Below are 52,554 nucleotides of genomic sequence, written 5' to 3'. Positions count from 1 at the left end.
CTTTGCGGCGCCGCCCGGGGCCGGCGCGGCTTCCGGCATGTTGAGGCGGCGGGCGATCGAATCCAGCGGCTTGGTGTCGCGCACAAAGATGCGCAGGCCCTTCTGCGTCTTGGCCGCAGCGTGATCCAGCGGCTCGGCGTGCAGCACCCGCGCCCGCACGTCCTCGCCCTGCAGCTCGGCGCCGAGTTGCAGCAGCAGCACGGCAGCCCCCGGCTCGAGCACATCGCGATACTGCGCGAGGCCTTCGGAGAACAGCACCGCCTCGAAATGGCCGGTCGGGTCCGACAGGCCCATGATGCCCATCTTGTTGCCGGTCTTGGTGCGCCGCTCCATGCGCGACACCACGGTGGCCGCGACCTTGCCCGCGGTGGCGCCGGTCTTCACCGCGCGCGAGAATTCCGCCCAGGACTGCACGCGCAGCCGCTTCAGCGCGGTCGCGTAGTCGTCGAGCGGATGGCCCGACAGGAAGAAGCCGATCGCGTCATATTCACGCCGCAGCCGGTCCGCGGGCAGCCACGGCTCGACCTGCGGCAACATGATGCTGGGCGCATCGGCCGCGCCGCCGAACATGTCGTTCTGGCCCGAAGTTGCCGCCTCGTGGCTGCGCTGGCACGCGGCGAGGATCGAATCGGCGCCGGCGAAGACGCGGGCACGGTTCGGGTCCAGCGTGTCGAAGGCGCCGGCCGCCGCAAGGCTCTCGATGATCCGCTTGTTGACCGCACGCGGGCTCACCCGCGCGGCGAAATCGGCGAGCGAGGTGAAGGCGCCCTTCTTGTTGCGCTCCTCGATGATCTGCTCGACGGCCTGGATGCCGACGCCCTTCAGCGCGGCGAGCGCGTAATAGATCGTGTTGCCGCTGACCTCGAAGGTCGGGCCCGAACGATTGATGTTGGGCGCTTCGACCTTGATGCCGAGCCGCTGCGCCTCGGAACGGAATTCGGACAGCTTGTCGGTATTGTTGAGTTCGAGCGTCATCGACGCTGCGAGGAACTCGACCGGGTAATGCGCCTTCATGTAGGCGGTGTGGTACGACACCAGCGCATAGGCCGCCGCGTGGCTCTTGTTGAAGCCGTAGTCGGCGAACTTGGCGAGCAGCTCGAAGATCGTCTCCGCCTGGCCCTTGCCCACGCCGTTCTTCATCGCGCCGGCGACGAAGACGTCGCGCTGCTTGTCCATCTCGGCGCGGATCTTCTTGCCCATCGCGCGGCGCAGCAGGTCGGCCTGGCCGAGCGAGTAGCCGGCCATCTGCTGCGCGATCTGCATCACCTGTTCCTGATAGATGATGACGCCGAAGGTTTCCTTCAGGATCGGCTCCAGGATCGGATGCAGATATTCCGATTCCTCGTCGCCGTGCTTGCGCGCGCAATAGGTCGGGATGTTCGCCATCGGGCCCGGGCGATACAGCGCCACCAGCGCGATGATGTCCTCGAAGCGGTCTGGCCGCATGTCGATCAGCGCGCGCCGCATGCCCTGGCTTTCCACCTGGAACACGCCGACGACATCGCCCCGCGCCAGCATCTGGTAGCTCGGCGCGTCGTCGATCGGCAGCGTCGCGAGATCGACATGGACATCGCGCTGCTTGAGCAGCTTCACCGCGACGTCGAGCACCGTCAGCGTCTTCAAGCCGAGGAAGTCGAACTTCACGAGGCCCGCCGGCTCGACCCATTTCATGTTGAACTGGGTTACCGGCATGTCCGATTTCGGATCGCGGTACATCGGCACCAGCTCGCTCAGCGGCCGGTCGCCGATCACGATACCGGCGGCGTGGGTCGAGGCGTGGCGCGTCAGGCCCTCGAGGCGCTGCGCGATATCGAACGCGCGCGCCACCACCGGATCCTCGTCGCGGAACGCCTGCAGCTTCGGCTCGCCTTCGATCGCCTGCGCCAGCGTCACGGGAGCCGCGGGATTCTGCGGCACCAGCTTGGTCAGCTTGTCGACCTGCCCGTACGGCATCTGCAGCACGCGCCCGACGTCGCGCAGCACGCCGCGCGCCTGCAGCGTACCGAAGGTGATGATCTGCGCCACCTGCTCGCGGCCGTAGCGTTCCTGCACATACTGGATCACCTCGCCGCGGCGGTCCTGGCAGAAGTCGATGTCGAAGTCCGGCATCGAGACGCGTTCGGGATTGAGGAAGCGTTCGAACAGCAGTGCAAACCGCATCGGATCGAGGTCGGTGATGGTGAGCACCCACGCGACCAGCGAGCCGGCGCCCGAGCCGCGGCCCGGTCCAACCGGAATGCCCTGCGCCTTCGCCCATTTGATGAAGTCGGAGACGATTAGGAAGTAGCCCGCATATTTCATGCGCATGATGACGTCGAGCTCGAACGCCAGCCGCTTGCTGTAGTCCTCCTCGGTCATTCCCGGCGAGAGACCGTGCACCCGCAGGCGATTGGCGAGCCCCTCCTCCGCCTGGCGCTTCAGCTCGGCGGCTTCGTCGGCTGCGGCGTCAGCGCTCGCCGCACCACCGACCGTGAAGAACGGCAGGATCGGCTTGCGGGTCTTCGGCCGGAACGAGCAGCGCTCGGCGATCTCCACCGTCGAGGCCAGCGCTTCCGGAATATCGGCGAACAGCACCGCCATTTCGGCGCGGGTCTTGAAGCGATGATCCGGGGTCAGCTGCTCGCGGTTGGTCTCGGCGATCAGGTGGCCGCCGGCGATGCACAGCAGAGCATCGTGCGATTCATAGTCGTCACTGCTGGCGAAATACGGCTCGTTGGTCGCGACCAGCGGCAGGCCCTTCGCATAAGCGAGATCGATCAGGCCGCCCTCGGTGCGGCGCTCCTTGTCGATGCCATGGCGCTGCAATTCGATGTAGAGGCGATCACCGAACAGGCCGGCCAGACGTTCGCAGCGGGTGGTCGCCAGCGCCGCCTGCTCGGCACGCAGCGCCAGCGCGATCGGCCCGTCCGGCCCGCCGGTCAGCGCGATCAGGTCTTCGGCGTGGTCGGTCAGCCAGTCGAACTTGATGTGCGGGGTCTGGTTGACCGGGGTCTCCAGGAACGCCCGCGAGTTCAGCCGCATCAGGTTCTGGTAGCCACGTTCGCGCGCCGCCAGCAGCACGATGCGCGCCGGTCCGGTCGTCGCCAGGATGCTCCGCGTATTCGGATCGACGTCGCCAAAGTCCACCGCCAGTTCGCAGCCGACGATCGGCTGGATGCCGTAGCCGGCCATCTTGTCGGAGAATTCCAGCGCCCCGAACATGTTGTCGGTGTCGGTGAGCGCCAGCGCCGGCTGGCGGTCGGCCTTCGCGAGTTCGCCGAGCTTGGCGATCTTGATCGAGCCCTTCAGCAGCGAATAAGCGGAATGAACGTGAAGATGAACGAATCCGGCGTTCGGCATGGCTGCTCGGGGGATCTCTTTGAGTCAGGGATGGCGCGAGTACCAAAGCCGGAACCCGAAAGCATCAGGCTCGACTCGCATCGCCATCGTGGAGCCTCGCCCCCGCCAAGTCCACGCCCAACGCGGCGTGGCGGCCGGTCCTCCCGCTTATCCCCAAGGCCAGCCGGACTCGCCGGCTATGTCTCTAGCCCCACGGACGCATTTTCAGAATTGGGTGATCAGCTGGGCCCAAACCGCGATCATCCCGACGAACAGCGTGATCGATGCCAGCGCTGCAGCTTCCTGCACGAAAATCTTCAACATGGCCGCTCTCCCTGAACTGGAACGTATGCAGAACAATGTTCTTTTTTTGTTCCTGGAGTCAAGCGAGGGTCGTGGGTCAGTTTGAAAACTGACCCCGAAAGAATTCCCGTGGTTAACCGTGGCGGGAGATGGCAGCGTAAGGTCCGCGTCAGGCGTGCGCCCTACCATTCGCGCCCATGAAGCGCGATCTGCTCTATTTCCGGTTATCGCTAGTTTGGGTGGCGATAGTGACCGCCAGCTTAGTCTACCTGCTGGTCGCGTGAGGCTGCCTTCCTAGTCAATGCCGCGGCGGCCGCGTGCTGTCCCAACCAGGACGTCCATCGGCGGCGACCCGAGGATGCCCGACATTGAGCCCTACCCGCACGATGCAGGCACTCGGTTTGAGCTGAGGAAAACGGCCCGGCGAGGTCTAGGATCGTGCGACGGAGTGTCCCGGCCTCACCGCCGAACCAGGAAACGCCGCGCCGCCATCACGGCCAATGGTTCGATCCGTCAAGCCAACAAAAAAACCCGGGCCGAGGCCCGGGGTTTTCGACGCTGCTTGAATGAAGCGAGCGATCAGTAACGCGCGATGACCGGGCCACCGAACTTGTAGTTCAGACGGCCGAGGACCATGTCGGTGTCGCCACCGGTGTGGAAGCCAGACACAGCAACACCAGCCGGGGTGACGAAGGTCGCGCCGTGGGTGTCTTCGAAGATGTGGTTGTACTCGATGCCGAGCGACCAGTTCTGGGCGAAGGCGAATTCGAGGCCAACACCAACCGTCGGGCTCCAACGAGTGTCGTAGCCGGTCGAGGACGCCAGCGCGCCGCCGGGCGCCAGGAACTGGTAGTTGCGATCGGTGACCGCAGCACCGCCCTTGGCGTACAGCAGGACGTTGTTCCAGGCATAGCCGATCTGGCCGGTGAACAGGCCGAACGCATCCGTCTTCGAACGGACGACGCCGCCCGGGACGACCAGGTTGCTGGTGCTGCCCTTCAGGTCAGCCCAGTTGCCCTGAGCTTCGAGACCGAACACCCAACCACCGGTCTGCCAGCGGTAGCCGACCTGGCCACCGATGGTGCCGCCGTTGGCGTCGTAGCTGCCGACGCTACCGAGGCCGTCGACCGAACGGTTGTCGTGGCTCTGGGCCCAACCACCGTTGATACCGATGTAGAACCCGGTCCAGTCATAGACAGTGGCGACGATCGGCGGCGGAGCCTTCGTGTAAGGGCGAGCCGCGAGGTCAGCCGCGGAGGCAGCCGTCGCGCTGAGCGCGATCATGCTGGCGGTGACAAGCAAAATCTTTTTCATTTTCCCGTTCCAACTTTTTCTACAGGCCCCCAAGGCCGCGAGACACCGTCATAGCAGCCCTCGACGGAATTGCTGTAACTTCGCTGCAACAGGCAGGGCCAAACGACTTCTCTCAAATTTTAAGTTAATACTGTATTACAAGCACTTCTTGGAACTTTTGCCACATAGCTGCCGCACAATTTTCACAATTCAAATCTGCGTGCGCAGCTGCGCGCAGGATCGTGTTGACCGGAACCGGCTTGTCCGATTTGGATCGTCGTCGAAATCGAATCTGCGCAGCAAAAGGAATGCACATGCGGACGATGATTCTTGCTGCTGTCGCGTCGGTGGTCGCATTCGCAACGCTGGGTACCGCGCCCGCCCATGCCGTCGGCGTGCGCTACCCGTTCTGCATTCAGGGCGACCGCTATCCCGGTCTGAGCGCCTGCTCGTATCCGTCCTATGAAGCGTGCCTGGCCACCGCTTCGGGCATCGGGCAGACCTGCGTCGCCAATCCCTATTATGCCGGCGACAACGACCCGCGCTCGTATCTTCATACGCGCGCGCGGGAGCGCGGTGACAGCTTCTTCGATCTGTTCATCCACTGACAGCCCAGGCTTCGGGTGACGGCTACGGGAATGTGACTTGATGCACATTCACGTAAGGGTGCCTATTCACGCGCGCCCGGCACGAACGCGCCGGCACCTGATCGACAGGAGACCCTGATGCGCAGCCTGTTTCTAGCAGTCGCAGTCCTCGGCATCGTCGCCAGCGCACCAGCCAACGCCCAGAAGTACGATTCGACCTCGCCGGTCTGCAAAACCAACTACCGATGGGGCGGTGAGGATACCGACTGCGGCTACACGTCGCTGGAGCAGTGCCGCGCCTCGGCGTCGGGCTTGGCGGCCATGTGCATCAACAACCCCTATTATGCCGGGCCGCCGCCGATCGACCGTCGTCCGAGCCAATCCGGCAGACGGCACCACCCGGCCTATTGAGGGCCCAACTCTTTTTGAGGCCACAGTCTTTTTGAGGGCCCCAAGTCTTTCTTGAGGGCCAAGCCTTTCCGCTCCGATTGAAACGGAACGAAAAACGCTTCAGATTCATGCCTTTAGCGCGCTTTCTTCACACGAACCGTGACCCGCTTCACTCGAAACTATTCGAGCTCGACGACCTGCCCGTTCGAAAGTGACACCCGGCGATCCATCCGTGCGGCGAGATCCAGATTATGGGTCGCGATCAGCATCGCGACGCGGGTCGCCTTCACGAGCTGCATCAGCGCATTGAAGACGTGATCGGCCGTGCCCGGATCGAGGTTCCCGGTCGGCTCGTCCGCAAACAGCACCCGCGGTGCGTTGGCAACCGCGCGTGCGATCGCCACACGTTGCTGCTCGCCGCCCGAGAGTTCGGCCGGACGATGGGTGATGCGGTCGCCGAGCCCGAGATAGGACAGGATCTCGGTCGCCCGTTTCACGGTCTCGGAGCGTTTGAGCCCACGAATCATCTGCGGCAGCATGACGTTCTCGAGCGCCGAGAACTCCGGCAGCAGCCGGTGCGATTGATAGACGAAGCCGATATCGGAACGGCGAATCTGCGTGCGGTCGACATCGGACATCTGCGAGGTCGGCGTACCCGCGACATAGACCTCGCCTTCATCGGGGGTCTCCAGCAGGCCCGCGATGTGCAGCAGCGTCGACTTGCCCGATCCTGACGGCGCCACCAGCGCCACCGATTGACCGGGCCACAGCGCGAGCTTGGCGCCGTTCAGGATCGTCAGCGTCGTTTCGCCCTGGCGGTATTCCCGCTTGATGTCATGAAGATAGATGACCGGTGTGTCTTCCGCCCCCTCCGCCATGTGCGCTCCTTATTCGTACCGGAGCGCATCGACCGGATCGAGGCGCGCGGCGCGCCACGACGGGTAGAGTGTCGCAAGGAAGGACAGCGTCAGCGCCATGATCAAGACGGCGAGCGTCTCGCCGAAATCGACCTCGGCCGGCAGCTTCGACAGGAAGTACAGCTCGGGCGAGAACAGCTCGGTGTTGGTCAGATATGACAGGAACTGCCTGATCGATTCGATGTTCAGGCAGATCAGCATGCCGACCGCGAACCCGGTCAGCGTTCCGACCACGCCGATCGAGGCGCCGGTGATCAGGAAAATCCGCATGATCGAGCCCTGCGAAGCGCCCATGGTCCGCAGGATCGCGATGTCCTGCCCCTTGTCCTTCACCAGCATGATGAGCCCCGAGACGATGTTGAGCGCCGCGACCAGCACGATCATGGTCAGGATCAGGAACATCACGTTGCGTTCGACCTGTAACGCATTGAAGAAGGTCGAATTGCGTTGCCGCCAGTCGACCAGGAAGACCGGTCTCCCGGCCGCCTCCGTCACCAGCTTTCGGTAGGTGTCGATCTTGTCCGGATTGGTGGTGAACACCTCGATCGAGGACACGTCGTTGTTTCGGTTGAAATAGGCCTGCGCCTCGGCCAACGGCATGAACACGAAGGTCGAATCGTATTCCGACATGCCGATCTCGAACACCGCGGTGATCTTGTAGGGCTTGATGCGCGGCGTGGTGCCCATCGGGGTCACCGCGCCCTTCGGCGAGACCAGCGTGATCATGTCGCCCGCATGCAGCGAGAGCTGATCGGCAAGCCGGCGGCCGATCGCAACCCCCTGCCCCTCGTCAAAGCCCTCGAGCGAGCCCTGCTTCACGTTCTTGGCAATCGAGGTGAGATTGTTGAGATCGTCGGCGCGAATGCCGCGGATGAAGACGCCGGCCGCGTTGAACGGCGACGATCCGAGCCCCTGCCCGTCCACGACCGGCGCGGCGAGGCGGATGCCCTGCACCTGGCTGATGCGGTCGGCGACGTCCTTCCAGTCAGTCAGCGGCGATTCCAGCGGCTGCACCAGCAGATGCCCGTTGAGGCCGAGGATCTTGTCGAGCAGCTCCTTGCGGAAGCCGTTCATGACGGCCATCACCACGATCAGCGTGGCAACGCCGAGCATGATGCCGAGGAACGAAAAGCCGGCGATGACTGAAATGAACCCTTCCTTGCGGCGCGCGCGCAAATAGCGTCCGGACAGCAGCCATTCGAATGGCGCAAAAGGCGGGGTACGGACTGGCTCGCTCATGGTTTCATCCATCTCTCGATAATCCCATGATTCGGGCCAAATGTGGCCGGATTACCCCGCCGACAGCGCGGCGTGAATAAACTTTAACCCACGAGCTTCGCGACCACGTCGGCGGGGCTCATATTGTCGCGCGAACCGTCGCTGCGGCGCTTCACCTCGACCTTGCCGTCGGCAAGCCCCTTCGGTCCGACGAGAATCTGCCAGGGAATACCGATCAGATCGGCCGCGGCGAACTTGGCCCCGGCACGCTGGTCGGTGTCGTCGTAGAGCACGTCGACGCCCTTCGCCGAGAGGTCGCGATAGAGCTGCTCGCAGGCGCCATCGACCGCGGCGTCACCCTGCTTGAGGTTGAGGATCGCGACGCGGAACGGCGCGACCGCCTCGGGCCATTTGATGCCGGCGTCATCGTGACATGCCTCGATGATCGCGCCGACCAGACGCGACACGCCGACACCGTAGGAGCCGCCATGGATCGGCACGTCGACGCCATCGGGCCCCGCCACCATCGCCTTCATGGTGTCGGAATATTTGGTGCCGAAATAGAAGATCTGGCCGACCTCGATACCGCGGGTGTTGAGCCGCTTTGCCTCCGGCACTTCCTGTTCGAAGCGCGCGGCCTCGTGGACGTCCTCGGTCGCAGCATAGACCGAGGTCCACTGCTTGATGATCGGCGTGAGGTCGCCGTCATAGTCGACGTCCTCGCCCGGCACCGGCAGGTCCAGCACGTCGCGGTTGATGAAGACGCCGGACTCGCCGGTCTCCGCGAGCACGATGAACTCGTGGCTGAGGTCGCCGCCGATCGGACCGGTCTCGGCACGCATCGGGATCGCCTTCAGGCCCATCCGCGCAAAGGTGCGCAAATACGCAACGAACATCTTGTTGTAGGAGCGCCGCGCGCCGGCCTCGTCGAGATCGAACGAATAGGCGTCCTTCATCAGGAATTCGCGGCCGCGCATCACGCCGAAGCGCGGACGCTGCTCGTCGCGGAACTTCCACTGGATGTGGTAGAGGTTGAGCGGCAGGCTCTTGTAGGACTTGACGTAGGAGCGGAAGATCTCCGTGATCATTTCCTCGTTGGTCGGCCCGTACAACAGCTCACGCTTGTGACGATCGAGGATGCGCAGCATCTCCGGGCCATAGGCGTCGTAGCGGCCGCTTTCGCGCCAGAGGTCGGCGAGCTGCAGCGTCGGCATCAACAGCTCGAGCGCACCGGCGCGGTTCTGCTCCTCGCGAACGATCTGCTCGATCTTCTTCAGCACCCGGAAGCCGAGCGGCAGCCAGGCATAGATGCCGGCGGCCTCCTGCCGCATCATGCCCGCGCGCAGCATCAGCCGATGCGAGACGATCTCCGCCTCTTTCGGGTTTTCTTTCAGGATAGGCAGGAAAAACCGCGACAATCGCATGGCGTTACTCGGGAATCAGGAAAGCGTGGGAAGAGCTGCAGTGAAACCGGATCGGGTGCGAAAACACAAGGCCGCCAAATGACAAAAACCCTTCAAATCAGGCGATTTTCGGCCATTCGAGCGATTTGCGTCCCGCCGAAGTACTGAGCTCGCTGACCGTGGCTTTACCTGACCTCAAAATCGTCTTCCAGTGTCACTTTCTTGAAATCGCTCACCAGAGCGTCGATCTGCATGTGCCAGCGGCCCGGGACCGTCAACGGCACCTTGCGCACGTGCCAATAGCCGTCGGGACCAAGCGCGGCGGCGCGTTCCATCGGTTCGACGCCACGCTCGGGCAGGCTCAGCGTCAGCGTCGCCTCCTTGGCCGCGAACGGGCTGGCATCGCCGTTCATCAATTGCAGGACGAAGTCGTTCTGCCCGACCTTGCCCGGTGCAATCAGCACCTGGAACATCGCGGCATCGGTGTGAATGTGAACCGCGAGCGGAACATCGTCCGACATCGCCAGCACGCGCGGCGGCGGCGTGAAGCGCCATAGCGCAACCAGGCCAAGGATGCCGATCATCAGCACAAACTCGAGCGCGATCGAGCGTTGCAGCGGCCGCGTCCGCTGGAATTCGCGCGCGATGGCCGGTGTGAACACCAACCGGTTCAGCGCAGCGAGCCCGAGCAGCAACACCACCAGCCCGAGTTTCGCGACGAGGACGTTGCCGTATCCGGTGTCGATCAGCGCGCGAAGACTTTCGAGCTGGATGACCGCGAGCACGAGGCCCGACAAGGCTATCAACGCGACGACCGGCACCGCGAGCATCGAAAAGCGCCGGAGCACGCGGAGCAGTGAATCCTTGCGCTGCCAGGCGAGCACGGCCAGCGGCCCAAGTGCCCCCATCCAGAACGCCAGACCGACGCCATGGATGAACAGCGCGGTCCGCGTCAGCCATTGCGGCGAGGCAGTGGCGGCATGGCCGCTGACCGCAAACGACAGTCCGACACAGATCATTGCGACGGCAGTGCGGATAAAGGCCGCGCCGAACGACGGGCTGCGCCAGGCAATTGCCGCGATCAACATCGCGGCAATCGCGAGCAGCAGGGCGGGAAACAGGCTGGTGCCGGCGGCGCTGGCCCATGCCGCCCATGTCAGAATGCCCGAGAGCGGCAGGTTCAGCAGATCGACGCCCTGCAAGCCAAGTGAGGCGACGGCGCCGACAAGGCCGATTCTGAGCGACCACATGATCAGTCGTTCGCCTGCCGGACCCTGCCCGATCCAGGCGGCAAAGAACACCCCCCCGACGCCGGCAAACAGCCCGAGATAGAGCCCGAGCCGCGCCAGCCAGATCAACGCATGGAGCACGCCGTCGCCTGACGGCGCCGCCGAGCCGGTGACGACGCCGATCGAGAACAGCAGCGAGCCCGCGACCGGATGGCCATCCTGCGACACCACGCGATAGCTCACCACCTGCGTACCCTGCGGCAGGTCCGCCGGCAGCGTCACCATCACCGATTGGTCGACGGTGCGGATTGCGACGTCGCGCGGTTTGCCTGTAGCGTCGCGCAGGCTGACTGCCGTCGGCGCCACCGCTTCGTTGAAGCGAAGCACCACCGTCTTCGGCGCTTCCGCCACCACGCTGCCGTCGGCCGGCTCGGCCCCGATCAGGACGGCATGCGCTTGGGCGGCGGTCGCAACGCACAGCGCCACGAGCAGTGCGGCTAGGCCTGCTCTCACAAGCGTTGCGACCAGCCGCACGGCTTACGGTTTCGGCAGCAACTTGACGCCGGGCGCCGGTGTCTTGCTGCCATGGTCGTGCCCGCCGCCCTGCCCTTCGGCCGGAATATCGATCCAGCGGCTGACGCCTTGTTCGCACTCCTGCACGACCGGGAAATACAGCGTGGTGTTAGGCTTCAACGTGTCGGTGAGAAACGTCTGCATCACGAACTCGTCGTAGTTATGGTCCGCGAGCTTGCCACCACTCCAGGCGACTTCCTTGACGCCCTCGGAGAGCTTGGCACCGTGATAATCATATTGGGCAGCGTATTTTCCGGTGACGGTATCGAGACTCCAGCCAGGCTTCGGCATCGGCTTCACCCCGATCACGCCTTCCGGAACCTGCACGCGGATCTTGATCGTCGCCGACCCCGCGCAGCCATGCGGAACGGCGAACACCGCCTTGTAGTACGAGCCGACCGGCGCCTGCTTTCCTTCAAGCGTGATATGCGCAAGCGCAGGCTGCGCTGCGAGCAGCGCCGCCGCGGCAATGAGGAGCGTCTGTGATCTCATGGCGCCCTCACATCTTCTTCATGTCCATGTGACCGGAATGGTCGCCATGGCCGGAATGATCACCACCACCCGGCGCCTGCGCGCCGACCGCCTGCACGTCCAGCGAGACCGCGACCTTGCCGGCTTTCTCGAATTCGAGCGTGACCGGCACCTTGTCGCCCTGCTTCAGCGGGTTCTTCAGGTCGAACATCATCAGGTGGAAGCCGCCGGGCGCGAGCTTCACGGTCTTGCCCGGCTCGATGGTCAATCCCTTGTCGAGCGCGCGCATCTTCATGACGCCGTTGTCCATCGACATCTCGTGGACTTCCACCTTGCCGGCGACGTCGGCGGAGCCCGACACCAGCCGGTCCGCCGTCGTTCCCTTGTTCTCGATGGTCAGATAGCCGCCGCCGATCTTGGCACCGTTCGGCGTCGCGCGCGTCCACGCCTGCGTGATCACGAGGTCGCCGGCCTTGACGTCCTCCGCGCGTACGGAGGTCGACGCCAGTGCGGCAGTCAGCGTGGTGAGAGCGAGGATGCGGGACAAAGTGTTCATGGCGACGGGGTCCTTTCAGATTGAAGTTGTCGTGTTATCGGATTGTTGCAGCCTGGGCGTCAGACCATTTGTTCAAATCGGCGATTTCGGCCGAGCCTTCGATCGTCGTGATCGTTCCGTCACGGGCAATCAGCATGGTTCGCGGGATATCGCCTTGCCATGCCGGGTCGATCTCGAATCTCAATCGCTCGGCAAAGCCGTCGTCGAAAATCCAGTTCTCGGCCGATCCGAGTCCGGCGCGATCCAGCATCGATCGCGTCGCATCCGGCAGGTTCGGAACCAGATCCGCACTGATCGTCACGACGTCGATACCCGGATGGACCTTCATGAACTGGCCGAGCTCCGGCAGCTCCACCTTGCATGGGCCACAGGTGACGCCCCAGAAATGCACCAGGGTCGGATGACCGGCGTGCGCATGCAGCAGCTTCTGCCAGCTGCCGCGTTCGAACGGCCTTGGCGCACCCTCTCCCGCCGCCAGTGCGGACGGCAGCGTTGCCAGCAGCATGAGGGCGGCCAGCAAGTGACGTTTCATGGTTCGCCCTCGATCGTTTGAAGATGGTAACCGTCGGCCTTTGTCATCCAGGACAGGTAGGTCTGCCGGCGATCCGAGACCAGCAGCGGATGGTCGGAGCTGTCGGCGGTGTCGGCGATAACAGTGGGCTTCGACCAAGTCGCTCCATCGTCATGCGAAGTCATCAGATTGATCGACGTCTTCTGCCCGTCGAACTCTTTCCAGACCATCACGAGCCCCTGCGGCCCCGCGATGATCTGCGGCCGTGACGGGCTTCGATTTAGCTGACCGACCGCGAGCGGATCGGAGAACGTCTTACCGCCGTTGCGCGACCGCGCATAGAACAGGCCCTTGCGCGCCTTGCCGTTGGTGTACCACGTCACGTGGTAGGTTCCTTGCGCCGAAATGGTCAGGCTAGGACCGTGATGCGGACATGCCGCGATCTGCCAGTCGTCGCGGCTCACCCGATGCAAATCGCCAGGCGTGGCCGGATCGGTGAACGTCACGATCGCATGGTCGCGTACACCGCCCTCGAAGATGTTGCGAAACACCACCACCGGATGGCCTGCGCCATCGAACGCCAGCGCGAGACGGCAGCACTCGCAAGTGTTGTCGGCCGCAAGCTTCGCATCGGAATAGGTCGCGCCGCTGTCTTTCGATGAAGCAAAGAACAATCCGGCACCGTCGTATTTCTCGCCGCGCTGCTGCGCCGGGACACGGTTGCGCTTGTCGAGCCACGCCGTAAACACGGCGCCGGCGGGATCGAAGCCGATCGCCTCGAAGCGCTGGCTCTCATTGTTTGCGGTGATCGGTTTCGGCGGATCAAAGCTGCGGCCGCCGTCGGTCGACCGCGTGGTCAGAACCTGGCCGTTGAAGGCCTGATCGCGAAAGGTCGAAAAGGCAATGGCGATATCGCCCTTGGCATCGATCGCAAGTTTCGGCCGCGCGTCCGGACCCCAATCCAGGTTGAGCCGCTCCCGGGTGACCTGGACCGGCGCGGAAAAGCTCTTGCCCTGATCCTTCGAACTCGCGACGGAGATCTGGCCTCCGGCCATCCACGTCAGCCACAACGTCCCATCCGGCCCAAAGGCGGGAGTGACCTTGGTCGCGCAGCGCAGCACGGTCTCCTCGCAGGCCGCTTCGGAGGCGTGCTGATGGCTCATCTGCGCGACCGCGAGGTTCGGCACGGCCGCAAGCATGACCGTTGCCAGCACCGTCAGAGCCGCAGGTTTTCGGTATGTCATCGATGCGTTGCTCATTTGAACGCAATCTTCATGCCCGCCACGAAGGCGCGCGGCGATCCGGCATAGATCGAGTTGGTCGAGTTCGCCAGTATGCTCGCGGGATTTTGAATGCCGGCCGCGGTCACCGAATTTGCGATGTTGTTTGCCGAAGCCACGTAGGTCCGGTCGAACACGTTCCGGACCTCGACATACAGATTCAGCGACTTGAAGGAATCGGAGACGAGATCGGTCTTGTAATGCAAATTGAGGTTGACGAGCTCGTAGCCGGGCGCCTTCAGGAGATTGGCATTGTCCATGTAGAAGCTGTCTTTCCACTGGACTTCGACAAATCCGCCGAGCCCCTGCAACGGCCCCGACAACTGGTCGTAACCCAACCGCGTCGTCAGCTCGTTCGGCGAAATGCCGGGGATCTTGTTGCCGGCGCGATTGAAGCCGAACACCGCGCCGTTGCTGATGTTCTCGACGTATTCCGTATAGACCTCGTCGAGATAGGTATAGGCGGCCGAGAACCGCCAGCCCGGCAGGAACTTCCAGTCGGCGGCGAGTTCGACGCCGCGATGCTCCGATCGTGGCGCGTTGAACGTGTAGGAGATGCCCGATTTCTGGGTCGCCTGCGAGACAAGCTCGTCCTTGAAGAATTCGTAGAACCCGGTGACGCTCACCTTGAGCGCATTGTTCGGCGTCCAGTCGGCCCCGACGTCGTAGCCGAGATTCTTCTGCGTCCGCAGCCCGGTGTTATTGCCCGAGCTGCCATCTGGCAGGACGAACAGGTTGCTGACCTGCGGCGTGCCATAGCCCGTTGCCACCCGTCCGCGGAATTGCCAATCGCTGTTCACTCGGTAGAGCAACGCGAGCTCAGGCGCCGTATTCTGGAATTGCCGGTCCGCCGTCGTGATTGCGGTGGACGTAGCTCCGGCGGCACCGGCGTAGCCGTAGAGGGTGTTTCGCCCCGTGAGATTGGTGGTCTCCCAGCCGATGCCGGCGATGGCCGTCAACGCCGACGTGAGCTTCAACTCCTCGCGTGCACGCAGGCCGTAATTCGTCGTCGTGCTGAACAGGTTGCTGGACAGGCTTCCAAGCGTCGCATTGCCGCCCGGCACCACATTGCGGGTATCGCTCGAAGCCGTGAGCGTGTTGTAGAAGCCGCCGAAATAGGCCGTCGAATCCATCCCGAAGATATCGCCGCGCCTGACGACGTCGCTCATGTAGTTGTAGGACGGGAAGTCGCCGATCGCGCTCGTCGATCCCGTCGGCTGGCTGATGTTGCGGTCGTCGAACACGAACTGGTTGCGCCAGGTGGTCTGGTTGTCGAAATCGTGCTCCCAGCGACCGCCGACGATGGTGCGCCGGTCGTTGCGCCCGAGGCCGGCCTGGACCGCGGTTTCCTTGTCGGTCCCCGCCGCGGAATTGAAACCGTTGTTGAACAAGGTCACGGTTCCGCACCCCGGCGCGGCGGTCGCACCCGTCGCGCAGCCCTGCTGGAACGGGTTCTGATAGAACTGATTGAGCGACGAGCGGATCGGCAGGCGTGCCGTCAGGTCGTTGTTGATCAGCTTCACCGTGAAACGATCGTCCGGCGTGACTTGCAGGGTGCCGAGGAAATTGACGGTCTGGGTATTGAACCAGCTGTTGCCGATAAATCCGTCGCCGCGGGCATCACTCGCGAACAGCGAGCCCTCGAAATTGCCGACCTTCTTGCCTGCGGCAAGATAGTTGTTGAGATAGCCGAAGCTGCCGCCGTCGACGCCGTATTCCACACCGTCGATGGTCCCGCCGGGCCGGGTCCGGAAATTCAACGCACCGCCGGTGGCGTAATTGCCGTACAGCGCCGATGACGGGCCGCGGACCACGTCGATCGCGCCGTAAGCATGTGGATCGATCAGGTCGCTGCGTGACAGGCCGTCCGGCTGGGTGACCGGGAAGCCGTCGTCGAAGATGACGAGGTTGCGGATGCCGAAGCCGTTGCGCGCATTAGACCCGCGGATCGAGATGCCGAAGTCGCGCGGCCCGTTGCCCTGCTTGATCGAGATGCCCGGACTGTCGCGCAGCACGTCGGCGACCGAGAATGACGGTCGGTTGTCGAACTGGCTGCGGTCGATGGTGGTCTGGGTCTGCCCCGTGGGCGCCCGGTTCAAACCATCGCGGGTCGCGGCAAGCGTCTCCCCGGGCCTCGCGCCGCCTGCCGAGGCTGCGGCCACGGTCGGTGCCGCCGGCAGCTTCGGTGGCCGCTGGGTCGACGCGGTACGAACGCGCGGCTTCGATCCGGCCGGTTTGGCGCGCGCCGCCGCATGTGGCGCATCGACTGTGACGGAGGGCAATACTGTGGTCGACGTCTGGGCTTCCGCTCCGGAAGGCAACGCGCAAAGCGCCGCGCTCAGCGCGAGCACGCTTGCCGCCCCCAGCGGGTGATAACGAAACATGGATGAATCCTGACACCGGCTCTTCGGCCGGCTTGCTCAATGGCAATTGCCGGCGCGGACAAGCACCGGCAGCGACAGTCTCGTCAGGAAAAAAGCGGCGGCGCGCGGGCTTGCGCGGAGAGGCCCGCCGGCGACCGATCGAGCTCGCCGGCGAAATCGAGCCAAACGATCCGGCTCGGTACGCGTTCGACGGCCTGGGCCGCAACTTGCGGATGATCAACGGGCGCACCAGTCTGCAGCACGCTGCATGCGGAGCAACAACCGTCATGAGCGTCGTGACCGGTCTGGTCGCCCTGCCCGGCTCCGGAGCCGGCACTGCCGTGGCAGATGGTGGCGGCCGCGAGCGGATCGGATACGGCAAGGCTCGCCGCCCAGCAGGCCCCGATCGGTGCGAAAATCTGCACCAGCAGGGCAACCAGGACTATGGGCAGAAAATTCTTCAGCCGCCGGCGCATCGCAAAACCCATCCGGAACCGAACTAACCACCACCAGCCTCGGAAGTCGAGATCGCGGACACGTCCGGTTTCTTCCAGCCGACGGAAATAGCCGAGCGTGGCAGTTGCATCACGGCCGCCGCACAAGCCGCCGTATCTCCTTACTCCGCCACGTGTTTTCACATCACTTTCACAACCGGCAGTGGCGCCATCCCAATCATTTCGCAAATTGCCCGAAATTTGAACAATCGTTGCCGAAAATGGTGACAAGGCTGGAAAGATGGTCTACCAATTCGGGCGCAGGCTAGCCGCGAGGCGTGTCCTGGTGGTCCAAGTCTCGGGAGGAGCCCGACGCGCACAAGCAGCGTCACCCCATCAATCAAGATCAAACCGAATTTTTGGGGCAAATAGGGTCGACACAATTTTTGGAGCAGGGCTTGGAGCCCTGCTCTTTTTTGTCTGATGATCGCAATCAACGATGGCTCCATCATCGAATCCAATCGAACGCAGCTTTGAACTCGCAGCAGCGGCTTGCGATGATCTCACGCCGTTGGTGTATCGGCGGTTGTTTCGCGAACATCCCGAGGCGCAGGCGATGTTTCGCACCGAAGGCAGCGAGCCGGTGAAGGGTTCGATGCTGTCTCTCACGATCGAATCCATTCTCGATTTCGCCGGCGAACGCCGCGGACGTTTTCGCCTGATCGAATCGGAAGTGTTCTCGCACGACGCCTACGGGACGCCGCGCGAATTGTTCGTGGCCTTCTTCGCCGTGATCGCGGACTGCTTGCGCGACATTCTCGGCGAGCAATGGTCCGCGGAGATCGATGCTGCGTGGCACAAGCTGCTCCGCGACATCGAAGCCATCGTGCTGCAACAGAAACATCTCGTGGACGCGAAGACGTAGCGTCACCGTTCCGATTGTGACACACTCCCTTTATCCGCGGCGCGTGCAACTGACGCCGACGGTCAGAAAAACGAAGAGGGAGCAAGCAATGCCAGGAATCGACAATGGCACCGACAAGGGGATGGACAAGGCGTCGACGACGCGGCGCGACCTTCTGCAGATGGCGGCGGCAGGTGGAGCTGCGGCCGGCCTGTTCGGCGGAATGGGCGTGACGTCCGCGCTCGCAGCCGAAATGGGACGTTCGGAAAAACCGCTGAAGGCCGCATTCTCCAACGCCGGACTGCAGGCGACGTGGTGCGCGCAGGGCAAGCAGGCCGCCGAGTTCTGGGGCAAGCTGTTCAACGTCGAGGTCACCTGGTTCGACGGCCAGCTCGACGCCGTCAAGCAGCGCGCCGCCATCGACAACATGGCATCGCAAAAATGGGACTTCGTCGCCATCCAGGCATTCGGCATCGGCACGCTGACCCAGCCGGTGCAGAAGATGATCGACGCCGGCACCCCTGTCATCGACATGGACACGCTGATTGCGCCGCTCGACCAGATCAACGTGCATTCGTTCCTGGCGCCCGACAACGAGTTCATGGGCGCTTCGGTGACGCAGGCGCTGTGCAACGCGATCGGCGGCAAGGGCAAGGTCATCATGACCCAGGGCGCGCTCGGCCATACCGGCGCGCAGGGCCGGGCCAAGGGCTTCAACTCGGTCGTGAAGCAGTTCCCGAACATCGAGGTGCTGGATACCCAGCCCGCCGACTGGGACGTCTCCAAGACCGCCCGGCTCTGGGAAACCTATCTGACGAAGTATCCGCAGATCGACGCGGCGTTCTTCCACAATGACGACATGGCGCTCGCGGCCGCCAACATCATGAAGGCGCATAACCGCACCAACATCCTGATCGGCGGCGTCGACGCGATGCCGCCGGCGATCCAGGCGGTCAGCGAAGGCCGCATGTTCGCGACCGTCCGCAATCCGTCCTGCCGCATCCACGGCGGCGCGATCGTCGCGGGTGTCGCGGCCGTGGTCGGCGGCGAGAAGAGCGGCCAGGGCATTCCGAAGAACGTCGTGACCGACGGTCCCGTCGTGACCAAGGCCAACGCCGCCGGCATGCAATGGATGGAGGATCACTTCCTGATCTGAGCGGACCTCATGTCGCAGGGCCGTTCCCCGATCCTCGAGTTGAACCAGATCACGAAGGCCTTCGGCGGTGTCGAAGCCCTTCGTGGGGTCGACTTCGCGCTCCACGCCGGCGAGATCCATGGTCTCGTCGGCGAGAATGGCGCCGGAAAAAGCACGCTGATGAAGATCATCGCCGGCGTGCATCCGGAGTTCTCCGGCCGCTTCATGCTCGACGGCAAGGAGACCCGGTTTCGCTCCACCCGCGACGCGCACGCCGCCGGCATCGGCATGGTGCATCAGGAGCTCAGCGTCGCGCCTGATTTGACCGTCGCCGAGAACGTCTTCCTCGGCAACCAGCCGACCAACCGCCTCGGCTTCGTGCAATGGCGGCGGATGGCGCGCGAGGCCGGCGAGCAGCTGTCTCGGTTCGGCATCGACGTCGATCCGATGACGCGGCTCGGCGACCTGCCGATCGGGCTGCAGCAGCTGATCGAGATCGCCCGCGTGCTGTTTTCGGGCGCTCGCATCATCATCCTCGACGAGCCGACCTCCGCCCTCTCCCCGCCGGAGGTCGAGCGTCTCTTCACGACCTTGCAGAAGCTCCGGGACGAAGGCACCAGCATCGTCTTTATCTCGCATTTCATCGAGGACATCCTGCGGGTCTCCGACGTGGTGACCGTGTTCCGCAACGGGCGGAAGATCGCCGAAACCGCCTCCGCCGACACCACCAAGGGCGCGCTGATCGAGGCCATGATCGGCCGCGGCGGCGAAAAGCTGGAGCACAGCTACACCGACGACCTGATGCTGCCGCAATCCGGCGCCGGCCCGGTGGTGCTGAAGGTCGATCAGCTCTCGCTCCGCCGCAGCCTGCAGGATGTCTCGTTCGAGGCCCGCGCCGGCGAAGTGCTCGGCATCTACGGCTTCATGGGCTGCGGACAATTGGAGCTGTCCCGCATCCTGTTCGGCAAGCTCAGGCCCGACGGCGGGACGCTTGTGGTCGACGGCTCCGCCAAGACATTCCGCAGCACCGCGGCCGCCCGGCGGGCGGGCGTTGCGCTGGTGCCGGAGAGCCGGCGCGCGATGCTGTTTCACCAGGAGCCGGTCTACAAGAACATCTCGATCAGCATCCTCGAGCGGATCTCGGCGCTGCTGCTCAAGCCGGTGCGCGAGCGCGCCATCGCCCAGCGCCAGGTCGAGCAGTTGCAGATCAGGCCGCCGGTGGTCGGTCTCGATCTCGGCATGCTCTCCGGCGGCAACCAGCAGAAGGTGGCACTGGCCAAATGGCTGACCTACCCGCCCCGCCTGCTGGTGCTGTGCGAGCCGACCCGCGGCATGGACGTCGGCGCCAAGAACGACGTGATCAACATCGTGCGCGATCTCCGCGCCAAGGGACTGGCGATCATCGTGCTGTCGACCGAGCCGGAAACGGTGCTGTCGCTGGCCGACAGGATCCTGGTGCTGAAACGCGGCTCGGTGGTGCGCGAATTCGCGGGCGAAGCGGTCAGCAAGGATCGGCTGCTCGAGGCTGCCTAGAGCATGATCCGGAAAAGTGCGAAGCGGTTTTCCGACAAGATCGTGCGCAAACAAATCGAGAAAGCGCGATGACCGCGTCATCGCGCTTAACGGAGAGACATAATGGCAAGCAGTGACAGCGCGACGGCACCTGCGGATCACAAGCGGCCGCGCGGGCTGGCGTCCTTCCTGCGCTCGCAGATGCGCAACATCGCGCCGTTCCTGACGCTGATCTTCCTCAGCGCCTTCTTTGCGATCGCGAGCCCGTCGTTTGCGACCATCGACAATGTCGGCAACATCCTCACCCAGGTGTCGGTCACCGGCATCATCGCCGTCGGCCTCACCTTCGTGATCCTGTGCGCCGAGATCGACCTGTCGGTCGCCAGCATCGCCAACGTCACCGGCATTGCGGTGGCCTATTTCACGCTGCAGGACTCCTACGTCAACATCGCCAACATCCCGATGCCGGGCTTTGCCGCGATCCTGCTGGCGCTGGCGCTGTGCGCGCTGCTCGGCCTCGTCAATGCGCTGGGGCTGACCGCGATCGGCATCCCCTCCTTCATCATGACGCTCGCCATGATGCAGATCGCGGCCGGCGTCTCGGCGCTGCTGGTGCGCGGCCAGATCGCCTACAAGGTGCCGCCGCTGATCACGACGCTCGGCTCGGGCTCGATCGGCGGCATCCCCTGGATCGTGATCGTTGCCGCGGTGATGCTGCTCGGCGGCCATCTGGTGCTGACCTACACGCGCTTCGGCCGCTACGTCTACATGGTCGGCGGCAACCGCGAAGCCGCGGAATTTGCCGGCCTCAACGTCAAGCTCATCCTCGGCAGCGTGATGGTGATCTCGGCGGTCTGCTCGGGGATCGGCGGCATGCTCGGCGTCGCCCATTTCGGCAGCGCGCAGCAGAACGAGTTCGACACCTATCTGCTGGATTCGATCGCGGCCGTGGTGGTCGGCGGCACCAGCCTGTTCGGCGGCCGCGGTGGCATCGGCAACACCATCGTCGGCCTGTTCGTGCTTGGCGTGCTCAACAACGGCCTCGACCACGTCAATATCGACAGCTTCCTGAAGATCCTGATCCGCGGCCTGATCCTGCTCGCGGCGCTGATCATCAACGTCTACGCGCAGCGGCTGCGGGAGCAAGCGGCGGATTAGTGTGGCGCTCTCTCCATTCGTCGTCCCTGCGAAGGCAGGGACCCATACTCCGCGGCGGGTGTGATGAACGGGACTAGTCATTCTGCCATCGCGCAAGAATGACTCTCGGTGGTTATGGGTCCCTGCTCCCGTGCGCAATTGCGCGCTAGGCAGGGACGACATCGAATGTGTTGCGCTGTCCTGGGGCGAAGCGAAACCCCGGTAGAGGCTCGCCATGAAGCTGTTCTGCGCGCCAGGTACGTTGTCTCTCCTGCCGCATATCGTGTTCCTCGAGGCCGCATTGCCGTTCACGGCCATCAGGATCAACGAGCACACCAAGGCCATCGAAGGTGGCGGCGACTATCGAACGGTGAATCCGCTGGGCTATGTGCCGGCTCTGCTGCTCGACGACGGCACCTTGCTCACCGAGGGAGCTGCGATCGTTCAGTACATCGCCGATCAGGCCCCTTCCAGACGGCTGGCGCCGGCCAACGGCTCGATCGAGCGCGCCAAGCTGCAGGCGTGGCTCAACTTCTTTTCAAGCGAGATGCACAAAGGCGCGTATGGACCGATCTTCCACAAGGGGATATCGGAGCAATCCAAGGAGGTGTTTCGCGACCGGCTGAGAACGCGCTACGCGCACCTCGATCGTCACCTTGCTGACAACACATACCTTCTGGGCGAGGACTTCACGGTCGCGGACGCCAACTCGTTCGCGGTCACGATCTGGGCCCCGCGCGTCGACTTTGATCTTTCGCCCTACCCCAACGTGCTCGCGCACCATGCGCGCATCGGCCGCCGTCCGACAGTTCAAGCCGCACTGGAAGCCGAGGGCCCGATTCCGGACCCCGGCCCATAAACGATTACCTGGCAACATCCGGCTGCCAGTGGCGCAGCTCACGTGCGGCGTAGTGACGGCACCGATCGTCGACTAGGACGCTTCCACTATCAAGCCGCGTGCGAGCTTGAGCGCCCGTCCCGCGCTGAGCGCGCCGCTGCGGGGGGCTTGGCCGTCGGGCAACTCATTGGCATGGCGCCTTCGACGAACCGGGAGTCGGAAGCCATGAAAACGCGCGGTGCTGACGGCCTGCCAATTCTGGTAGCGTCGGCAGCGCATCCGGAGCAAAGTTGCCGTTGTGAATTTACTTAAGTCGCCGCCAGCATTTCGGGGAACATCACAGAACCAGGGGAGAAGACCGTGACCGCTTTCAACGCTGTGCGTTTTCGGGTGAAGCCTGCGCGCGATCAGGAGTTTTTGGACGCGCACAAGACCATCGGGGCAACCTGGCAAGGTCTGTTGCGCGCCAATATTATCAAGACCGGTGACCGTTCCTATTGCATTATCGCCGAGTGGCAAGACATGGACGCGTGCATCAAGGCCCGGCCACACATGATTTCCACTCTCAATACTTTTCGCGATACGCTCGAAGACTTGGGCGGCGGTCTCGGCGTCACCGATCCCGTCGCAGGTCCGGTCGTCTTGTCCATGAAATAAGAAGATTTGTGAAGGATAGATCATAAGGCGACGCCCGCGGCCGCGCCTGCCCTGCGTCATGAGCGGTCGTTGTCCCGTCCCCGCCGGCCGAACGTATGGCCGCTTTCCGGACAGCAACGCGCTAAAATTTTCGAACAAGCCCAGCCGAGCCGGCGCTAATCTCCGGCCGGCAGCGGAGGGTTACGCTCTTGTCAGCGTCGATGGCACATCGGGAGATAGACGGGAGGATTGGCAAGACGATCGTCGTCGCCGTCGGGCTTGCTCTGAGCCAGGCCGCGGTAGCCGCACCGCCCGATAGCCCGAATCCCGCGCTCGCCCCATGGTTTGAGAGCCTGAAGCAACCAGGCACCGGTGCGTCGTGCTGCTCGATTGCGGATTGCCGGACGGTCGAGTTTCGACAGGACCGAGACGGCTACGAGGTCTTGATCGATGGTCGCTGGAAGATGTCGAAACCGTTCTGGCTGCGGGTCCCGTCGAACAGGATCATCGACAGAACCGACAACCCGACGAACCGCGCCGTCGTCTGTTTCACGCCTGAGGCAGGCATTCTCTGTTTTGTGCGTCCGGCCGAAAGCTGATCTGTGCCGCTGCGTTTCCCGTACATGACCATCGATATCGTCATCTGGCAAAATCGGGCTGCCAGTGGCGCAGTTCGCGCGCGGCGTAGGTGACGGCACCGATCGTCGCGTAAGACGCTGCCTCCAGCATCATGTTGCGTGCGAGCTTCAGGGCCCGTGCCTCGCAGATCGCGCGCTGCTTCTCGTCGGCGATCCATTCGAAATCGATGTTGTGCGCGAGGCCGAGGATGCGCCGGATGGTCTTGGCGGCGGCAAAGCCGACCGTGTCCTGGAACAGCCTCGCTACGTAGGCCTGCCGCTCCGCCTCCAGTCGCGCGGCGCCTGCCTCGCCCGCAAACAAAGACACCGGATAGCCGTCGCCCCTGGCATCGTTGCGCCAGAGCGCGAGAAATTTTCGCGAGAATTCGGTCCAGACGCCCTCGATGGTTTCCAGCAGCCAGGCCTCGAACGAAGCGCGCTCACCCGGCGTGCGCTCGTGGCCGGCGGAGGCCAGATAGGCCATCAGGAGATTGCCGATCACGGCGCCGATGTCGAAGCCCATCGGGCCGTAGAAAGCGAATTCGGGATCGATCACCTTGGTCTCACCGTCGGTGACCATGATCGAGCCGGTGTGCAAGTCACCGTGCAGCAGTGCCTGCGGGCTCGCCATGAACTTCAGCTTGAGCCTGGAGATCGCGACATGCAGATCGAGATCCTCGCGGAACGCCGCCGCCGTGGCGTCGAGATACGGCGTGGTCCAGCGGTTCTGCTCGGCGATGCGGTAAGGATCGGTGAAGATCAGATCTTCGGTGATCTTGCAGAGCGCGTGGTTGCCGGCGAATGCCGCAATCCCTTCCTTCTTCTCCGCGGCCGACAGCGCGAGATCGGACGTGAAGAGCAGCGTCTGCGCCAGGAAGGTCGAGATATCCTCGACGAAACGCGGATAGCGCGTGGCGCCGATCAAGCCCTTGCGCATGATGATGTGCGGCTCGAGCAGCTCCATTGCGGTGAGCGCGAGGGGCGCGTCGTGATGCAGCACTGCCGGCACCAGGCTCGGCGCCAGCCGCACCTGATGCACCAGCGCCAGATGCTCGTAATGCGCCCGCGACAACGGCAGCGGCCAGCTCTCGCCGACCAGCCGCACGTAAGGCAGCGCCTGCTTGACGGCGATGCCGCCGCTCGGTCCCTTGACGATAAAGACGAGGTTGAGGTTGCCGTCGCCGACCTCGCTGATCGACCAGTCCGCCGGCGTGCCGCCGAGCTGCGTGACGATGGCAGGTAAGCTCGCGAGATAGTCCCGCAGATCGGCTTCCCGCAGGATTCGATACTGGCTCTGCCCGGAGCCTGGTTGCGCCTGCAGGTTCATCGTGGTCGCCTCCCCAAGACTTAGACCCGAGCCATTGGCCGCTCGTTGTGCTATTCCGGACACGTTGCCGCAAGAGCTGACAGCCCGGTTCGACGCCCACAATCGCAGGCGGCGGGACGCGCCGCAATGCCCCAGACGAAGTCCCCGAAGCCACAGATCAGGCCCTACCCCGCCGGCGTTGTTTCAGAATTCACGATGACATTTTCGAGTGGAGGATGTTGCCATGCTCGTCGCCGTGTTCTCGATATTTGCCGCCAGCCGCAAGGACGCGCTTGTCGATATGGTCGAGCGAGTGCACGCCGGCTTCCTCGCCGCCGGATTGGGCGAGCCGACGGTACGCCTCAGGCTGTCCGATCCCCCTCTCACCGCCGAGATCGCCGCCGTGCAAGCTGCGGCAGGAACGAAGCGCATTTCCAGCATTGCAAGGGTGATCAAGCGCTGGCCGGAATTGGGGCGCTTCGTGCGAACGACCGGCTCGGTTGGACCTGGCAGGGCGGAAGCACGCGTGATGTCGAACGTGACCGAGAGCGGCGCCGTCGAGGCGATCGACTTCACGATCATCAGGGAGATCGCACAGGGCGTCCCAAAGTCATTTCCATGCCACGCCATCGACCTGCATTTCTCGGTGCCCGGCTTTTCAGACGGTCCGCAGCTGCCCGCGCAGCCCGACCTTCAGACGCTTCGCGGCCTGATGCGTGCCGGCGTCGACATCGGCGCCGGCCACCCGACCTCGCCCGGCATCGGCGTGCACGACAAGTGGTGGGTGAATGGGCGGCAGCGGTCGCTGGCCGCGCTGCGCATCGTCGAAGCCGATCCGCAGGCCAAGAAATTGCCGGCACCTCCGGCCGAGATCGCGGCCCTGCTCGCGGCGTGCGGCAAGGTCCGCAAGACGGTGCAGGTCCCGATGGTCACGGCGCCCGCCGCTGCGGCGGCGGCCGCCGGGCCAGCCGGCGGCCTGTCTCCTGAGATGGACCAGGCCATCCGCACGGTCGTGCGCGCCTATCGGGCCGGGATGAGCGAACTACTCAATACCCTCCCGCACGATCTGCCGCATCAGGTCGAGAGCGCCGCCGCGACTGCTCCCGATGGAAGCCCGGGCACCGGCCCCAAGAAGCCGGATCTGGTTCGGGCCTTCGCGCCGCTCGGCTACGATTGTCGCGGCGAGAGCGGATCCTTCAGGCTGCAACGGCGCACCCCGGGCAACCTCACCGTCAGCCTCCAGGCCGATGTCGGCAGCTGGAACAGTTCGGTTGTGGCCTTCATGCAGGTGATCGGCATGGTCAATGGGCACGGCTTCAAGGCGACGCTGCCGCTCCATGCCTCGCGCCACGCAGTCCGCGGCGAAGTGAGAGGGGTCGAGTTGCCGAGCCAGTTTCCGATCGGCAGCGCCGAGCGATGGACGCAAATCGTCGACAATCTGGCAACGCTCGTCGCGGCGCTCGATCGCAGCTTCGTCCCCGAGATCGAGGCGATCACCGGCCCGTCGCCGGAGTGGTTCCGGCCGGAGCAAAGCTGAGCCCGTTGCTCCGGTTCGTGGACCGGGTGAGCCAACGGGTCGCGCGAACGCGCGCCCGATGACAGGCTCTGCAATACCCGGGGCAATGCTCCCGCATGTCGCTTCGCTCATGCGGGCGACTTCGCTGCGCTCCCTCGCCCCATTCTACGCGTTCCCACGGAGAGAGGCACGTCTGCACAATTTCTGTATAATAGAATAATGCCGCTGATTTGCCCGACATGTCAAGTTGCCGTGTCGAATGCCGGCACGCCGCCGGCTACTTTGCATGGGGTTGTTTTCGATATTTTGACAGTCCGCCCCTGCAGAGGCCGGCTACATGCGATAGCCCTGCCGCACACGGGGCGAGGTGAACCGGTGAGTTCTAGAACGGCATTCCCATCAGCTTCGACAGCCGCTCGACCGACAGATAGCCGGCGTAATAGGCCCACATCCCGATCGCGAAGATCACGGCCGAAAGTAGCGTGGTCCACAGCAGCTTGCGGCCCATCCGCGCCATGATCGGCGCGCCGGGGTCGGTGCCGGGCGCGCCGACGCCGTCTTCATGCTGGCTGCGCACGCCGAACGGCAGCGTCAGGAACAGCACGAGCCACCACAGCACGAAGTAGATCGCAAGGCTGGTGGAGATTTGATACGCCATGCGCGCTCAGGCCTGTTCGATCTCGACCAAGGCGCCGGAAAAGTCCTTGGGGTGGAAGAACAGCACCGGCTTGCCGTGCGCACCGATCTTCGGCTGGCCGTCGCCCAGCACCCGCGCGCCCTCGGCGATCATGCGGTCGCGCGCCGCGATGATGTCGGGCACGTCGTAGCAGACATGGTGGATGCCGCCGTCGGCATTGCGCTCGACGAATTTCGCGATCGGCGAGGCCTCGCCGAGCGGCTCGATGAACTCGATCTTGGTGTTCGGCAGCGTCACGAACACGGTGATGACGCCGTGCTCCGGCAGCGGCACGGCGTCGGAAATCTCGGCGTTGAAGGCGGTGCCGTAGATCTTCGCGGCCTGCCTGGCGTCCTTGACTGCAATGGCGACGTGATTGAGCCGGCCCAGCATCTCTCTCTCCCTTGTATCGTTGTGCGCGCTTCGAAGGCGCTTGTCAGACCGTCAGTACGTGCACGACGCAGATCGGCTTCTTGCCCCATTGCTCGTTCAGCGCCGCACGTACCGCCCGCCGCACCGATTCACCCAGCGCATCCGGATCGCGCCGCCGCGCCCGCGGCAGGCCCTCGATCGTCGATACCACCACATCGAACACGATATCGTCGAGCAATTCGCCTGTGGCATTGTTCTCCGGCATGCCGACCAGATCAACCTCGGGCTCGTCGACCAGTTCGCCCTGCTGGGTCATGGCGATGGCGACGAAGGCGCAGCCGGCAAAGCCCATCCGGCGTCGCTCGACCACGGCGCGCGACTTGGAATCCTCCAGGATGGTTCCATCCTTGTAGAGCCGGCCCGACGGCACTTCGCCGATGATGCCGGGATCGCCGGGCCCAAGCTTGACGAGGTCGCCGTTGCGGCAGGTCAGGACTTTCGGGACACCCGCGGCGCGCGCCAGCTTGGCGTGCTCGGCGAGATGCAGCGCCTCGCCATGCACGGGGATCAGGAGCTGCGGCCGCACCCAGGAGATCATGTCGCGCAGCTCGTCGCGGCGCGGGTGGCCGGAGACGTGCACCAGATGCTCACGGTCGGTGATGACTTCGACGCCCTGCGTCACCAGCCCGTTGATAATGCCGCCGACCGCCTTCTCGTTGCCGGGAATGGTGCGGGAGGAGAAGATCACGGTGTCGCCCTTGTTCAGGGTCACCTGCGGATGGTCGTCATTGGCGATCCGGGCCAGCGCGGCGCGCGGTTCGCCCTGGCTGCCGGTGCACAGCGCCAGCACCTTGTCGGCCGGGAAATGGCCGTAATAGTCGGCGCTGCGGAACTTGTGCGAGCCGTCGAGATAGCCGCATTCGCGCGCGACCTGCACCACGCGCTCCATGGCGCGGCCGACCACGACGACCTCGCGATCGGCGGCGTTCGCGGCATCAGCCACCGCCCGCACGCGGGCGACATTGGAGGCGAAGGTGGTGACCGCGACCCGGCCCTTGGCCGCTTTGACCAGCTTCTTGATCGTGGCGGCAACCTCGGTCTCCGAGGGCGAACGACCGTCGCGCACCGCATTGGTGGAATCGCCGACCAGCGCCAGCACGCCCTCGTCGCCCAGCTCGCGCAGCCGCCGCTCGTCGGTCGGCTGGCCGATGATCGGGGTCGGGTCGATCTTCCAGTCGCCGGTGTGCAGCACGGTACCGACGTCGGTCTTGATCGCCAGCGCGTGCGATTCCGGAATCGAATGCGAGACCGGGATGAACTCGACATTGAACGGGCCGATATCGACCCGCCCGCCCGACGGGATCACCGTGATCGGGATTTTCGGCGGATTGCGCTCGGCGGCGCATTTGGCCTCGAACAGCGCCGCAGAGAACTGCGTCGCGTAGATCTTGCAGCCGAGCTTCGGCCAGAGGTCGATGATGGCGCCGAAATGGTCCTCATGGGCGTGCGTCAGCACGAGGCCCACCAGATTGTTGCGTTCCTTCTCGAGGAAGCGGACGTCGGGCATGATCAGGTCGATGCCCGGCAGATGCTCCTCGTCGCCGAAGGAGACGCCGAGGTCGACCGCGAGGAAGGACCGCTGCTCGCGGTTGCCGAGGCCATAGATCGACAGGTTCATGCCGATCTCGCCGACGCCGCCGAGCGGGGCAAAGGTGAGCTCGTCGGGACGCGCCATCAGTTAGCCCTCACGGAGGCCGCGCTGCCGAAATAGACCTCGCCGGCGGTCACGGGTTTGCGCTGTCCGTCAGCGGAGCGAACGATCAGGCAGCCGGTGTCGTCAATGGTATCGAATGTGCCTTCGAGCGTCGCGGTGCCGGTCTGGACCGCGACCTTCTGGCCAAGCCCAGCGGCACGCTCCAGCCACAGCCTGCGGATCTCGGGAAAGCCGCGGCCATCGTCCCAGATGCCGCGAAACTCGACCCAGGCGTCCGACAGCGCGGCGAACAGCTCTTCCGCGCCGATCTGGATGCCGAGCGTCGCCAGCGACACCGCCGGTGTCGGCGTTCCCTCGGGCGCTGCGACGACATTGGTCCCGATGCCGACGACGACCGCCAGCCGGTTGCCGACCGCCTCGGCCTCGAGCAGGATGCCCGACAGCTTCTTGCCATTGGCCAGTACGTCGTTCGGCCATTTCAGGGTGAACTTCGGGCTGTCCGGTCCGAGCCGCAGCGCGGCCTCGATGCTGACCTTCTGCAGCGCGGCATCGAGCGACAGCCCGGCGGCAAAGCCGAGCGTCGCGGCGACCGCCGGCTGCACGTCCGTCACCTCGAGGATGCTGCTGGCAAGGTTGCCGCGCGGCGCGATCCAGGCCCGCTGGCGCCGCCCGCGGCCCGCGGTCTGCTCCGGCGTCACGAACCACATCGGCCCCTGCTCGCCGTCGCGGGCGCGCAGCATCGCCTCGGCGTTGGTCGAGCCGATCTGATCGAAGGCGGCGAGCTTGTAGCCCGCCGCAACGGCCCGGGCTCCGAGCGTGAATGTCATGTCGGAGTTATGCGCATGATCTGTTCCGAAAGCCAGCATCCCGTTTTCGGAACCGTCCGCATCAGAATAGCGACTTCGCCGCCGCCGTTGCCACGCTCACCAGCGGGCCCGGATAGGCGAAGAAGAAGATGTTGAAGATGCCGGCGACCGCAAGAACGGTGCGCAACTCGAAACGCACCGGATCGAGCTTGGTCAGCGGCTGGTCGAAATACATCACCTTGACGATCGACAGATAGTAGAACGCGCCCACCACGCTGGTCAGCACGCCGATCACTGCGAGCGTGAACAGGTTTGCCTTGATCGCGGCGACGAACACGTACCATTTGCCGAAGAAGCCCGCGAGCGGCGGCACGCCGGCCAGCGAGAACAGCAGCATCGCGAAGGTGAAGGCGAGCAGCGGGTTGGTGCGGGACAGGCCGGCGAAATCGCTGATCTGCTCGACCGCCTGGCCGTTCCGCTTCATGGCCAGGATGATGGAGAAAGTGCCGAGCGTCATCGCGACATAGATCGCAATGTAGACCAGCACGCCCTGCGCGCCCTCGACCGTTCCGGCGGCAAGGCCGACCAGCGCGAAGCCCATATGGCCGATCGACGAATAGGCCATCAGCCGCTTGATGTTGGACTGGCCGATCGCCGCGAACGAGCCCAGCGCCATCGAGGCGATCGCCACGAACACCAGGATCTGCTGCCACTGGGTGACAATGCCCGGGAACGCGGTCAGCGTCGCACGGGTGAACACTGCGAGCGCGGCGACCTTCGGGGCGGAGGCGAAGAAGGCGGTCACCGGCGTCGGCGCGCCCTCATAGACATCCGGCGTCCACATGTGGAACGGCACTGCCGAGACCTTGAAGCAGAGGCCGGCGAGCAGGAACACCAGGCCGAACACGATGCCGATGCTGCCGGTGGTGGCGGCTGCCGCGATACCGGCGAAGCTGACGGTGCCGGTGAAGCCGTAGATCAGCGAGGCGCCGTAGAGCAGCATGCCCGACGACAGCGCGCCGAGCACGAAATACTTCAGCCCGGCCTCGCTCGACTTGGCATTGTCCCGCTGGCTGGCAGCGACGACGTAAAGCGCAAGGCCCATCAGCTCGAGACCGAGATAGAGCGAAATCAGGTCACCGGCTGAGATCAGCACCATCATGCCGAGCGTCGACAGCAGCACCAGGATCGAGAACTCGAAGTTGCGGGTCGACGGCTGCGACAGGTACTCGGTCGACAGAATCAGCGTCGCCGCCGAGGCGATCAGCGCGAGGACCTTCAGGAATCGCGCGAAATCGTCGACGATGAAGCTGCCGCCGAAGGTCACGAGCTTGCCGGCCGGCAGCCAGAGCTCCAGCACGCCGGTCAGCACCAGGAGACACACCGCGAGCGTGGTGATCAGCCGGGTCGTCCCCTGCCCGCGATAGGCTCCGATCATCAACAGCACCATGGCGCCGACCGCGAGCACCAGCTCCGGCAGCACCGGCTGCAACTGATAACCTGCACTGGAAAAGCTCATGACGAGGGCCTTACTGGACGGTCAGCGCGGCTGCCTTCACGGCAGTCACGGCGGTTTGGTAATTGTTGACGAGCTGCTGGACCGAGGCCGCCGACATGTCGAGCACCGGCTTCGGATAGACGCCGAACAGGATGGTCAGGGCGATCAGCGGGAACAGCGTCACGCATTCGCGGAACGTCAAATCCTTGATCGACATCAGCGACGGCTTGACCAGCGCGCCGAACACCACCTTGCGGTAGAGCCAGAGCGCGTAGCAGGCCGACAGGATCACGCCCGTGGTGGCGAAGAACGCCGTCGGCAGCGAGATCTTGAAGGTGCCGAGCAGCGTCATGAATTCGCCGACGAAGCCGGAGGTGCCGGGCAGACCGACATTGGCCATGGTGAAGACCATGAAGGTCAGCGCATAGAGCGGCATTCGGTTCACGAGGCCGCCATAGGCCGCGATCTCGCGGGTGTGCATGCGGTCGTAGACCACGCCGACGCAGAGGAACAGCGCGCCGGAGACGATGCCGTGCGAGATCATCTGGAACATGCCGCCGGCGACGCCCTGTGTCGTCACCGCGAAGATGCCCATGGTGACGAAGCCCATATGTGCGACGGACGAATACGCGATCAGCTTCTTCATGTCTTCCTGCATCATCGCCACCAGCGAGGTGTAGATGATGGCGATGACGGACAGCGTAAACACGAACGGCGCGAAGTCGTGCGAGGCCAGCGGGAACATCGGCAGCGAGAAGCGCAGGAAGCCGTAGCCGCCCATCTTCAGCAGGATCGCGGCCAGGATCACCGAGCCCGCCGTCGGCGCCTCGACGTGCGCATCAGGCAGCCAGGTGTGCACCGGCCACATCGGCATCTTCACCGCGAACGAGGCGAAAAACGCCAGCCAGGCCCAGGTCTGCATCGACCGCGGCACCGCGGTGTGCATCAGGGTCGGGATGTCGGTCGTGCCGGCGTTCCAGTACAGCGCCATGATGGCGAGCAACATCAGCACCGAGCCGAGGAACGTGTAGAGGAAGAACTTGAACGACGCGTAGACCCGGCGCGGGCCGCCCCAGACGCCGATGATCAGGAACATCGGGATCAGGCCGCCCTCGAAGAACAGATAGAACAGCACGAGGTCGAGCGCCGAGAAGGTGCCGACCATCAGCGTTTCCAGGATCAGGAACGCCATCATGTATTCGCCGACGCGGCTCGTCACCGACTTCCAGCTCGCGATGATGCAGAGCGGCATGATCGCGGTGGTCAGGATGATCAGCGGCAGCGAGATGCCGTCGATGCCCATGTGATAGGTGATGCCGGTGGCGAGCCAGGACGCCTTTTCGACGAACTGGAAGTCGGTCTGCGCGGGATCGAAGCGCGCGACCAGGATCAGCGACACCGCGAAGGTGATCAGCGTGGTCCACAGCGCGATCCAGCGCGCCGTGCGGTTGGCGCTCTCGTCGCCGCCCCGCGCCAGCAGGTAGACCAGGATCGCGCCGACCGCCGGCAGAAAGGTCGTGACGGAAAGGATGGGCCAGGTTGTCATTTACTGGCCTCCCAAGCCGAACATGAACCAGGTGATCAATCCGGCCGCCCCGATCAGCATCGCGAACGCGTAGTGATAGAGGTAGCCGGTCTGCAATTTCACGACATTGCGGGTGATGTCGAGCACGCGGGCCGAGACACCGTCGGGACCGAAGCCGTCGATGATGAAGCCGTCGCCCTTCTTCCAGAGCGTGTAGCCGAGCCACTTCGCCGGACGCACGAAGATCCAGTCGTACAGCTCGTCGAAGTACCATTTGTTGAGCAGGAACTGGTACAGCATCGGCTGCTGGTTCGCGAGCTCGACCGGCAGATACGGCCTGCGGATGTAGAACAGGTACGAGACGAACAGGCCGAGCGCCATCATCACGGTGGGCAGCGGCGCGAGCCAGCTCGGCATGTGCTCCATGTTCTCGAGGATGTGCGGGTTCATCTTGACGGATTCGCGGAAGAACTCTTCGACACCATGCGGACTGGCGAACACTTCCTTGAACGGCAGACCGGCCAGGATCGAGCCGGCGGCGAGTACGCCGATCGGCACCAGCATCCAGACCGGGCTCTCATGCGCCGCCTCGTAGTGCTTCTGGTCATGCGGCTCGCCGAAGAACGTCTTGAAGATCAGACGCCAGGAGTAGAACGAAGTCAGGCCGGCGGCCACGATCGTCAACAGATAGGCGTAGGTCGCGAACGGGTTGTGCGCGGCGTAGGCGGCCTCGATGATCGCGTCCTTGGAGAAGTAGCCGGCGAACAGCGGGAAACCGGTCAGCGCCAGGGTGCCGATGCACATCACCGCGAAGGTGTACGGGATCTTGCGCCACAGGCCGCCCATGTTGCGGATGTCCTGCTCGTGATGCATCGCATAGATCACCGAGCCGGAGCCCAAGAACAGCAGCGCCTTGAAGAAGGCGTGCGTGAACAGGTGGAACATTCCGACCGAATAGGCCCCTGCTCCCATCGCCACGAACATGTAGCCGAGCTGCGAACAGGTCGAATACGCGACGATGCGCTTGATGTCGTTCTGCACCAGGCCGATCGTGGCGGCGAAGAACGCCGTGGTCGCGCCGAAGAACATCACCACCGCCTGCGCGGTCGGCGACAGCTCGAACAGCGGCGACAAGCGCGCCACCATGAAGACGCCGGCGGTGACCATGGTCGCGGCATGAATCAGCGCCGACACCGGGGTCGGGCCTTCCATCGCGTCCGGCAACCAGGTGTGCAGCAGGAACTGGGCCGACTTGCCCATCGCGCCCATGAACAGGAACAGGCAGGTCAACGTCAACGCGTCGACCTGATGGCCGAAGAAGTTGATCGTCTTGCCGGTCAGCCCGGGCGCCGCGTGGAAGATGGTCTCGAAATCGGTCGAGCCGACCAGCGCGAAGATCGCGAAGATGCCGAGCGCGAAGCCGAAGTCGCCGACGCGGTTGACCACGAAAGCCTTGATCGCGGCCGCGTTCGCCGACGGCTTCTGGTACCAGAACCCGATCAGGAGGTAGCTCGCAAGGCCGACGCCCTCCCAGCCGAAGAACAGCTGCACAAGGTTGTCCGAGGTCACCAGCATCAGCATCGCAAAGGTGAACAGCGAGAGATAGCCGAAGAAACGCGGCCGGTTCGGATCCTCGTCCATGTAGCCGATGGAGTAGAGGTGGACCAGCGCAGACACGGTGTTGACGACGACCAGCATCACGGCCGTCAGGGTGTCGATCCGCAGCGACCATGCGACCTGCAGATCGCCCGAGGTGATCCAGGGCAGCAGCACGACGCGGGCGTCATGATGCATGAAGCCGACATCGACCAGCGCGAACCAGGACAGCGCCGCGGACACGAACAGCAGGCCCGTGGTGATCAGCTCTGCCAGTCGCGATCCCGCCGCTGGCGGCTCGGACACGTGATGATCGTCATGGCCATGATCGTCATGACCGTGATCGTCATGGCCCGCCGAGGCGTGAGCGTCGCCATGCGCGTCGTCGTGATGATCGACGGTGTCGCCGCTCGGGCAGCGCGCGTGCGCGCCGGTCAGCGAGATAATCCCCGCCAGAATGGCGCCCAGCAGAGGCAGAAATACGATTGCCTGGTACATCGGCGCGTTAGCCCTTCATCAGATTGACGTCTTCAACCGCGATCGAACCGCGGTTGCGGAAATACACCACCAGCACGGCGAGGCCGATCGCGGCCTCGGCCGCCGCCACCGTCAGCACCAGCAGCGCGAACACCTGGCCGACGATGTCGCCGAGGAAGGTCGAGAACGCCACCAGGTTGATGTTGACCGAGAGCAGGATCAGCTCGATCGACATCAGGATGACGATGATGTTCTTGCGGTTGAGGAAGATGCCGAGGATCCCGAGCGTGAACAGGATCGCGGCGACCGCCAGATAGTGCCCTAGCCCGATCGTCATTTCACCCACTCCGCCGCATCGGCATCCTGCAGGCCCTGCCCCGACGCCACTTTGCGCATCGCCATCGCCATTTCGGGCGTGCGCGCGTTCTGCACGTTGATGTTCTGCCGCTTGACGTTGGCCTTGTGGCGCAGCGTCAGCACGATGGCACCGATCATCGCGACCAAGAGCACCATGCCGGCGAGCTGGAAGTAATGGATGTACTTCGTATAGAGCACGAGGCCGAGCGCCTCGGTGTTGCTGACATTGGTCGGGATCGCGGCCGTGATCGTCTTGGTCACCTGCGGGTTGATCACCCAGGCACCGACGACAAGCAGCAGCTCGAACATGAAGATGCCGCCGATCACGATGCCGATTGGGAGGTACTGGATGAAGCCCTCGCGCAGTTCGACGAAATCGACGTCGAGCATCATGATCACGAACAGGAACAGCACCGCGACGGCGCCGACATAGACCACGATCAGCATCATCCCGAGGAACTCGGCGCCCATCAGGATGAACAGCCCGGCCGCGTTGACGAAGGCCAGGATCAGGAACAGCACGGAGTGTACGGGATTGCGCGAGACAATCACCATGACCGCCGAGGCCACGCAGGCCGCGGCAAACAGATAGAAGAACAGCGCCGGAAGGATCATGCCCTCACCTCAACGGTACGGCGCGTCGAGCGCGATCGACTTCGCAATCTCGCGCTCCCAGCGGTCGCCATTGGCGAGCAGCTTCGCCTTGTCATAGTAGAGCTCCTCGCGGGTCTCGGTCGCGAATTCGAAATTCGGTCCCTCGACGATGGCGTCCACCGGGCATGCCTCCTGGCACAGGCCGCAATAGATGCACTTCACCATGTCGATGTCGTAACGCACCGTGCGGCGGGTGCCGTCGTTGCGGCGCGGGCCGGCCTCGATCGTGATCGCTTGCGCCGGGCAGATCGCCTCGCACAGCTTGCAGGCGATGCAGCGTTCCTCGCCGTTCGGATAGCGGCGCAGCGCGTGCTCACCACGGAAGCGCGGCGAGATCGGGCCCTTCTCGAAGGGATAGTTCAGCGTCGGCTTCGGCTTGAAGAAATAGCGCATGGCGAGGACGAACGCCGAGACGAATTCCGAGAGCAGAAGCGAGCGGGCTGTTGCGTTGACATTGACACTCATGACGGCCTCACTTCGGCGCGATGCCGGCGAACTGCAGCACGCCGGCCACGATCACCACCATCGCCAGCGACAGCGGCAGGAACACCTTCCAGCCGAGCCGCATCAGTTGATCGTAGCGGTAGCGCGGCACGATCGCCTTCGCCATCGCGAACATGAAGAACATGAAGAACACCTTCAGGGCGAACCAGATGATGCCCGGAATCCAGGTGAACGGCGGCAGATTGACCGGCGGCAGCCAGCCGCCCAGGAACAGGATCGACGCCAGCGCGCACATCGTGGTGATCGCGACATACTCGCCGAGCATGAACAGGAGATACGGCGTCGAGCCGTATTCGGTCATGAAGCCGGCGACCAGCTCGGATTCAGCTTCGACCAGGTCGAACGGCGGACGGTTGGTTTCCGCCAGCGCCGAGACGTAGAACACGACGAACATCGGGAACAGCGGCCACACATACCAGTTCAGGATGGTGAGCTGCGGCAGGCCGATCAGATGCGCGAGGCCGCGGGTGTTCTGGGCCTCGACCACCGCCGACAGGTTCAGCGAGCCGACGCAGAGCAGCACGGTGATGATGACGAAGCCGATCGAGACTTCGTAGGACACCATCTGCGCAGCGGAGCGGAGCGCGGCCAGGAACGGGTACTTCGAGTTCGACGACCAGCCGGCCATGATGATGCCGTAGATCGACAGCGACGAGATCGCGAAGATGTAGAGCACGCCGACATTGATGTCGGAAATCACCCAGCCGAGATTGAACGGGATCACGGCCCAGGCCGCCAGCGCCAGCACGCAGGAGACCAGCGGCGCCAGCAGGAACACGCCCTTGTTGGAGCCGGACGGGATGACCGGCTCCTTCAACACGAATTTAAGGAGGTCGGCGAAGGATTGCAGCAATCCGAACGGCCCGACCACGTTGGGGCCGCGGCGGATCTGCACCGCCGCCCAGATCTTGCGGTCGGCGAGCAGGATGTAGGCGATCGCGATCAGGAGCACGACGAGCAGCAACAGGCTTTCCGCGACCATGATGATCAGCGGCCAGAGGAAGCCGGTCCAGAACGAGCTTGCGAAGAATTCAGCCATCAGGTCACGCTCACTCCGCTGCCTTCAGCATTCGGCCCGACGCCAGCCGCGAGCATTCCGCCATCACGGCAGAGGCACGCGCGATCGGGTTGGTCAGATAGAAATCCTCAACCGTCGGCTTGAACGCCGCCTTGTCGACGCTGCCGCCCTTGCCCGCCAGCGCCTTGACGTCGTCGGGCTTGCCGGCCTCGATCTGGTCGAGCCGCATCAGATGCGGGTAGGTCTTGAACATCGCCTGGCGCAGCGCCTGCAGCGAGTCGAACGGCAGCTTCTTGCCGAGCACGTCGGACAGCGCGCGGATGATCGCCCAGTCCTCGCGGGCTTCGCCCGGCGGGAACGCGGCGCGGTTGGCGATCTGCGCCCGGCCCTCGGTGTTGACGTAGATGCCAGACTTCTCGGTGTAGGCCGCGCCCGGCAGGATGACGTCGGCGCGGTGCGCGCCCTGGTCGCCATGGGTGCCGATATAGACCACGAAGGTGCCGTCCGGCGCCTTGATCTCGTCGGCGCCGAGCAGGAACAGCACGTCGAGTGTTCCGAAGGTCGTCATCTGCGCCGTGGTCAGGCCGCCGGCCGCGGGCGAGAAGCCGATGTCGAGCGCACCGGCGCGCGAGGCGGTATCCTGCAACACGGCAAAGCCGTTCCAGCCGTCCTTCAGCGCGCCGACATCGGCGGCGAGCTTGGCGGCCTGCGCCAGCACCGCCGCGCCGTCGTGCCTAGTGTAGGCACCGGGGCCGACCAGGATGATCGGGTGCTGTGCGTTCTTCAACACGTCGGCAAAGGAGTGCTTGCCCGCCGCGAGATCGGCGAGCGTGTCGGTGCCTGCGCCGAGATACTCATGGTCATAGGTGAAATCGGACTTGGAGCCGATCATGCCGACCTTGAGGCCGCCGGTGCGCCAGCGCTTGCGGATCCGCGCGTTCAGCACCGCGGCTTCCTTGCGCGGATGCGAGCCGATGATCAGGATCGCATCGGCCTGGTCGATGCCGGCAATGGTCGGGTTGAAGATGTAGGAGCCGCGGCCCGCCTTGGCGTCGAAGGCGTCGCCGCCCTGCACCGCCAGATTGACCGAGCCGAACTTCGCCAGCAGCTCCTTCAGCGCATACATTTCATCGACCGCGGCGAGATCGCCCGCGATCGCGCCGATCCGCTTTCCGTCGCTGCGGCCGGCCTTGGCGGCAATGGCGGCGAAGGCTTCCTGCCAGGTCGCAGGCTTGAGCTGGCCGTTCTCGCTCACATAGGGACGGTCGAGGCGCTGCGTACGCAGGCCGTCGACGACGTGACGAGTCTTGTCGGAGATCCACTCCTCGTTAACCGCCTCGTTGATGCGCGGCAGGATGCGCATCACCTCGCGACCGCGGGTGTCGACGCGGATCGCCGAGCCGACGCCGTCCATGACGTCGACCGACTGCGTCTTGCCGAGCTCCCACGGGCGCGCCGCGAAAGCATAGGGCTTCGAGGTCAGCGCGCCGACCGGGCAGATGTCGACGAGATTGCCCTGCAGCTCCGAACTCAGCGCATGCTCGAGATAGGTGGTGATCTCCATGTCCTCGCCGCGGCCGGTCGCGCCCATCTCCGGCGCGCCGCAGACTTCGGCGGAGAAGCGAACGCACCGCGTGCACTGGATGCAGCGGTTCATCGAGGTCTTGACCAGCGCGCCGAGATACTTGTCCTCGACCGCGCGCTTGTTCTCGGCGAAACGGCTGGTGTCGACGCCGTAGCCCATCGCCTGGTCCTGCAGGTCGCACTCGCCGCCCTGGTCGCAGATCGGGCAGTCCAGCGGATGGTTGATCAGCAGGAACTCCATCACGCCTTCGCGCGCCTTCTTGACCATCGGCGAACGGGTCGAGATCTCCGGCGGCTCGCCCTTCGGGCCCGGACGGCAGTCGCGCACGGCCCAGGCGCAGCTGGCGACCGGCTTCGGGCCGCCCTTCACCTCGACCAGGCACATCCGGCAATTGCCGGCGATCGACAGCCGCTCGTGATAGCAGAAGCGCGGAATCTCGGCGCCGGCCGCCTCACACGCCTGCAACAGCGTGTACTCAGCCGGCACATCGATCTCTTTGCCATCGACGATGATCTTGCTCATGTCTCTTCTCTACTCCGCCGCGACCATATGGACGGGATCACGAACGCCCTGATCGTCGAGATCGGCTTTGTGCGAATACTGGTCGATGCGCTCTTCGATCTCGTGACGGAAATGCGCGATCAAACCCTGGATCGGCCACGCCGCAGCGTCGCCGAGCGCGCAGATCGTGTGACCCTCGACCTGCTTGGTGACTTCCAGCAGCATGTCGATCTCGCGCTTGTGGGCGCGGCCGTCGGCCATGCGGGTCAGCACGCGCCACATCCACCCGGTGCCCTCGCGGCACGGCGTGCACTGGCCGCAGCTCTCATGCTTGTAGAAATAGGAGATGCGCGCGATCGCCCGGATCAGGTCGGTCGACTTGTCCATCACGATGACAGCCGCGGTGCCGAGACCCGAGCGCAGCTTGCTCAAGCTGTCGAAATCCATCGGCGTGTCGATGATCTGGTCGGCCGGCACCATACGCACCGACGAGCCGCCGGGGATCACGGCCTTCAGATTGTCCCAGCCGCCGCGAATGCCGCCGCAATGCTTCTCGATCAGCTCGCGGAACGGAATCCCCATCGCCTCTTCCACGTTGCAGGGACGCTCGACGTGGCCGGAGATGCAGAACAGCTTGGTGCCGACATTGTTCGGACGGCCGATGCCGGCGAACCAGGCGGCGCCGCGGCGCAGGATGTCGGGCGCGACCGCGATCGACTCGACGTTGTTGACCGTGGTCGGGCAGCCATAGAGGCCGACATTGGCCGGGAACGGCGGCTTCAGCCGCGGCTGGCCCTTCTTGCCTTCGAGGCTCTCGAGCAGCGCGGTTTCCTCGCCGCAGATATAGGCGCCGGCACCGTGCGCGACATAGATGTCAAACGGCCAGCCGTTGATATTGTCCTTGCCGACCAGCTTCGCCTCATAGGCCTGGTCGATCGCCGCCTGCAGGCGCTCGCGCTCGCGGATGAATTCGCCGCGGATATAGACGTAGCAGGCATGCGCGCCCATCGCGAAGCTCGCGAGCAGGCAGCCCTCGACCAAGAGATGCGGATCGTGCCGCATGATCTCGCGGTCCTTGCAGGTGCCGGGCTCCGACTCGTCCGCATTGACGACGAGATAGCTCGGACGGCCGTCCTTGGATTCCTTGGGCATGAAGGACCACTTCATGCCGGTCGGGAAGCCGGCGCCGCCGCGACCGCGCAGGCCCGACGCCTTCATCTCGTTGATGATCCAGTCGCGGCCCTTGTCGATGATCCCCTTGGTGCCATCCCAGGCGCCTCTGCGGCGCGCGCCCTCGAGGCCCCAGTCATGGAGGCCGTAGAGGTTCTTGAAGATGCGGTCCTTGTCGTCGAGCATAACAAAAACTTTCCGAACATCACCGATTGGCTTGGGAGTAAGCGAGCCCGGCAGCGCAGCCGCCGAACACGATGGCCCACAACAGGCTGGATTCCAGCGTGGCGCTGAGGCCGTAACGTTGCAGCAGGAACATGAAGCCAGCCGCGACGGTGGTATGCAGCGCGATCGTGCGCCAGGCCTTCATCGAAGCCGCCCTCCCCGTCTCATTCGCCTGCACCTGAGAGCCCCGCATCAGGTGGTTTCCTTCAGCGTGGTCGGCCCGCCTGCGGGCGCCGAGAACTGACGGTCGGTCTGCGGGCCCGGCTTCGGCGGATTGCCGGCGGCAAAACCGTCGAGCACCTTGCCGAAGCTTTCCTTGGTCAGGTCCTCGTAGGTGTCCTTCCAGATCAGCACCATCGGCGCGTTCACACAGGCACCGAGGCACTCGACCTCTTCCCAGGAGAAGTTGCCGTCCTTCGACAGCTGGAACGGGTCGTGATGGATGCGATGCTGGCAGACCTCGATCAGGTCGGCGGCGCCGCGCAACCGGCACGGCGTGGTGCCGCACACCTGAACATGCGCCTTCTTGCCGACCGGCGAGAGCTGGAACATGGTGTAGAAGGTCGCGATCTCTAGCATGCGGATATGCGGCATCTCGAGCAGGTCGGCGACGGCGCGGATCGCCGCTTCCGAGACCCAGCCGTCATGCTGCTCCTGCACGCGCCACAGGATCGCGATCGCAGCCGAGGCCTGACGGCCCGGCGGATACTTCTCGATCTGCTTCTTGGCCCAGGCGAGATTCTCGTCCGTGAACGTGAAGCTCGCGGGCTGCAATTCCTTCGGGGCAAGGCGGCGGACGGACATCGATCAAACTCTCAATTAGCGCGCGGTGCGGATGCGGACATCATCACCGGTCGACCTCGCCGAACACGATATCCAGCGAGCCAAGGATGGCGGAAACGTCGGCCAGGAGATGGCCCTTGCAGATGTGATCCATCGCCTGCAGATGGGCGAATCCCGGCGCGCGGATCTTGCACTTGTAGGGCTTGTTGCTGCCGTCAGCGACGAGATAGACGCCGAACTCGCCCTTGGGCGCCTCGACCGCGGCGTAGACTTCGCCGGCCGGCACGTGCACGCCCTCGGTGTAGAGCTTGAAGTGATGGATCAGCGCTTCCATCGAGCGCTTCATGTCGCCACGGCGCGGCGGCGCGATCTTGTTGTCCTCGACCACGACCGGGCCCTGCCCGTCCGCCGCCTTCAGCTTCTGGATGCACTGCTTCATGATGCGCACCGACTGGCGCATCTCTTCCATGCGGATCAGGTAGCGGTCGTAGCAGTCGCCGTTCTTGCCGATCGGAATATCGAAATCCATCTCGGCGTAGCACTCGTAGGGCTGCGACTTGCGCAGGTCCCAGGCCGCGCCCGAGCCGCGCACCATCACGCCGGAGAAACCCCACTCCCAGGCTTCCTTCAGCGGCACCACGCCGATATCGACGTTGCGCTGCTTGAAGATACGGTTGCCGGTCAACAGCGTATCGAGGTCGTCGACGACCTTGAGGAACGGATCGCACCACGCCTCGATATCGTCGACCAGCTTCGGCGGCAGGTCCTGGTGCACGCCGCCGACGCGGAAGAACGCCGCGTGCATGCGCGAGCCCGAGGCGCGCTCGTAGAACACCATCAGCTTCTCGCGCTCTTCGAAGCCCCACAGCGGCGGGGTCAGCGCGCCGACGTCCATTGCCTGCGTGGTGACGTTGAGCAGATGCGACAGGATGCGGCCGATCTCGCAATAGAGCACGCGGATCAACTGGCCGCGGCGGGGCACCGTGATGCCGAGCAGCTTTTCCGCCGCGAGGCAGAACGCGTGCTCTTGGTTCATCGGCGCGACGTAGTCGAGCCGGTCGAAATACGGAATCGCCTGCAGATAGGTCTTGTGCTCGATCAGCTTCTCGGTGCCGCGGTGAAGCAGGCCGATATGCGGATCGACGCGCTCGACGACTTCGCCGTCGAGCTCCAGCACCAGGCGCAACACGCCGTGGGCCGCCGGATGCTGCGGACCGAAATTGATTGTGAAGTTACGAAGATTATGCGGCTGCTCGTTCATGGCTTCGGCTCCGCCTTGGCCTTCTCGTCACCGGGAAGCGGATAGTCCGCGCCTTCCCAGGGCGAGAGGAAATCGAACTTGCGGAATTCCTGGTTGAGCCGGACCGGCTCGTACAGCACCCGCTTCTCCTGGTCGTCGTAGCGAACCTCGACGAAGCCGGTGAGCGGGAAGTCCTTGCGCAGCGGATGGCCGTCGAAGCCGTAATCCGTCAGCAGGCGGCGCATATCCGGATGCCCGATGAAGATCACGCCGTAGAGGTCGTAGGTCTCGCGCTCGAACCAGTCGGCGCCCGGGAAGACGCCGATGATCGACGGCACCTGCGTGGTCTCGTCGGCCTGGCCGCGCACGCGGATGCGGGTGTTCAGCGTCGGCGACAGCAGATGATAGACGACGTCGAAGCGCTTCTCGCGGCTCGGATAGTCGACCGCGGTCGCGTCGGTGAAGTTGACGAAGCGGCAGTTCGGATCGTCACGCAGAAAAGTGACGACGTCCACGATTCTGCCAATCTCGACATCGATAGTGAGTTGATTGAACGCGACCGAGTGCGCCGTGGCGGCGCCCGGAAGCGCGCTCACGATCGTCTGCCCAAGGGCGTCGAGCTTGCCGTCGTCCATGCCTGAAACCTTAGCGTTCGATAGTGCCGATACGGCGGATCTTCTTCTGCAGCAGCAGCACGCCGTAGAGCAGCGCCTCCGCCGTGGGCGGACAGCCCGGCACATAGATGTCGATCGGCACGATGCGGTCGCAACCGCGAACCACCGAATACGAGTAGTGGTAGTAGCCGCCGCCATTGGCGCAGGAGCCCATCGAGATGACGTAGCGCGGCTCCGGCATCTGGTCGTAGACCTTGCGCAGCGCGGGCGCCATCTTGTTGGTCAGGGTGCCCGCGACGATCATCACGTCGGACTGCCGCGGCGAGGCACGCGGCGCAAAGCCGAAGCGCTCGACGTCGTAGCGCGGCATCGAGACCTGCATCATCTCGACCGCGCAGCAGGCGAGACCGAAGGTCATCCACATCAACGAGCCGGTGCGCGCCCAGGTGATGAGGTCATCGGCGGCGGCGACGAAGAAGCCCTTGTCGGACAGCTCGTGATTGACCTCGAGGAAAAACGGATCATTGGCGCCGACCGGCTTGCCGGTCGACGGATCGAGAATGCCTCTCGGAGCTTGCGCAATCGCCGGCTGCGAGGATGCGGCGGTGGGGCTCAATCCCATTCGAGCGCGCCTTTCTTCCATTCATACGCGAACCCGACCGTCAGCACGGCCAGGAACACCATCATCGACCAGAAGCCGGTCGCGCCCAGCTTTCCGAACGCCACGGCCCAGGGGAACAGGAACGCCACCTCGAGATCGAAGATGATGAAGAGGATCGCCACCAGATAGAAGCGGACGTCGAACTTCATGCGGGCGTCGTCAAAAGCGTTGAATCCGCATTCATAGGCGGACAGCTTTTCCGGGTCGGGCGACTGGAACGCGACCAGGAACGGCGCGATCAGGAGCGCCAGACCGATCAGGCTCGCGACTCCGATAAAGACCACAAGTGGGAGGTAATTCTGCAGGATGCCGGTCATCGGCGAGGCCTTCTTGCTGCGGTTTCGGACGTGCCGCAGATTCGTTGATTGGAATTGTTCTTGAGGCTTTAGCGCAGCGCAACAGGGGGCGCAAGACAAGCTATTTTGACGCTTTTACCGTCCCTTCCCGCGGCTCTTGGCCTCATCGGGCGGATGCGCGTGCCTCAATGACCAACGCTGTGGCGGCCATCCGGTGCCCTGCACGGGCGCCATATCAGCCCAGCTCCCGTTCGGCAGCGAGCATCTCGGCGGCCGTTGCGGTCAGCCGGTCGATGTGTCCAAGCAGCAATTCAAGTTCCTGTGGATCAAGCTGTTCCAGCAGGCGCCGGTTTCGCTCCTGCGCGCCGGCCACGATGGCGTCGTGGGCGGCAAGGCCGGCCTTGGTCAGGGAGATCAGTGTCTCCCGGTTGTCGCGCGGGTTGGCCGCCTTCGACACCAGCTTGCGCGCCACGAGCTCGGCGAGCGCCCGGCTGATCTGCCCCTTGTCCATGCCGACGGCTTCGGCCAGCCGCACCACGCTCATCGGGGGCCGCCGCCCGAGTGAGACGACCAGGCCGAACTCGACCGAAGACAGTCCGGTCAGGCGCTTGTAACGCAGCATCGCGCCGCGCCTGAGCAGGTTCGCCAGCACCATCAGCCGCGACGACATCATCGCGGTGACCGGCGCCAATTCAGCGTCGGCGACCGCCTCCGGCGGCAAGGCCCTCTCTCTCCTGAGCTTCTCGGTCATCGCCAACCTCTGCCAACAAAGCCGGTCGCTGCCAAGCTAAACGAGATCGTTGACAATGTCATCGATATATCATTGACTTCATCAACGACACAGCGACCGCAGGCAAGAGTCCGGCGGCGGGAGGAGACCGACATGACGATCACCCAGCGGGACCGCGACCTCGGCACGGCCTATGCGATGAAGCCGTCGACCACACGGACCGAGCTCACCTCGGTGGTCCGCGGCACGCCGATGGGCGAGCTGTTGCGCCGCTACTGGCACCCGATCGGCCTCGCAGGCGACGCCACCGATATCCCCAGAAAAGTCCGTGCGCTCGGTGAGGACCTGATCCTGTTCCGCGACAGGCATGGCCGGGTCGGCCTGCTCCACGCGCGCTGCTGCCATCGCGGAACCACACTCTATTACGGCAAGGTCGAGGAAGACGGCATCCGCTGCTGCTATCACGGCTGGAAGTTCGACACCGAGGGCCACTGCCTCGAGCAACCCTGCGAGCCCGAGGGCGGTCAGTTCAAAGACAAGGTGCGCCAGCCCTGGTATCCGGTGCAGGAACGCTACGGCCTGATCTTCGCCTATATGGGCCCGGCCGAGAAAAAGCCGGTGCTGCCGCGCTACGAGTGCCTCGAGACCATGGACGACGGCGAGTTCGTCGAGGCCGACGATTCCTCGATCGGCGGCGGCGGCCCCGCGGTGATCCCGTGCAATTGGCTACAGCATTTCGAGAACGTCGCTGACCCCTACCACGTGCCGGTGCTGCACGGCTCGTTCTCCGGGCCGCAATTCACCAACATGATGGCCTCGATGCCCGAGGTGAAGTTCGAGATGTCGCCGCGCGGCGTCGCGGTGCGCTCGATCCGCAAGCAGGACGACGGCAAGGTGTTCTATCGCGTCACCGAGGCCGCGCTCCCCACGCTTCGCGTCGTGCCCAATCCACGCGTTGCGCAATTCGCCCGCGTCGAATCGATCGGCTGGACCTTGCCGATCGACGACACCTCGTTCCGCATCTATGTCGCCGGCCGGGTCAAGAATGCAGGCGATATCGGCCGCATGCGCTCGAAGTTCAACGGCAAGTTCTGGTGGGACATGACGGAGCAAGAGCACCAGCAATTCCCCGGCGACTACGAGGCGCAGGTCGGCCAGGGGCCGGTGACGATCCACTCCGAAGAGCATTTCGGCCAGAGCGACCGCGGCATCCTGATGATCCGCCGGATGCTCGGCGACCAGCTCGAGGCCATGGCCGCCGGCCGCGACCCGATCGGCGTGTCGTTCGACACTGACGCCCGGCCGGTCGAATTCGAAGCAGGGAATTACATCCGCGAGGCCTGAGGCCCGCGCCAAAGCAAACAAGAAACGACAATCGGGGGAGGAAGTCATGGTCGATGTTGCACCGCAGGCGGCTGTGCCGACGCAAGCCGCAGCCGCGCCTTCAGCTCACCGCTACTACGTCCTCGCCTTGCTCACCATTATCTACGCCCTCAACTTCCTCGACCGCACGATCTTCAACGTGCTGATCGAGCCGATCAAGAAGGAGTTCGCGCTCAGCGACACCACGATGGGCCTGCTCGCCGGGTTCGGCTTCGTACTGTTCTATTCGCTGCTCGGGATTCCCATTGCGCGGATGGCCGATCGCCTCAACCGCCGCAACATCGTCGCGTCAGCCTTCGCGTTCTGGAGCGCGATGACCTATCTCTGCGGTCTCGCCTCCAGCGTCACCGCGCTGGCACTGGCGCGGGTCGGCGTCGGCATCGGGGAATCCGCGGGCACGCCGGCCTCGCAATCGATGATCGCCGATCTCTTTGACAAGAACGAACGCCCGCGCGCGCTCGGCATCTACGCGATCGGCACCTATCTCGGCGTCTTCCTCGGCTATTTCATCGGCGGCTATGTCAATCAGCACTATGGCTGGCGGATGGCGTTCTTCACCGCCGGCCTGCCCGGCATCGCCCTCGCCGCCGTGCTGTGGCTGACGATATCAGAGCCGAAGCGCGGTGCGATGGCCGAGACCTTCAAGGCCGAGCCGATCGGGCCGACATTGGGCTTCCTCGCATCGCTGCCGAGCTTCATCATTGTGCTGGTCGGCTTCTGCCTCACGACCTACACCAACTACGCCACCGCGGTGTGGATCCCGCCGTTCCTGGCGCGCATCCATCACCTCACCAGCGCCGAGATCGGCACCTATGCCGGCACCTTCAAGGGTCTCGCCGGCATGGCGGGCACGCTGATCGGTGGCCTCGTGGTGGCGCAGATCGGCCGCCGCGACGACCGCTGGAAACTGTGGGCGCCGGCGATCATGTCCGGCCTCGCCGGCCCGGTGTTCGCGCTGTGCATGCTGACGCCAAGCTTTACGCTGATGGTCGCCACGCTGGCGCTGACCTCGTTCATGGTCGGCTTCCATCTCGGCCCGATCTTCGCGATCGCCCAGACCGTGGCAAAGCCCAGCATGCGCGCGCTGGCCTCGGCGCTCGTACTGCTGACCGCCACCTGCTTCGGCCAGGGCGTTGGTCCCCTCGCCGTCGGCATGATCAACGATGCCCTGAAGGGCGTCTACGGCGCCGATGCAGTTCGCTACTCGCTGCTGTCGGCAGCGGTCACGACGACGCTCGGCGCGCTGCTATTCGTCTGGGCGGCGCGATGGATCCGGACGGATATCGCGCGCGCCAGCTAACTGTCCAAGAAGGTGAGCAGGTCGGCCATCAGGCGCGCGCTGTGCGTCAGCGGCAACGCGTGCGGCGCGCCTTCATAGACGGCGAGCTTGCTTCCCCTGATCAGCTTTGCCGTCTTCGCGCCGGTGAGCTCCAATGGCGCGCTGGCATCCTTGTCGCCATGCACGATCAGCGTCGGGCGATCGATTGCCCTCGCCGCGGCACGCAGATCGGCAAAGGAGATGGTCTTGCGGCAGGCCAGCGCCACCGGCAGCGGCACGCTCAGCATCATCTCCCTGATCCAGGCCCGCGTGGCCTCTGATGTGTCGGGCATGAAGAACGGCGCCTCGTTGTCGCCCATCCATTTCGGGAAGTCCTGCGCGATCGCGGCATTCTGCGCCTCGACCATCGCTCGCGGCACCGCGTCCGGATTGTCCTCGGTCTGGATCAGATACGGCGTGGTCGGCGCCACCAGCACCAGCCGCGCGATACGGTCCGCGCCGTGACGCGCTAGGTAGTTCACCGCCTCGATCGATCCCATCGAATGCGCGACGATCGTGACGTCGCGCAGATCGCGCTGCTCGATCACGGCAGCGACGTCATCGGTCAGCGTGTCGAGGTCGTATCCCGCGGTCGGCATGTCGGAACGGCCATGGCCGCGCCGGTCGGGCGCGACGCAGCGATAGCCCTTGGCGCTGAGCGCCACGATCTGGCTGCCCCAGACGCTGGAATTGAACGTCCAGGCGGCAAGCAGCAGCACCGGTCTACCCGAGCCCCAATCCTGGACGAACAGTTTCGTGCCATCTTTGGCGGACGCATGATGCGGTTGGCTAGCCATGATGTCTTTCCCCTTGCGGATCGAACGGCAACATCGCCGCCGATGCACCGACCATCGCAAAGGGAGTTCGCGCGCGCGATTACGCCCCAGGTAATCACGCGCGTGATGTCAGGCTGTCCGAAGCGGAAATGATCTCACCACTGATACCGGACCACACCTTTGCCGGCGTAGCTGGAGGTGACGTTGGAGAATTCGCCTTCGAATGTCGCGGCCGCCGACCAGCCGTTTCGCCATTTCATCTCGACCGATGCCGTGGTCAGCGCGGAGTCGCTCGCCTGCGCCGCGCCGTTGACGACGAAGCTGGTGCCGGGCAGCGCCTGGAAGGTCGCGGCGACCGAGCGGTCGGGGTTGTAGTCGTGAGCCCAGGCGAAACGGGTGCGCAGCGTCAGGATGCCGTCCTGCACCGCGAAGGACTTGTCGGTGCGCAGGCCGAGCTCGCTGCGCGGGTCGGTCACGCTCTTGCCGGCATAGGTCAGTGCAAAGGTCGATAGACCCGAGATCATCCGCTCGGCATAGGCCGGTAGTTCGAAACTCGTGAACTGGCCCGCGGCATAGGGCGTGATGCCGATGCCGCCGGTCCACGGCGCCACGAACCGATAGCCGCCTTCGAGTCGCCCCGAATAAGCATTGGCATTGAACTCGGCGCGGAGTTGGTCGGTGCCGGCGGCCGTCACGGTGCGGTCGGTGGTGATGTCCTGCCAACCATAGGCGAGCGCGGCCGAGATATAGGCTGGACCTTCGGTGTGGCGAACATAGACGCCGGCCTGGAACAGATCCGACCGGCCGCTGCCGCTGTTCACCACGGAGAAGTTGGTGCCGCCGCCCGCGATCGCAAATCCTGCAATCGTGTTCGGCGAGAACAGGTAGTCGGCGCCGACCGCGGTGCCGTAGACGCTGCTGGTGGTGTTGTTCGACCCGACAATGGTGTTGCCGCTGGTCGATTGCGAACCGCCGAAACCTGCGGCCCACACGCTCCAGCGCGGCACAAACGGGACCGGTGGCGCCTTGGTAAACATCGCGAATGCGTCGGTCTTCTTTGTTGCGGCATAGGCGCTGGCACCGCCCTCCTCCGCATAACCGGTAGCGCCCGGCATCGCTCCCGCTCCTCCGGTACGGTTCATGAAGGGATCGGTCAGCAGCCCCATGAACAGGTTCATGGCATCGAACGTCGTCTGCTGCGAGCCGGTCGCCAGTTCGCCGGAAGCCTGCGTCAGCCCCGCCGGCGAGAGCGTGCCGAACACCATCGGAATGCCGCCGGTCGTGTTGAAGTAGTTGACCAGCGTGTTGGCGACGTTCTGCTGGTTGATGGAAAGACCGCCGCCATAGCTCGGGGCGGTGGGGCCGGTCGGCGGCGTGAAGTTCAGTGCCAGATTGAGGTAGGCATGGGTCGCGTCGTAGCTCAGCGCGTCGCTGAAATTTTGCGGCAGGTTTGTGTTGGCGAGCGCGCCGAAGGTCCCACTGACGCTGCCGGCGGTGAGGATGGTATATTGCTTGGAGATATAGCTGCCGTTGGCAAACGCCGCATTGACGGTGGCGCCGCCGAGCGTCGACGTCCCGCTGACATTGGTCGACGACGCAAGCGTTGGCGTCACCTGCACCAGATAGATCGCGCCGGATTGGAAGGCGAGACTGCCGTTGACCGTCAATGTGCCGGTCGGATTCGCCGCACTGCCGGGCGCGAGCGTACCGCCGCTCATGATGGACGTGGTCGCCGGATCGACGATGCCGCTCGCGGGTGCGGAGGCGCTGACGATCGGGTGCAGCACCAGATCCGTACCACCGCTAATGATGACGCCGCTGAGGTTGTTGCTTAACACCAATGTGAGCGTGACGCCGCCATCGCTCGGCACCGTGACGGGTGCCGGACCGACAATGCCGGTGCCGCTCAAGGTGCCGCCGGAATTGACCGTCACTTTCGACGAGCCGGCGATCGAGCCGTCCACTTCAAGCGCGCCATGGGTGACGGTGGTGGCGCCGGTGTAGGTGTTGATACCGCTCAGGACTTCCTTGCCGCCGGTGATCGCGACGCCGCCCCCCGCACCGCCGTCCCGGATGGCACCGGCAAAGACGCCGTTCGCATTGGTGAAGGTGAGCGTGTTGGCGCCCAGATTCACGACGCCGGTGCTGGTCCCGGAAAGGCCGTTGATCGAGACGCCACCGCCCGCGCCAGATATATCGAAGTTGCCGTTGTTAATGATCGCCTTCGAGGACGCGATACTGCCACCGCTGATCAGGTCGAGTTGGCCGCCGGCGTTGATCGTGGTCAGCCCGGTATAGGCGTTGACGCCGCCGAAGGTCGCAACAGCGCCAAAGGCGATGGTCACGTTGCCGCCGGCGCCGCCGCCGATACCGCCATCCTGGATGATGCCGCGGAAGGGGCCGACATTGCCGGTCAACGTCAGCGTCCGGGCGCCGAGAGACACGACGCTGCCGCCGGTCGGATCATACAGGCCGGCGACGTTGGCACCGCTGTTGGTCTGCGAAATATCGAATGTGCCGATGCCGGCGCCCGGAGCAAATGCGACGTAGGCCGAATTGGCGATCGAGCCGCTGCCCTTGAGCGCCAGCGTCGCTCCGGCATTGATCTGGGTCGCGCCGAGGTAGCCGTTAACACCGGACAAGGTCTGCGTTCCGTGCGCGATCATGAGGCCGGCCGCGCCGCCCGGGCCGCTGATGGCGCCGGAAAATTCCGTCGAACCAGCGGTAATCACCAGGGAGTTGTTGCCGAGCGCGACCGATCCGTTGCCCGCGAGCGTCGAGATCGGATTGAAGAAGAATGACGATGCCGAAATATCGAACGTGCCGTTGACCGTCACGACGCTCGAACTCGCGATGCTGCCGAAAGTCGACAGCGCCAGCGTTGCGCCGGAATTGATGGTCGTCGCGCCGGAATAGCTTGCCGCCCCCGTCAGGGTCAGCGCACCGCCGCTGCCGGAGTTCGCAACCGTCACACCGCCCGTGCCGGTAAGCGCCGTCGCCAGCGTCACGGCATTGCCGTTATAGTCCAACGTGGCGCCGCCGGAGCCGATCGCGTTCAGCCGCCCGGAGATGTCGGCGGTGTTGCCGCTCGCCCACTGCAACCCACCGCCACTGAGCGTGATGTTGCCCGAGCCGAAATTATTCGCTGCGTTGAAGTTGATCAGGCCGCCGCTCACGTTCGTGCCGCCCGAATAGGTGTTCGCGGCGGTCAGTGTCAGCGTACCGAGTCCCGTCTTGGCCAGACTCCAGCTACCAGCATTGACGCCGGTGCCGCCGCTGCCGGTCTGGTCGGCGATGACATCGGAGACGGTCTGGTTCTGCCCGGCCGCGGGATTGAAGGTCAGCGTCCCGTTGCCCTGCAGGAACATGCCCGCGCCGAGCGCGGAGCCATTGCCGGCACCGACACCACCTGTCCCACCGTTGACGCTGTTGCCGTTGACCGTGAAGGTACCGGCAACATTGAGCGTTCCACCACCCTGGACGAAGACGGCGCCGCCCGCACCGAGTCCGCCGCCAGCGCCACCTTGAGAATCGTTGCCGCCATTGCCGGCACCGAAGCCGCCGGTATTCCCGCAAGTGCCGCCGTCATTGCCGCTGGAGCCGCCACCGCCGCCGCCAAAGCCGCCCT

The 52,554-nt window shown here is 64.4% G+C and carries 47 protein-coding genes; 12 read left to right on the top strand and 35 right to left on the bottom strand.

From position 1 onward, the window contains the following. Together dnaE and H8A95_RS14695 are read right to left on the bottom strand one after the other, a co-directional pair. Positions 1 to 3,339: DNA polymerase III subunit alpha (dnaE, locus tag H8A95_RS14700; protein WP_229183778.1), on the bottom strand; the 3,339-nt coding region annotated here is incomplete at its 3' end. Between the two features lie 861 nt (positions 3,340 to 4,200). Further along, positions 4,201 to 4,935 carry an outer membrane protein gene (locus H8A95_RS14695; RefSeq protein WP_229183777.1) on the bottom strand — a complete coding sequence of 245 codons (735 nt, stop codon included), beginning with the start codon at positions 4,933 to 4,935 and terminating at the stop codon, positions 4,201 to 4,203. Positions 4,936 to 5,228: 293 nt separating this feature from the next. Between H8A95_RS14695 and H8A95_RS14690 the strand changes: the two genes are divergently transcribed. Together H8A95_RS14690 and H8A95_RS14685 are read left to right on the top strand one after the other, a co-directional pair. Further along, on the top strand, positions 5,229 to 5,522 hold the full coding sequence (locus tag H8A95_RS14690; RefSeq protein ID WP_229183776.1) for a DUF3551 domain-containing protein: 294 nt from the start codon (positions 5,229 to 5,231) through the stop codon (positions 5,520 to 5,522). A gap of 117 nt (positions 5,523 to 5,639) precedes the next feature. Further along, a complete protein-coding gene (locus H8A95_RS14685) occupies positions 5,640 to 5,912 on the top strand; it encodes a DUF3551 domain-containing protein (protein WP_229183775.1) in 273 nt (90 codons plus the stop codon). A gap of 158 nt (positions 5,913 to 6,070) precedes the next feature. Here H8A95_RS14685 and H8A95_RS14680 read toward each other — a convergent pair whose 3' ends face one another. The 10 genes from H8A95_RS14680 to H8A95_RS14635 all read right to left on the bottom strand — a co-directional run bounded on the left by H8A95_RS14680 (position 6,071) and on the right by H8A95_RS14635 (position 16,888). Beyond that, positions 6,071 to 6,769: an ABC transporter ATP-binding protein gene (locus tag H8A95_RS14680; protein ID WP_163153493.1), complete on the bottom strand. Its 699-nt coding sequence runs from the start codon at positions 6,767 to 6,769 to the stop codon at positions 6,071 to 6,073. A gap of 9 nt (positions 6,770 to 6,778) precedes the next feature. Next, a complete protein-coding gene (locus H8A95_RS14675; protein WP_229183774.1) occupies positions 6,779 to 8,059 on the bottom strand; it encodes a lipoprotein-releasing ABC transporter permease subunit in 1,281 nt (426 codons plus the stop codon). A gap of 71 nt (positions 8,060 to 8,130) precedes the next feature. After that, positions 8,131 to 9,450 carry a proline--tRNA ligase gene (gene proS, locus H8A95_RS14670; protein ID WP_229183773.1) on the bottom strand — a complete coding sequence of 440 codons (1,320 nt, stop codon included), beginning with the start codon at positions 9,448 to 9,450 and terminating at the stop codon, positions 8,131 to 8,133. Between the two features lie 164 nt (positions 9,451 to 9,614). Beyond that, a complete protein-coding gene (locus H8A95_RS14665; protein WP_229183772.1) occupies positions 9,615 to 11,171 on the bottom strand; it encodes a copper resistance CopC/CopD family protein in 1,557 nt (518 codons plus the stop codon). Positions 11,172 to 11,195: 24 nt separating this feature from the next. Continuing rightward, positions 11,196 to 11,723 carry a YcnI family copper-binding membrane protein gene (locus H8A95_RS14660; protein WP_229183771.1) on the bottom strand — a complete coding sequence of 176 codons (528 nt, stop codon included), beginning with the start codon at positions 11,721 to 11,723 and terminating at the stop codon, positions 11,196 to 11,198. Positions 11,724 to 11,730: 7 nt separating this feature from the next. Beyond that, positions 11,731 to 12,258, bottom strand: a complete 528-nt coding sequence (locus H8A95_RS14655; protein ID WP_229183770.1) for a copper chaperone PCu(A)C — start codon at positions 12,256 to 12,258, stop codon at positions 11,731 to 11,733. A gap of 34 nt (positions 12,259 to 12,292) precedes the next feature. After that, positions 12,293 to 12,790 (bottom strand): TlpA family protein disulfide reductase, encoded by a 498-nt coding sequence (locus H8A95_RS14650; RefSeq protein WP_420839389.1) that lies wholly within the window; start codon positions 12,788 to 12,790, stop codon positions 12,293 to 12,295. Then, a complete protein-coding gene (locus H8A95_RS14645; protein WP_229183768.1) occupies positions 12,787 to 14,013 on the bottom strand; it encodes a sialidase family protein in 1,227 nt (408 codons plus the stop codon). The genes H8A95_RS14650 and H8A95_RS14645 overlap by 4 nt, the downstream gene beginning before the upstream one ends. Positions 14,014 to 14,024: 11 nt before the next feature. After that, on the bottom strand, positions 14,025 to 16,433 hold the full coding sequence (locus H8A95_RS14640) for a TonB-dependent receptor family protein (protein WP_229183767.1): 2,409 nt from the start codon (positions 16,431 to 16,433) through the stop codon (positions 14,025 to 14,027). A gap of 83 nt (positions 16,434 to 16,516) precedes the next feature. Beyond that, positions 16,517 to 16,888, bottom strand: coding sequence for a DUF2946 family protein (locus H8A95_RS14635; RefSeq protein WP_229183779.1), 372 nt, complete (start codon positions 16,886 to 16,888; stop codon positions 16,517 to 16,519). Between the two features lie 457 nt (positions 16,889 to 17,345). On the opposite strand from H8A95_RS14635, the gene H8A95_RS14630 reads away from it, so the two are divergent. The 7 genes from H8A95_RS14630 to H8A95_RS14600 all read left to right on the top strand — a co-directional run bounded on the left by H8A95_RS14630 (position 17,346) and on the right by H8A95_RS14600 (position 23,607). Next, positions 17,346 to 17,771 carry a globin gene (locus tag H8A95_RS14630; protein WP_229183766.1) on the top strand — a complete coding sequence of 142 codons (426 nt, stop codon included), beginning with the start codon at positions 17,346 to 17,348 and terminating at the stop codon, positions 17,769 to 17,771. 88 nt (positions 17,772 to 17,859) lie between these two features. Then, positions 17,860 to 18,906, top strand: a complete 1,047-nt coding sequence (locus H8A95_RS14625) for a sugar ABC transporter substrate-binding protein (RefSeq protein ID WP_229183765.1) — start codon at positions 17,860 to 17,862, stop codon at positions 18,904 to 18,906. Positions 18,907 to 18,915: 9 nt separating this feature from the next. Continuing rightward, positions 18,916 to 20,418, top strand: a complete 1,503-nt coding sequence (locus tag H8A95_RS14620; RefSeq protein ID WP_229183764.1) for a sugar ABC transporter ATP-binding protein — start codon at positions 18,916 to 18,918, stop codon at positions 20,416 to 20,418. Positions 20,419 to 20,520: 102 nt separating this feature from the next. After that, positions 20,521 to 21,555 (top strand): ABC transporter permease, encoded by a 1,035-nt coding sequence (locus tag H8A95_RS14615; protein ID WP_229183763.1) that lies wholly within the window; start codon positions 20,521 to 20,523, stop codon positions 21,553 to 21,555. Positions 21,556 to 21,769: 214 nt separating this feature from the next. Continuing rightward, entirely contained in the window at positions 21,770 to 22,393 is a 624-nt protein-coding gene (gene gstA / locus H8A95_RS14610) for a glutathione transferase GstA (RefSeq protein WP_229183762.1), read from the top strand. Positions 22,394 to 22,732: 339 nt separating this feature from the next. After that, on the top strand, positions 22,733 to 23,029 hold the full coding sequence (locus H8A95_RS14605; RefSeq protein WP_229183761.1) for a DUF718 domain-containing protein: 297 nt from the start codon (positions 22,733 to 22,735) through the stop codon (positions 23,027 to 23,029). 188 nt (positions 23,030 to 23,217) lie between these two features. Beyond that, positions 23,218 to 23,607 carry a hypothetical protein gene (locus tag H8A95_RS14600; RefSeq protein WP_229183760.1) on the top strand — a complete coding sequence of 130 codons (390 nt, stop codon included), beginning with the start codon at positions 23,218 to 23,220 and terminating at the stop codon, positions 23,605 to 23,607. A 40-nt stretch (positions 23,608 to 23,647) separates the two neighbouring features. Here H8A95_RS14600 and mtnK read toward each other — a convergent pair whose 3' ends face one another. After that, on the bottom strand, positions 23,648 to 24,952 hold the full coding sequence (gene mtnK, locus H8A95_RS14595) for an S-methyl-5-thioribose kinase (protein ID WP_229183759.1): 1,305 nt from the start codon (positions 24,950 to 24,952) through the stop codon (positions 23,648 to 23,650). Between the two features lie 223 nt (positions 24,953 to 25,175). Between mtnK and H8A95_RS14590 the strand changes: the two genes are divergently transcribed. Then, positions 25,176 to 26,468: a hypothetical protein gene (locus H8A95_RS14590; RefSeq protein WP_229183758.1), complete on the top strand. Its 1,293-nt coding sequence runs from the start codon at positions 25,176 to 25,178 to the stop codon at positions 26,466 to 26,468. Positions 26,469 to 26,829: 361 nt separating this feature from the next. Here H8A95_RS14590 and H8A95_RS14585 read toward each other — a convergent pair whose 3' ends face one another. The 20 genes from H8A95_RS14585 to H8A95_RS14490 form a co-directional block, all read right to left on the bottom strand. After that, the gene (locus H8A95_RS14585; protein ID WP_163153464.1) at positions 26,830 to 27,105 is read right to left on the bottom strand and encodes a DUF1467 family protein; all 276 of its coding nucleotides are present in this window, start codon (positions 27,103 to 27,105) and stop codon (positions 26,830 to 26,832) included. Between the two features lie 6 nt (positions 27,106 to 27,111). After that, positions 27,112 to 27,516: a methylmalonyl-CoA epimerase gene (gene mce / locus H8A95_RS14580; protein ID WP_092114633.1), complete on the bottom strand. Its 405-nt coding sequence runs from the start codon at positions 27,514 to 27,516 to the stop codon at positions 27,112 to 27,114. 43 nt (positions 27,517 to 27,559) lie between these two features. Next, positions 27,560 to 29,230 carry a ribonuclease J gene (locus H8A95_RS14575; RefSeq protein ID WP_229183757.1) on the bottom strand — a complete coding sequence of 557 codons (1,671 nt, stop codon included), beginning with the start codon at positions 29,228 to 29,230 and terminating at the stop codon, positions 27,560 to 27,562. Further along, entirely contained in the window at positions 29,230 to 30,036 is an 807-nt protein-coding gene (locus tag H8A95_RS14570) for a biotin--[acetyl-CoA-carboxylase] ligase (protein ID WP_229183756.1), read from the bottom strand. The genes H8A95_RS14575 and H8A95_RS14570 overlap by 1 nt, the downstream gene beginning before the upstream one ends. Before the next feature lie 61 nt (positions 30,037 to 30,097). Beyond that, complete coding sequence (gene nuoN, locus H8A95_RS14565; RefSeq protein WP_229183755.1) at positions 30,098 to 31,534, bottom strand: NADH-quinone oxidoreductase subunit NuoN; 1,437 nt, start codon at positions 31,532 to 31,534, stop codon at positions 30,098 to 30,100. Between the two features lie 10 nt (positions 31,535 to 31,544). Further along, a complete protein-coding gene (locus tag H8A95_RS14560; protein WP_229183754.1) occupies positions 31,545 to 33,059 on the bottom strand; it encodes an NADH-quinone oxidoreductase subunit M in 1,515 nt (504 codons plus the stop codon). Continuing rightward, positions 33,060 to 35,132, bottom strand: a complete 2,073-nt coding sequence (gene nuoL / locus H8A95_RS14555; protein ID WP_229183753.1) for an NADH-quinone oxidoreductase subunit L — start codon at positions 35,130 to 35,132, stop codon at positions 33,060 to 33,062. 7 nt (positions 35,133 to 35,139) lie between these two features. Further along, positions 35,140 to 35,448 carry an NADH-quinone oxidoreductase subunit NuoK gene (gene nuoK / locus H8A95_RS14550; protein ID WP_016841823.1) on the bottom strand — a complete coding sequence of 103 codons (309 nt, stop codon included), beginning with the start codon at positions 35,446 to 35,448 and terminating at the stop codon, positions 35,140 to 35,142. Continuing rightward, the gene (locus tag H8A95_RS14545; protein ID WP_229183752.1) at positions 35,445 to 36,083 is read right to left on the bottom strand and encodes an NADH-quinone oxidoreductase subunit J; all 639 of its coding nucleotides are present in this window, start codon (positions 36,081 to 36,083) and stop codon (positions 35,445 to 35,447) included. The genes nuoK and H8A95_RS14545 overlap by 4 nt, the downstream gene beginning before the upstream one ends. A 9-nt stretch (positions 36,084 to 36,092) precedes the next feature. Next, entirely contained in the window at positions 36,093 to 36,587 is a 495-nt protein-coding gene (gene nuoI / locus H8A95_RS14540) for an NADH-quinone oxidoreductase subunit NuoI (protein ID WP_097673576.1), read from the bottom strand. A gap of 7 nt (positions 36,588 to 36,594) precedes the next feature. After that, entirely contained in the window at positions 36,595 to 37,665 is a 1,071-nt protein-coding gene (gene nuoH / locus H8A95_RS14535; RefSeq protein WP_229183751.1) for an NADH-quinone oxidoreductase subunit NuoH, read from the bottom strand. Between the two features lie 10 nt (positions 37,666 to 37,675). Beyond that, positions 37,676 to 39,751: an NADH-quinone oxidoreductase subunit NuoG gene (nuoG, locus tag H8A95_RS14530; RefSeq protein WP_229183750.1), complete on the bottom strand. Its 2,076-nt coding sequence runs from the start codon at positions 39,749 to 39,751 to the stop codon at positions 37,676 to 37,678. Between the two features lie 9 nt (positions 39,752 to 39,760). Further along, on the bottom strand, positions 39,761 to 41,086 hold the full coding sequence (gene nuoF / locus H8A95_RS14525) for an NADH-quinone oxidoreductase subunit NuoF (protein WP_163153446.1): 1,326 nt from the start codon (positions 41,084 to 41,086) through the stop codon (positions 39,761 to 39,763). 19 nt (positions 41,087 to 41,105) lie between these two features. Further along, a complete protein-coding gene (locus H8A95_RS14520) occupies positions 41,106 to 41,318 on the bottom strand; it encodes a hypothetical protein (protein WP_229183749.1) in 213 nt (70 codons plus the stop codon). Continuing rightward, entirely contained in the window at positions 41,318 to 41,929 is a 612-nt protein-coding gene (nuoE, locus tag H8A95_RS14515) for an NADH-quinone oxidoreductase subunit NuoE (protein WP_163153441.1), read from the bottom strand. The genes H8A95_RS14520 and nuoE overlap by 1 nt, the downstream gene beginning before the upstream one ends. A 43-nt stretch (positions 41,930 to 41,972) precedes the next feature. Continuing rightward, positions 41,973 to 43,169: an NADH-quinone oxidoreductase subunit D gene (locus H8A95_RS14510; protein WP_229183748.1), complete on the bottom strand. Its 1,197-nt coding sequence runs from the start codon at positions 43,167 to 43,169 to the stop codon at positions 41,973 to 41,975. Continuing rightward, positions 43,166 to 43,783, bottom strand: a complete 618-nt coding sequence (locus tag H8A95_RS14505; RefSeq protein WP_229183747.1) for an NADH-quinone oxidoreductase subunit C — start codon at positions 43,781 to 43,783, stop codon at positions 43,166 to 43,168. The genes H8A95_RS14510 and H8A95_RS14505 overlap by 4 nt, the downstream gene beginning before the upstream one ends. 10 nt (positions 43,784 to 43,793) lie before the next feature. Next, entirely contained in the window at positions 43,794 to 44,384 is a 591-nt protein-coding gene (locus tag H8A95_RS14500; protein WP_050402390.1) for a NuoB/complex I 20 kDa subunit family protein, read from the bottom strand. Further along, positions 44,375 to 44,740, bottom strand: coding sequence for an NADH-quinone oxidoreductase subunit A (locus H8A95_RS14495; RefSeq protein WP_018271860.1), 366 nt, complete (start codon positions 44,738 to 44,740; stop codon positions 44,375 to 44,377). The genes H8A95_RS14500 and H8A95_RS14495 overlap by 10 nt, the downstream gene beginning before the upstream one ends. A 214-nt stretch (positions 44,741 to 44,954) precedes the next feature. After that, positions 44,955 to 45,470 (bottom strand): MarR family winged helix-turn-helix transcriptional regulator, encoded by a 516-nt coding sequence (locus H8A95_RS14490; protein ID WP_229183746.1) that lies wholly within the window; start codon positions 45,468 to 45,470, stop codon positions 44,955 to 44,957. A 132-nt stretch (positions 45,471 to 45,602) separates the two neighbouring features. Here H8A95_RS14490 and H8A95_RS14485 point away from each other — a divergent pair, with 132 nt between their 5' ends. Both H8A95_RS14485 and H8A95_RS14480 read left to right on the top strand, forming a co-directional pair. Continuing rightward, positions 45,603 to 46,793 carry an aromatic ring-hydroxylating dioxygenase subunit alpha gene (locus H8A95_RS14485; protein WP_229183745.1) on the top strand — a complete coding sequence of 397 codons (1,191 nt, stop codon included), beginning with the start codon at positions 45,603 to 45,605 and terminating at the stop codon, positions 46,791 to 46,793. 46 nt (positions 46,794 to 46,839) lie between these two features. Beyond that, complete coding sequence (locus H8A95_RS14480; protein ID WP_229183744.1) at positions 46,840 to 48,132, top strand: spinster family MFS transporter; 1,293 nt, start codon at positions 46,840 to 46,842, stop codon at positions 48,130 to 48,132. Here H8A95_RS14480 and H8A95_RS14475 read toward each other — a convergent pair. Further along, a complete protein-coding gene (locus tag H8A95_RS14475; RefSeq protein ID WP_229183743.1) occupies positions 48,129 to 48,947 on the bottom strand; it encodes an alpha/beta fold hydrolase in 819 nt (272 codons plus the stop codon). The genes H8A95_RS14480 and H8A95_RS14475 overlap by 4 nt on opposite strands. Positions 48,948 to 49,081: 134 nt before the next feature. Further along, a partial coding sequence (locus H8A95_RS14470; RefSeq protein ID WP_229183742.1) for an autotransporter outer membrane beta-barrel domain-containing protein occupies positions 49,082 to 52,554 on the bottom strand: 3,473 nt, incomplete at its 5' end.

The sequence above is a fragment of the Bradyrhizobium oropedii genome (assembly GCF_020889685.1).
GTDB classification, from domain to species: domain Bacteria; phylum Pseudomonadota; class Alphaproteobacteria; order Rhizobiales; family Xanthobacteraceae; genus Bradyrhizobium; species Bradyrhizobium oropedii.
This window is presented reverse-complemented; position numbering and strand designations above follow the sequence as displayed.

Excerpts from the sequence above, each read along its gene's own strand:
- H8A95_RS14695 (WP_229183777.1), bottom strand. The coding sequence starts at position 4,935 with ATGAAAAAGATTTTGCTTGTCACCGCCAGCATGATCGCGCTCAGCGCG.
- H8A95_RS14690 (WP_229183776.1), top strand. The coding sequence starts at position 5,229 with ATGCGGACGATGATTCTTGCTGCTGTCGCGTCGGTGGTCGCATTCGCA.
- H8A95_RS14685 (WP_229183775.1), top strand. The coding sequence starts at position 5,640 with ATGCGCAGCCTGTTTCTAGCAGTCGCAGTCCTCGGCATCGTCGCCAGC.
- H8A95_RS14680 (WP_163153493.1), bottom strand. The coding sequence starts at position 6,769 with ATGGCGGAGGGGGCGGAAGACACACCGGTCATCTATCTTCATGACATC.
- H8A95_RS14675 (WP_229183774.1), bottom strand. The coding sequence starts at position 8,059 with ATGGATGAAACCATGAGCGAGCCAGTCCGTACCCCGCCTTTTGCGCCA.
- proS (WP_229183773.1), bottom strand. The coding sequence starts at position 9,450 with ATGCGATTGTCGCGGTTTTTCCTGCCTATCCTGAAAGAAAACCCGAAA.
- H8A95_RS14660 (WP_229183771.1), bottom strand. The coding sequence starts at position 11,723 with ATGAGATCACAGACGCTCCTCATTGCCGCGGCGGCGCTGCTCGCAGCG.
- H8A95_RS14655 (WP_229183770.1), bottom strand. The coding sequence starts at position 12,258 with ATGAACACTTTGTCCCGCATCCTCGCTCTCACCACGCTGACTGCCGCA.
- H8A95_RS14650 (WP_420839389.1), bottom strand. The coding sequence starts at position 12,790 with ATGAAACGTCACTTGCTGGCCGCCCTCATGCTGCTGGCAACGCTGCCG.
- H8A95_RS14645 (WP_229183768.1), bottom strand. The coding sequence starts at position 14,013 with ATGACATACCGAAAACCTGCGGCTCTGACGGTGCTGGCAACGGTCATG.
- H8A95_RS14640 (WP_229183767.1), bottom strand. The coding sequence starts at position 16,433 with ATGTTTCGTTATCACCCGCTGGGGGCGGCAAGCGTGCTCGCGCTGAGC.
- H8A95_RS14635 (WP_229183779.1), bottom strand. The coding sequence starts at position 16,888 with ATGCGCCGGCGGCTGAAGAATTTTCTGCCCATAGTCCTGGTTGCCCTG.
- H8A95_RS14630 (WP_229183766.1), top strand. The coding sequence starts at position 17,346 with ATGGCTCCATCATCGAATCCAATCGAACGCAGCTTTGAACTCGCAGCA.
- H8A95_RS14625 (WP_229183765.1), top strand. The coding sequence starts at position 17,860 with ATGCCAGGAATCGACAATGGCACCGACAAGGGGATGGACAAGGCGTCG.
- H8A95_RS14620 (WP_229183764.1), top strand. The coding sequence starts at position 18,916 with ATGTCGCAGGGCCGTTCCCCGATCCTCGAGTTGAACCAGATCACGAAG.
- H8A95_RS14615 (WP_229183763.1), top strand. The coding sequence starts at position 20,521 with ATGGCAAGCAGTGACAGCGCGACGGCACCTGCGGATCACAAGCGGCCG.
- gstA (WP_229183762.1), top strand. The coding sequence starts at position 21,770 with ATGAAGCTGTTCTGCGCGCCAGGTACGTTGTCTCTCCTGCCGCATATC.
- mtnK (WP_229183759.1), bottom strand. The coding sequence starts at position 24,952 with ATGAACCTGCAGGCGCAACCAGGCTCCGGGCAGAGCCAGTATCGAATC.
- H8A95_RS14590 (WP_229183758.1), top strand. The coding sequence starts at position 25,176 with ATGCTCGTCGCCGTGTTCTCGATATTTGCCGCCAGCCGCAAGGACGCG.
- H8A95_RS14585 (WP_163153464.1), bottom strand. The coding sequence starts at position 27,105 with ATGGCGTATCAAATCTCCACCAGCCTTGCGATCTACTTCGTGCTGTGG.
- mce (WP_092114633.1), bottom strand. The coding sequence starts at position 27,516 with ATGCTGGGCCGGCTCAATCACGTCGCCATTGCAGTCAAGGACGCCAGG.
- H8A95_RS14575 (WP_229183757.1), bottom strand. The coding sequence starts at position 29,230 with ATGGCGCGTCCCGACGAGCTCACCTTTGCCCCGCTCGGCGGCGTCGGC.
- H8A95_RS14570 (WP_229183756.1), bottom strand. The coding sequence starts at position 30,036 with ATGACATTCACGCTCGGAGCCCGGGCCGTTGCGGCGGGCTACAAGCTC.
- nuoN (WP_229183755.1), bottom strand. The coding sequence starts at position 31,534 with ATGAGCTTTTCCAGTGCAGGTTATCAGTTGCAGCCGGTGCTGCCGGAG.
- H8A95_RS14560 (WP_229183754.1), bottom strand. The coding sequence starts at position 33,059 with ATGACAACCTGGCCCATCCTTTCCGTCACGACCTTTCTGCCGGCGGTC.
- nuoL (WP_229183753.1), bottom strand. The coding sequence starts at position 35,132 with ATGTACCAGGCAATCGTATTTCTGCCTCTGCTGGGCGCCATTCTGGCG.
- nuoK (WP_016841823.1), bottom strand. The coding sequence starts at position 35,448 with ATGACGATCGGGCTAGGGCACTATCTGGCGGTCGCCGCGATCCTGTTC.
- H8A95_RS14545 (WP_229183752.1), bottom strand. The coding sequence starts at position 36,083 with ATGATCCTTCCGGCGCTGTTCTTCTATCTGTTTGCCGCGGCCTGCGTG.
- nuoI (WP_097673576.1), bottom strand. The coding sequence starts at position 36,587 with ATGAGTGTCAATGTCAACGCAACAGCCCGCTCGCTTCTGCTCTCGGAA.
- nuoH (WP_229183751.1), bottom strand. The coding sequence starts at position 37,665 with ATGGCTGAATTCTTCGCAAGCTCGTTCTGGACCGGCTTCCTCTGGCCG.
- nuoG (WP_229183750.1), bottom strand. The coding sequence starts at position 39,751 with ATGAGCAAGATCATCGTCGATGGCAAAGAGATCGATGTGCCGGCTGAG.
- nuoF (WP_163153446.1), bottom strand. The coding sequence starts at position 41,086 with ATGCTCGACGACAAGGACCGCATCTTCAAGAACCTCTACGGCCTCCAT.
- H8A95_RS14520 (WP_229183749.1), bottom strand. The coding sequence starts at position 41,318 with ATGCGGGGCTCTCAGGTGCAGGCGAATGAGACGGGGAGGGCGGCTTCG.
- nuoE (WP_163153441.1), bottom strand. The coding sequence starts at position 41,929 with ATGTCCGTCCGCCGCCTTGCCCCGAAGGAATTGCAGCCCGCGAGCTTC.
- H8A95_RS14510 (WP_229183748.1), bottom strand. The coding sequence starts at position 43,169 with ATGAACGAGCAGCCGCATAATCTTCGTAACTTCACAATCAATTTCGGT.
- H8A95_RS14505 (WP_229183747.1), bottom strand. The coding sequence starts at position 43,783 with ATGGACGACGGCAAGCTCGACGCCCTTGGGCAGACGATCGTGAGCGCG.
- H8A95_RS14500 (WP_050402390.1), bottom strand. The coding sequence starts at position 44,384 with ATGGGATTGAGCCCCACCGCCGCATCCTCGCAGCCGGCGATTGCGCAA.
- H8A95_RS14495 (WP_018271860.1), bottom strand. The coding sequence starts at position 44,740 with ATGACCGGCATCCTGCAGAATTACCTCCCACTTGTGGTCTTTATCGGA.
- H8A95_RS14490 (WP_229183746.1), bottom strand. The coding sequence starts at position 45,470 with ATGACCGAGAAGCTCAGGAGAGAGAGGGCCTTGCCGCCGGAGGCGGTC.
- H8A95_RS14485 (WP_229183745.1), top strand. The coding sequence starts at position 45,603 with ATGACGATCACCCAGCGGGACCGCGACCTCGGCACGGCCTATGCGATG.
- H8A95_RS14480 (WP_229183744.1), top strand. The coding sequence starts at position 46,840 with ATGGTCGATGTTGCACCGCAGGCGGCTGTGCCGACGCAAGCCGCAGCC.
- H8A95_RS14475 (WP_229183743.1), bottom strand. The coding sequence starts at position 48,947 with ATGGCTAGCCAACCGCATCATGCGTCCGCCAAAGATGGCACGAAACTG.